The organism is Xanthomonas sp. NCPPB 1128 (assembly GCF_001043115.1).
Classification (GTDB): Bacteria; Pseudomonadota; Gammaproteobacteria; order Xanthomonadales; family Xanthomonadaceae; genus Xanthomonas_A.
The window spans coordinates 1-57,227 of the sequence record NZ_LFME01000017.1 but is presented as its reverse complement, the minus strand read 5'-3'; the positions used below and the strand labels follow the sequence as shown (position 1 = coordinate 57,227).

The 57,227-nt window shown below is 70.2% G+C and carries 46 protein-coding genes and 1 pseudogene (1 of these 47 running past the window's edge); 24 read left to right on the top strand and 23 right to left on the bottom strand.

The genetic code is table 11. The annotated features are described in order from the left end of the window. The 4 genes in view from ACP93_RS11970 to ACP93_RS21170 are tightly spaced (at most 43 nt apart) and all read left to right on the top strand, a layout consistent with a single transcriptional unit that may run on beyond the window. Positions 1-144: the 3' end of an ArsR/SmtB family transcription factor gene (locus tag ACP93_RS11970; protein ID WP_228136021.1), read on the top strand. It extends 168 nt beyond the left edge of the window; the window shows 144 of its 312 coding nt (coding positions 169-312); the start codon falls outside the window, past its left edge; its stop codon occupies positions 142-144. Between the two features lie 9 nt (positions 145-153). Further along, positions 154-369, top strand: coding sequence for a hypothetical protein (locus ACP93_RS11965; protein ID WP_048490910.1), 216 nt, complete (start codon positions 154-156; stop codon positions 367-369). Next, a complete protein-coding gene (locus tag ACP93_RS11960) occupies positions 369-827 on the top strand; it encodes a hypothetical protein (protein WP_048490909.1) in 459 nt (152 codons plus the stop codon). Before ACP93_RS11965 ends, ACP93_RS11960 begins: the two co-directional genes overlap by 1 nt. 43 nt (positions 828-870) lie before the next feature. After that, positions 871-1,587, top strand: a complete 717-nt coding sequence (locus ACP93_RS21170; protein WP_204243678.1) for a DUF4386 domain-containing protein — start codon at positions 871-873, stop codon at positions 1,585-1,587. A gap of 146 nt (positions 1,588-1,733) precedes the next feature. Here the strand turns inward: ACP93_RS21170 and ACP93_RS11950 are convergent, their stop codons facing one another. Next, positions 1,734-3,146 (bottom strand): aminotransferase-like domain-containing protein, encoded by a 1,413-nt coding sequence (locus ACP93_RS11950; RefSeq protein WP_048490908.1) that lies wholly within the window; start codon positions 3,144-3,146, stop codon positions 1,734-1,736. A gap of 107 nt (positions 3,147-3,253) precedes the next feature. Between ACP93_RS11950 and ACP93_RS11945 the strand changes: the two genes are divergently transcribed. Both ACP93_RS11945 and ACP93_RS11940 read left to right on the top strand, forming a co-directional pair. Beyond that, complete coding sequence (locus ACP93_RS11945; RefSeq protein ID WP_048490907.1) at positions 3,254-4,045, top strand: PhzF family phenazine biosynthesis protein; 792 nt, start codon at positions 3,254-3,256, stop codon at positions 4,043-4,045. Further along, positions 4,042-4,953, top strand: coding sequence for a DMT family transporter (locus ACP93_RS11940; protein ID WP_048490906.1), 912 nt, complete (start codon positions 4,042-4,044; stop codon positions 4,951-4,953). Before ACP93_RS11945 ends, ACP93_RS11940 begins: the two co-directional genes overlap by 4 nt. 61 nt (positions 4,954-5,014) lie before the next feature. Here the strand turns inward: ACP93_RS11940 and ACP93_RS11935 are convergent, their stop codons facing one another. From ACP93_RS11935 to ACP93_RS11925, 3 genes are all read right to left on the bottom strand, one after another. Next, complete coding sequence (locus ACP93_RS11935) at positions 5,015-5,353, bottom strand: hypothetical protein (protein ID WP_048490905.1); 339 nt, start codon at positions 5,351-5,353, stop codon at positions 5,015-5,017. Positions 5,354-5,434: 81 nt separating this feature from the next. Further along, entirely contained in the window at positions 5,435-6,376 is a 942-nt protein-coding gene (locus tag ACP93_RS11930; protein ID WP_048490904.1) for a DegV family protein, read from the bottom strand. Positions 6,377-6,423: 47 nt separating this feature from the next. Further along, entirely contained in the window at positions 6,424-7,053 is a 630-nt protein-coding gene (locus tag ACP93_RS11925) for a 2-hydroxychromene-2-carboxylate isomerase (RefSeq protein ID WP_048490903.1), read from the bottom strand. 419 nt (positions 7,054-7,472) lie between these two features. Between ACP93_RS11925 and ACP93_RS11920 the strand changes: the two genes are divergently transcribed. Next, a complete protein-coding gene (locus ACP93_RS11920; protein ID WP_228136020.1) occupies positions 7,473-8,201 on the top strand; it encodes a GH12 family glycosyl hydrolase domain-containing protein in 729 nt (242 codons plus the stop codon). 207 nt (positions 8,202-8,408) lie between these two features. On the opposite strand, the gene ACP93_RS11915 is transcribed toward ACP93_RS11920, so the two are convergent. The 3 genes from ACP93_RS11915 to ACP93_RS11905 all read right to left on the bottom strand — a co-directional run bounded on the left by ACP93_RS11915 (position 8,409) and on the right by ACP93_RS11905 (position 12,872). After that, positions 8,409-10,013, bottom strand: coding sequence for a rhamnogalacturonan lyase B N-terminal domain-containing protein (locus ACP93_RS11915; RefSeq protein WP_048490901.1), 1,605 nt, complete (start codon positions 10,011-10,013; stop codon positions 8,409-8,411). 172 nt (positions 10,014-10,185) lie between these two features. After that, a complete protein-coding gene (locus tag ACP93_RS11910; protein WP_228136024.1) occupies positions 10,186-11,463 on the bottom strand; it encodes an amidohydrolase family protein in 1,278 nt (425 codons plus the stop codon). Positions 11,464-11,471: 8 nt separating this feature from the next. Next, entirely contained in the window at positions 11,472-12,872 is a 1,401-nt protein-coding gene (locus ACP93_RS11905; protein ID WP_048490899.1) for an amidohydrolase, read from the bottom strand. 163 nt (positions 12,873-13,035) lie between these two features. On the opposite strand from ACP93_RS11905, the gene ACP93_RS11900 reads away from it, so the two are divergent. Continuing rightward, entirely contained in the window at positions 13,036-13,581 is a 546-nt protein-coding gene (locus ACP93_RS11900; protein ID WP_048490944.1) for a DUF924 family protein, read from the top strand. Positions 13,582-14,049: 468 nt separating this feature from the next. Here the strand turns inward: ACP93_RS11900 and grxD are convergent, their stop codons facing one another. Then, positions 14,050-14,976, bottom strand: a complete 927-nt coding sequence (gene grxD / locus ACP93_RS11895; protein ID WP_048490898.1) for a Grx4 family monothiol glutaredoxin — start codon at positions 14,974-14,976, stop codon at positions 14,050-14,052. A gap of 42 nt (positions 14,977-15,018) precedes the next feature. On the opposite strand from grxD, the gene ACP93_RS11890 reads away from it, so the two are divergent. Further along, positions 15,019-15,810: a polysaccharide deacetylase family protein gene (locus ACP93_RS11890; RefSeq protein WP_204243677.1), complete on the top strand. Its 792-nt coding sequence runs from the start codon at positions 15,019-15,021 to the stop codon at positions 15,808-15,810. A gap of 76 nt (positions 15,811-15,886) precedes the next feature. Here the strand turns inward: ACP93_RS11890 and ACP93_RS11885 are convergent, their stop codons facing one another. The 4 genes from ACP93_RS11885 to ACP93_RS11870 form a co-directional block, all read right to left on the bottom strand. Next, positions 15,887-16,225 (bottom strand): hypothetical protein, encoded by a 339-nt coding sequence (locus ACP93_RS11885; protein WP_048490896.1) that lies wholly within the window; start codon positions 16,223-16,225, stop codon positions 15,887-15,889. Between the two features lie 67 nt (positions 16,226-16,292). Further along, positions 16,293-16,964: a methyltransferase domain-containing protein gene (locus ACP93_RS11880; RefSeq protein WP_017910897.1), complete on the bottom strand. Its 672-nt coding sequence runs from the start codon at positions 16,962-16,964 to the stop codon at positions 16,293-16,295. A gap of 60 nt (positions 16,965-17,024) precedes the next feature. Beyond that, positions 17,025-17,666, bottom strand: a complete 642-nt coding sequence (locus ACP93_RS11875) for an SGNH/GDSL hydrolase family protein (RefSeq protein WP_048490895.1) — start codon at positions 17,664-17,666, stop codon at positions 17,025-17,027. Positions 17,667-17,740: 74 nt separating this feature from the next. After that, the gene (locus ACP93_RS11870; protein WP_048490894.1) at positions 17,741-19,018 is read right to left on the bottom strand and encodes a pyridoxal phosphate-dependent aminotransferase; all 1,278 of its coding nucleotides are present in this window, start codon (positions 19,016-19,018) and stop codon (positions 17,741-17,743) included. A 299-nt stretch (positions 19,019-19,317) separates the two neighbouring features. Here ACP93_RS11870 and rsgA point away from each other — a divergent pair, with 299 nt between their 5' ends. From rsgA to ACP93_RS11850, 4 genes and pseudogenes are all read left to right on the top strand, one after another. Then, entirely contained in the window at positions 19,318-20,445 is a 1,128-nt protein-coding gene (gene rsgA, locus ACP93_RS11865; protein ID WP_048490893.1) for a ribosome small subunit-dependent GTPase A, read from the top strand. An 8-nt stretch (positions 20,446-20,453) separates the two neighbouring features. After that, positions 20,454-21,695, top strand: a pseudogene (locus tag ACP93_RS11860) (flavohemoglobin expression-modulating QEGLA motif protein); the annotation flags it as partial. A gap of 191 nt (positions 21,696-21,886) precedes the next feature. Beyond that, the gene (locus tag ACP93_RS11855) at positions 21,887-23,458 is read left to right on the top strand and encodes a hypothetical protein (protein WP_048490891.1); all 1,572 of its coding nucleotides are present in this window, start codon (positions 21,887-21,889) and stop codon (positions 23,456-23,458) included. A gap of 174 nt (positions 23,459-23,632) precedes the next feature. Next, positions 23,633-24,316, top strand: coding sequence for a type 1 glutamine amidotransferase domain-containing protein (locus tag ACP93_RS11850; protein WP_048490890.1), 684 nt, complete (start codon positions 23,633-23,635; stop codon positions 24,314-24,316). A gap of 392 nt (positions 24,317-24,708) precedes the next feature. Here ACP93_RS11850 and ACP93_RS11845 read toward each other — a convergent pair whose 3' ends face one another. Next, positions 24,709-26,628, bottom strand: a complete 1,920-nt coding sequence (locus ACP93_RS11845; RefSeq protein WP_048490889.1) for an alpha-amylase family glycosyl hydrolase — start codon at positions 26,626-26,628, stop codon at positions 24,709-24,711. Positions 26,629-26,676: 48 nt separating this feature from the next. Next, a complete protein-coding gene (locus ACP93_RS11840; RefSeq protein ID WP_048490888.1) occupies positions 26,677-29,136 on the bottom strand; it encodes a TonB-dependent receptor domain-containing protein in 2,460 nt (819 codons plus the stop codon). 299 nt (positions 29,137-29,435) lie between these two features. Here ACP93_RS11840 and ACP93_RS11835 point away from each other — a divergent pair, with 299 nt between their 5' ends. After that, positions 29,436-30,761: an MFS transporter gene (locus tag ACP93_RS11835; protein ID WP_048490943.1), complete on the top strand. Its 1,326-nt coding sequence runs from the start codon at positions 29,436-29,438 to the stop codon at positions 30,759-30,761. Between the two features lie 117 nt (positions 30,762-30,878). Here ACP93_RS11835 and ACP93_RS11830 read toward each other — a convergent pair whose 3' ends face one another. From ACP93_RS11830 to ACP93_RS11815, 4 genes are all read right to left on the bottom strand, one after another. After that, entirely contained in the window at positions 30,879-31,910 is a 1,032-nt protein-coding gene (locus ACP93_RS11830; protein ID WP_048490887.1) for a LacI family DNA-binding transcriptional regulator, read from the bottom strand. 274 nt (positions 31,911-32,184) lie between these two features. Next, on the bottom strand, positions 32,185-32,925 hold the full coding sequence (gene phbB, locus ACP93_RS11825; protein ID WP_010344527.1) for an acetoacetyl-CoA reductase: 741 nt from the start codon (positions 32,923-32,925) through the stop codon (positions 32,185-32,187). Between the two features lie 111 nt (positions 32,926-33,036). Then, positions 33,037-34,362 carry a CitMHS family transporter gene (locus ACP93_RS11820; RefSeq protein ID WP_048490886.1) on the bottom strand — a complete coding sequence of 442 codons (1,326 nt, stop codon included), beginning with the start codon at positions 34,360-34,362 and terminating at the stop codon, positions 33,037-33,039. A gap of 159 nt (positions 34,363-34,521) precedes the next feature. Further along, the gene (locus ACP93_RS11815) at positions 34,522-35,712 is read right to left on the bottom strand and encodes an OprO/OprP family phosphate-selective porin (RefSeq protein WP_048490885.1); all 1,191 of its coding nucleotides are present in this window, start codon (positions 35,710-35,712) and stop codon (positions 34,522-34,524) included. A gap of 247 nt (positions 35,713-35,959) precedes the next feature. Here ACP93_RS11815 and ACP93_RS11810 point away from each other — a divergent pair, with 247 nt between their 5' ends. From ACP93_RS11810 to ACP93_RS11800, 3 genes are read left to right on the top strand one after another with little or no spacing between them, the layout of a single operon-like run. Beyond that, positions 35,960-36,664, top strand: coding sequence for a response regulator transcription factor (locus ACP93_RS11810; RefSeq protein ID WP_048490884.1), 705 nt, complete (start codon positions 35,960-35,962; stop codon positions 36,662-36,664). Next, entirely contained in the window at positions 36,657-38,045 is a 1,389-nt protein-coding gene (locus ACP93_RS11805; protein WP_048490883.1) for a sensor histidine kinase, read from the top strand. Before ACP93_RS11810 ends, ACP93_RS11805 begins: the two co-directional genes overlap by 8 nt. A gap of 8 nt (positions 38,046-38,053) precedes the next feature. Beyond that, entirely contained in the window at positions 38,054-39,124 is a 1,071-nt protein-coding gene (locus tag ACP93_RS11800; RefSeq protein WP_106407096.1) for an ABC transporter substrate-binding protein, read from the top strand. 282 nt (positions 39,125-39,406) lie between these two features. Here ACP93_RS11800 and ACP93_RS11795 read toward each other — a convergent pair whose 3' ends face one another. Further along, the gene (locus ACP93_RS11795) at positions 39,407-42,547 is read right to left on the bottom strand and encodes a ligand-binding sensor domain-containing diguanylate cyclase (RefSeq protein ID WP_048490881.1); all 3,141 of its coding nucleotides are present in this window, start codon (positions 42,545-42,547) and stop codon (positions 39,407-39,409) included. Between the two features lie 291 nt (positions 42,548-42,838). On the opposite strand from ACP93_RS11795, the gene ACP93_RS11790 reads away from it, so the two are divergent. Continuing rightward, entirely contained in the window at positions 42,839-43,477 is a 639-nt protein-coding gene (locus ACP93_RS11790) for a LuxR C-terminal-related transcriptional regulator (RefSeq protein WP_048490880.1), read from the top strand. 93 nt (positions 43,478-43,570) lie between these two features. Then, positions 43,571-43,921, top strand: coding sequence for a DUF5713 family protein (locus ACP93_RS11785; RefSeq protein WP_048490879.1), 351 nt, complete (start codon positions 43,571-43,573; stop codon positions 43,919-43,921). Positions 43,922-44,409: 488 nt separating this feature from the next. On the opposite strand, the gene ACP93_RS11780 is transcribed toward ACP93_RS11785, so the two are convergent. Further along, positions 44,410-47,055, bottom strand: coding sequence for a hybrid sensor histidine kinase/response regulator (locus ACP93_RS11780; RefSeq protein ID WP_048490878.1), 2,646 nt, complete (start codon positions 47,053-47,055; stop codon positions 44,410-44,412). 320 nt (positions 47,056-47,375) lie between these two features. Next, complete coding sequence (locus ACP93_RS11775; RefSeq protein ID WP_048490877.1) at positions 47,376-48,548, bottom strand: OprO/OprP family phosphate-selective porin; 1,173 nt, start codon at positions 48,546-48,548, stop codon at positions 47,376-47,378. Positions 48,549-48,989: 441 nt separating this feature from the next. Here ACP93_RS11775 and ACP93_RS11770 point away from each other — a divergent pair, with 441 nt between their 5' ends. Then, a complete protein-coding gene (locus ACP93_RS11770; protein ID WP_048490876.1) occupies positions 48,990-50,330 on the top strand; it encodes a dicarboxylate/amino acid:cation symporter in 1,341 nt (446 codons plus the stop codon). 149 nt (positions 50,331-50,479) lie between these two features. After that, positions 50,480-52,765 (top strand): NADP-dependent malic enzyme, encoded by a 2,286-nt coding sequence (locus ACP93_RS11765; RefSeq protein WP_048490875.1) that lies wholly within the window; start codon positions 50,480-50,482, stop codon positions 52,763-52,765. Between the two features lie 464 nt (positions 52,766-53,229). Here the strand turns inward: ACP93_RS11765 and ACP93_RS11760 are convergent, their stop codons facing one another. Then, the gene (locus ACP93_RS11760) at positions 53,230-53,478 is read right to left on the bottom strand and encodes a helix-turn-helix domain-containing protein (RefSeq protein ID WP_255325562.1); all 249 of its coding nucleotides are present in this window, start codon (positions 53,476-53,478) and stop codon (positions 53,230-53,232) included. Positions 53,479-53,670: 192 nt separating this feature from the next. On the opposite strand from ACP93_RS11760, the gene ACP93_RS11755 reads away from it, so the two are divergent. The 3 genes from ACP93_RS11755 to ACP93_RS11745 are packed head-to-tail and all read left to right on the top strand — an operon-like array spanning position 53,671 to position 56,327. Beyond that, positions 53,671-53,868 (top strand): zinc-finger domain-containing protein, encoded by a 198-nt coding sequence (locus ACP93_RS11755; protein ID WP_010344507.1) that lies wholly within the window; start codon positions 53,671-53,673, stop codon positions 53,866-53,868. A 10-nt stretch (positions 53,869-53,878) separates the two neighbouring features. Continuing rightward, complete coding sequence (locus tag ACP93_RS11750; RefSeq protein ID WP_048490874.1) at positions 53,879-54,991, top strand: glycosyltransferase; 1,113 nt, start codon at positions 53,879-53,881, stop codon at positions 54,989-54,991. Further along, a complete protein-coding gene (locus tag ACP93_RS11745) occupies positions 54,972-56,327 on the top strand; it encodes an O-antigen ligase family protein (protein ID WP_048490873.1) in 1,356 nt (451 codons plus the stop codon). The genes ACP93_RS11750 and ACP93_RS11745 overlap by 20 nt, the downstream gene beginning before the upstream one ends. A gap of 4 nt (positions 56,328-56,331) precedes the next feature. Here the strand turns inward: ACP93_RS11745 and ACP93_RS11740 are convergent. Next, the coding region (locus ACP93_RS11740; RefSeq protein WP_048490872.1) for an LpxL/LpxP family Kdo(2)-lipid IV(A) lauroyl/palmitoleoyl acyltransferase at positions 56,332-57,227 on the bottom strand (896 nt) is incomplete at its 5' end.

Genomic DNA, 57,227 nt, shown 5'->3' with positions numbered 1-57,227 from the left:
GCGGGTCTGGTGACCAGCCAGCTCGAGCTGTCGCACGACGGAAAGGCGCTCAACTACTTCGAGCTCAGCGCCTTTCGACTCGAACTTTCACCCTCGGTCATTGCCGATGCCGCGACATCGCTGACCGACAAAGTAGAGAAATAGGAGACGGCCTTGTCGGAGCATCTGTACCTTTTGACGATCTGCCTGCCGCTGGGCACTGTGCTGCTGATCTTCGGCATGCGTTATCTCGCCGCGGTCCGGCAGGCCAAGGCGCAGCTCGATCACAACCAGGCCTGCCGCGAGCTGGCCGAGAAGACCCAGGCGGCGCTGAGCGACATCCATCTCCGTCTCGACGGCATCGAAAAGATTCTCAAGGACGTCGGATGATGGCGATCCAGACGACGCCCGCCGTCGCCGGCGCCAGTGCCGCGTCCGCGCGTGATCGCGACGTGGTGCCGCTGTGGCGGTTGTATGCCCTGCGCGCCGGCTATCTGCTGCTCGTGATCGGTCTGGGCGTGCAGGTCTGGCCGGGTATCGTGCTGCGGCACGACGGCTGGGAGCTGATGGAGGGTGTGGTGCAGTGCATGCTGGGCGCGATGGGGCTGCTGGCTGTGCTCGGACTTCGCCACCCGCTCAAGATGCTGCCGCTGCTGCTGTTCGAGATCGTGTGGAAGCTCGTGTGGCTCGGTGTCGTTGCAGCGCCGCGATTGCTGCACCAGCAGATGGACGCCGGCACCTGGTCCACGCTCTCGGCCTGCTTGCTGGTCGTGGTCTTCCCGATCGTGATCCCATGGCGCTACGCCATCTCGACGTTCATGCGTGCGCCCGCCGACCGCTGGCGGTGACCGAGCGATCTCTCTCTCGCATTCCTGCAACACTGGACACGTCATGGCGTACGACATGCAAGGTCGCCCGCAGTTCTATGCACGTGTCGCTGGCGCGCTCTATCTCGCCGTCATCGTCCTGGGCGGCTTGGCAGAAGGTTATGTGGCGAACGTTCTGGTCGTGCCTGGCGACGATCTGGCCACCCTCCACGCCATCGTGCAGCACGCGCAATTGTGGAAACTTGGGCTGGCCGCGAACCTGATCGTACCGTTGATCGCGGTGGTGCAGCTGTGGATCGAATACATGCTGCTGCGGCCGGCCGGTAAGGGGTTGGCGCTGTTGTTCGTGTTGTTGAACATGGCGTCGCTTGCGGTGGAAGCGGTCAGTAAGCTGTTCCAACTACTGGTTCTGCCCCTGGCTAGCGCTAGCGCATCGGCCGAGGAGCCGCGCCAGGCGGCCGCGTTGGCCTCGCTGGCTTTGCTGGGCCATGAGGTCGGCTTCAACATCGCCCTGCTCTTTTTCGGCGCTGCCTGCCTGGTCAGCGGCACGTTGACCTGGCGCTCGCGCTACCTGCCCCGGTTCGTCGGCGCATTGATGGTGTTGGCCGGCCTCAGCTATCTGGTGGCCTCGTTTGCAGCGCTGCTGGCGCCCGCGGTTGCTCGCATGCTCAGCCCCGGCATTCTGTTGCCGGTGCTGGTGGGCGAGACGACGTTCTGCCTGTGGCTGCTGATTCGCGGCGTCGACCTGCGGCAATGGGAGGCCAGGGCCGTCGCGGTGTAGACGTTCCGTCCAGCGCCTTGCGCAGGTCCGCCGCGGCCTGTCCTAGGGCGGCGGACCTGCCGCGGTGCAGGCGGTGCGGCGTGCGCAAGCTCCGGCACTGCGTCGACACGGGTGCAGGAAACGCCTGGCTGCGTGGACGACGGCGCTCAGCGCGGCAGCCGCGCGGCCAGGTGGCCCAGCCGTCGCATCGCCTGTTCCAGCGGCTCGCTCCATGGCTGGCCGCAGCTCAGCCGCAGGTGGTCGGCGTAGTCGCCGCGGCTGGAGAACAGATGCCCGGGCGAGGTGCCGATGCCCTCGGCGAGGGCGGCCTCGAACAAGGCCTGGCCGCTGCCGGCGTCGGCCAGTTGCAGCCACAGCGACAGGCCGCCGGCCGGGTCGCCGATGCGGGTGCCGGCCGGCCAGTGCCGCAACACCGCCTCGCGCAGGCGCTGGCCGTTGTCGGCCAGGGTGCGGCGCAGCTTGCGCAGGTGGCGTTCCAGGTCGTGCCGCTGCAGGTAGTCGGCCAGGGCCAGTTGCGGCAGGCTGGCGCCGCCGATGGTGGAGAAGTACTTGGCGCGCACCAGCGCGTCGGTCCAGGCGCCGCCGAGCAGCCAGCCCACGCGCAGGCCGGGCGCCAGCACTTTGGAGAAGGCGCCGCAGGTGATCACGTTGCCGTGCGTGTCGAAATGGCGCAGCGGCCTGGGCCGTTGCCCCGACCAGTCGAGTTCGCCGTAGATGTCGTCCTCGATCACCACCGTGCCGTGGCGCGCGCAGCTGTCGAGCAGGCTGCGCTTGGCCGTGTCGGGGGTAAGGCTGCCGAGCGGATTGTTGAAGTTCGGCACCAGCACCGCGGCGCGTGCCGGCCTGCGCTGCAGCAGCGCGTCCAGGCGCGCGGCGTCGATGCCCAGGCCCGGCCGGTTGGGGACTTCCAGCACCTTCAGGCGCAGCGCCGCCACCGCCTGCAGGATGCCGTGGTAGGTCGGGGTTTCGACCAACACCACGTCGCCGGGCGCGGTGAGGGTGCGCAGCGCCAGGCTGATCGCCTCCATCGCGCCGGCGGTCACCACCACTTCGTCGGCGGCCACGGCGGTGGCGCAGTGCGCGTAGCGCTGCGCGATCTGCCGGCGCAGTGCGGCGTGGCCCTGCGGCGGTGCGTAGTCGAGCGCGGCGCTGCGCTGGCGGCGCAGTTGCCGCGCCAGTGCGCTGGCCAGGTGCGCGCCGGGCAGCAGCGCCGCCGCCGGCGTGGCGGTGTGCAGCGGCACCAGGTCCGAGCGCGCGAGCATGTCCAGCACGCCTTGCAGCGCGGGATTGGCGACCGCGCCAGCGGCGCGCCGCCGGGTCGTGGCGCTCGTGCCGGTCGGTTGCGGCGTGGTCGCGGCGCGCACGAAGTAGCCGGAGCGCGGCCGTGCCTGCACCCGGCCTTCGCGTTCCAACTGCAGGCAGGCCTGCACCGCGGTGGCGGCGCTGATGCCGTGGCCGGCGGCCAGTTGCCTGATCGACGGCAGGCGCTCGCCGGCGCGCAACGTGCCCTGCGCGATCTGCTCGCGCAACTGGCTGGCGAGGGCTTCGTACAGGCGCATGCGCAGGCCTCATCTGTATCGGTCGATTTGCAGCGTATCTGACTCTGTGCTGGTCGCCCACCCCGGCGCACACTGGCCGCGTCCCTCCCCGATTCCCGAGGCCGCGCGTGCAACTGCCGCTGTTCATCGTCGATGCGTTCACCACGGTGCGGTTCCGCGGCAACCCGGCCGCGGTGGTGCCCCTGCAGGCGTGGTTGCCGGACGCGCTGATGCAGGCCATCGCCAGCGAGAACAATCTGTCGGAAACCGCGTTCTTCGTGCGCGAAGCCGATGGCGCGTTCGCGATCCGCTGGTTCTCGCCGCTGCGCGAAGTGGGGTTCTGCGGCCATGCCACCCTCGCCAGCGCCTTCGTCGTCGCCACCCAGGGCCTGGCGCCGCTGCCGTTGCGGTTCCGCGCCGCGGCTGTCGGCGAACTGGCGGTGGATCGCGAGGCCGACGGGCGCTTCGTCCTGCACTTTCCGAACCAGGCGCCGACGGTGTTGGCGACGGTGCCGCAGGCGCTTGCGCAGACGCTGTCGATCGCGCCGCAGGCGGCATACCGCAACGACCAGGCCTACATCGCCGTGTACGCGGACGAAGCCCAGGTGCGCGCGGTGGTGCCGGACCTGGCGCGGATGCTGGCGCTGGCGCCGCGTGATGTCGTGGTCACCGCCCCCGGCCGCGACCACGATTTCGTGTCGCGCTATTTCTGGCCGGCCAACGGCGGCGCCGAGGATCCGGTGACCGGCTCGATCCATGCGGCGCTGGCGCCGTTGTGGGCGCAGCGCCTGGGCAAGCAGGACCTGCGCGCGTTGCAAGCCTCGGCGCGCGGCGGTGAACTGGAGTGCCGGGTGCTGCCGGACCACGTGCAGGTGCGCGGCGCGGCCGTGCAGTACCTGCACGGGACCATCGCGCTATGAGCGCGGTGCAGGCCGCGCCTGCGGGTGCGTCACGGCGCGCGCTGTGGCAGCTGCTGCTGGCCGAGGTGTTGATCGGCTCGGTCGGCGTGTTCGTGCACGAGAGCGGCCAGGATCCGGTGACCGCGGTGTTCTACCGCTGCCTGTTCGGCGCGCTGTTCCTGACCGTCTGTGGCCTGCTCGGCGGGCAGTTGCGCGGCCTGTGGCGCGAGCGCGCGTTGTTGCGCGATGCCGCGCTCAGCGGCGTGCTCCTGGTACTCAATTGGGTGGCGCTGTTCGCCGGCATGGCACGCTCGTCGATCGGCGTGGCGACCATGGTCTACCACGTGTTCCCGTTCGTCATGCTGATCCTGGCGGCGTTGCTGCAGGGCGAGCGCAGCCGCCGTTCCGACCTGGGCTGGACGCTGCTGGCCTTCGTCGGCGTGGCCTGTTCGGCCGATCCGCTGCGGCTGTGGTCCAGCGCCGACCGCGGCTATCTGGGCGGGATCGCATTGACGCTGCTTGGCGCGTTGCTGTGCGGCGCGTCGTTGCTGATGTCGCGGCGGATCAGCCGCGAGCGGCCGCTGGCGGTGGTGACGGTGCAGTGCTGGGTCGGTGCGGCGATGCTGGCCGGCTTCTCCAGCATCGCCGCGCTGCATCCCGGCCGCCACTGGTTCTGGCTGGTCGGCCTGGGGGTGATCCACAGCGGCGTGGTGTACGTGCTGTTCTACAGCGCCTACCGGCATCTGCACGTGGCGGCGATCGCGGTGGTCGCCTTCGTCTACCCGCTGGTGACGCTGCTGCTGGACTACCTGTTGTACGGCCACCGGCTGGTGCCGGTGCAGTGGCTGGGCCTGGCGTTGATCGTGCTGGGCACGCTGGCGGTCAATCTGCGATGGTCCTGGCCGCGCCGGGCGGTTGCCGCGTCGTAGCGTGGCACGGCTCCGCTTGGGCGCGTGGGCCACCGCAGTGCAGTGGCCTGGGGCGCTCGGCTCAGCGCACGTCGCGCAGTTCCCAGCCGCTGCCGGCGAGCAGGCGCAGGCGCTGCTTGAGGATGTCGCCGGGGATGCTGGTGGTGGCGGACAGGTCGATGCGCAGATCGTCCTGGCGGCCGGTCACCCGTGCCGCCGGATCGGTCACGCCCAGGGCCGGATCCACCTCGTCCGGCTCCGGCTGCATCGCGCGCCAGCGCTCGAACCAGGCAGGGTCGCTCAGGGCGGCCTGCAGCTGTTCGGCGAAGGCGTCGGCGCCGTGCGCGGTGAAGCTCAGCGACGGCTGGCTGCCGCGGGCACGGGCGGGATCGGGCAGGCTGATCGAGTAGGTGACGGCCATGGGCATCTCTTGTGGGCGGTACGAAGCGGCGCAGCCTAGCAGAGCCGGCGGTGACCGGCCGTCGACGCGACCAGCGGGCGATCAGCCGAAGCGCAGCGCCTCGCCAGCGAAGCCCAGCACCAGCGCGCCCTTGCCGACGTTGACCATGCCGGTCAGGCTCATCACGCTTTCCAGCACCTCCACGCCGTGGCTGTCACAGGCCTGGCGCAGCGCCGCGTAGCCGGGCAGGGCGCGCAGCTCTGCCAACTCGCCGCCATAGCTCAGGCACAGCGTGGGCGTCATCAGCCCGGCGGCTACGCGTTTGGCAGCCAGACCGAACAGCGTCTGCACGGCGTGGTCGAAGCCCTTGAGCTTGGCCACCGGTGCGGTCTCGCCGCGGTGGCAGTGCAGCACCGGCTTGATGTCCAGGGCCGAGCCGAGCGCGGCGCTGAGCAGGCCGACGCTGCGGTCGCCCTTGCTGCGCGCGCGGCTGCGCAGGTAGTACAGGTCGCGCGCGATCATGTAGCCATGGGTGTGCTCGGCCAGCGTCTCCAGCCGTTCGCGGATGGCCTGCACACCGGCATCGCTGGCGCGCAAGCGCACCGCCTCGGCCGCCACCACCGCCTGTGCGGCGAACAGGTTCTGGGTGTCGATCACCCGCAGCGCGAACGGCGAGGCGTGGCCGGCGGCCTGACGGATCGGCTTGTAGTCGTTGAGGATGGCGAAGCCGGCCTGCTGCGCATGCGCGTGGATCGGACTGCGGGTCTTGGTGATGGTCAGGCAGAACACGTGGTCGTAGTCGATGACCAGCCGGCCCAGGAACAGCTCGCGGATCTGCGCCACGCTGTAGGGAATGGTCTCGGCCTCGGCACCGTGCGCGCTGATCTGCGTCTGCAGGAACTCCAGGGTCGCCTCCTGGTCGCGGCGATCGGCCAGCACGGTGTCGCCCAGGCGCACACTGATCGGCAGGACCACCAGGTCGTGTTGGGCGATGTAGTCCTGCGGCAGATCGCAGGCGGAATCTATGACGATGCCGATGCGCATCCGCTGAAGCTCCAGTACGGGGAAATGTCGATGAACATGGCGGCCGCTCAGGCGTTGCGCTGTACCGCGGCCGGCAGGGTGCCCAGGCGCGCCATCTCGCCGCGCTGCAGCAGCTGCGGGTCGGCCAGCACCGCGCGCATCAGCGGGTGCGCGTCGTTGCCCCACAGCAGGGTGTCGTCGATCTGCAGGGTCGGCACGCCGAACACGCCGGCGGCCAGCGCCTGCTCGGTGTTGGTGCGCAGTTGCGCCTTGACCTGGGCCTCGGCGGTGGCCGTGGACACGTCGGCGATGCCCAGCGCCTGGCCGACCGGCGTCAGCGCCGCGGCGTCGTCGCCAGCGTGGCCATCGCGCCACAGCCAGTCGAAGATCGCGTCGATGGCCTGTGGCGTGGTGCCGGCGGCGATGCACAGGCGCAGCGCGGTCAGCGGGTTGAACGGGTGCGCTGGCGGGAAGCGCAGCGGCACGCCCTGCTGCTGCGCCTGCCACTGCACGAAGCGATAGGTGAATTCGCGCTTGTGCGGCACCTCGGCCGGCCCGCGCGCCTGCAGCTGCGCCAGCACCGCGCCGAACACGATCGGCACCGGCTGGATCCGGGCGAACTCCGGAAGCGTTTTCACCTGCTGCCAGTGCAGATAGGAAAACGGCGAGATGAAATCGAAGTACCAGCGCAACGTCATCGTGCTTCTCCGCAATGACCCATCAGCTTATCGCGACGTCGTGCCCACTGCGACTCGCTGCGCATGGTGCAGTGCGGGATGTGGGTGCGGCTTGGGCGTGGCGCCGACCGCGCTGCGTAGACGATGCCGTGGCGAAAATCTCGCCGGCTCTCGATATCTGTGAAGCACCGCGCGGCCGCGGCCTGGATCGCGGTAGCGCTATTGCGCTGACGCATGGCGGGCGCGCGTCTTGTCATAGCTCGCGGCACGCACGCCTTGCTAGCGTCCGCCGCGGCAGCAGCTTCGCTGTCCCTGCACGCTCAGGAGAGACCGACATGCACGCTTCCGCTCCCGTTTCCGCCGCCGCTTCGCCGCGCCTTCCCGCCACCGTCGTCAGGTCGCCGCGCGGATGGGCGCGGTCCCTGCGTGCGCTGTTCGCCATGGCCCTGTTCGCCGTGGCGCCGCTGGCGCTGGCCGGTCCCTACCAGGTGTACGGCAACCAGTACGCCTGGGTGAACAACTTCAACGACCCCAACAACGTCATCCAGGGCACCTTCCACAGCGGCAGCACGCCGAGCATGACCGTGACCTTTAATTTCCCCAACGCCAGCCTGTACGGCTATCCGGCGATCCTGCGCGGCTCGCACTACGGCTTCAATCCGACCTCCGACCGCACCTTCCCGCGACAGGTCTCGGCCCTGCGGTCATTGCCGGCGACCTTCGCCTACTCGTCCGGCGGCAGCAACCTGGCCGGCGACTTCGCCTACGACCTGTTCTTCCGCTGGGACAACACGGTGTCGTCCAGCGCGATCCCGCAGGCCGAAGTGATGATCTGGGGCGGCCACAATTCGTATCCGATCGGCACGCTCACCGCCAGCAACGTCATCAGCGCCGGCGGCTACACCTTCGATCTGTGGGAAGGCATGAACAGCGCCGCCGGCTACTACGTCTACACCTTCATCCCGCACAACACCGCCGGCCAGCCGACCCTGCCGAGCAACGGCACTCTCAACATCGACATCAAGCCGTTCCTGAGCTGGCTGCACACCCACCGCGCACAGGACGGACGCTTCAGCAACGCGATGTACCTGCACGTGGTCGAGGCCGGCTTCGAGGTGGTGCGCGGCAACGGCTGGGCCTGGATCCAGGCCAACATCGGCGCCAACTGAAGCCGCCGCGGGCACCGCCGGGCTCAGGGCGGCGGCGCCGTGCACCGTGCCGCATTTTTCCAGGCGGCACGGGCGCTCGGCAGGAATGCATCGGAATCGCCAGGCTGCACGCTGTGGCGCACGTCCTCGGCATCGTTGCCGGCGCGTCCAGCCTGGTGCCAGCGTGCGCAGGCAAGCGGCACCTCTCCAGCACCCCACGGTGCCGCCTCACGGCGCGAGCAGTTGCACGCTGTCGAAGACGATGGCCGGGCCGAGGAAACCGTTGTCCGGCGAACCCGAGGCCACGTCGATGTCCAGCGTGTTGAGGCCGGCCTGCAGCGCACTGGCGGGAATGTCGACCAGATATGCCGTGTTGTTGCCGCGATAGGTGCCGCGGGTGATGCCGCGGCTGTCCGGCTGCTCCGGGCGCGGCGGCACCGGCCCGCTCCAGCGCTCGTTCACCCGCAGCTGCGGGCGGCCACCGGCCTGGGTCAGGGTGACGAACAGCCGCAGGCGGTAGGCGTGGACCTGCTCCGGCGCGAGCACGAAGGCGATGCGCGTGGGCGTGTTGACGCCGCGCCATTGCGCCGCCGGGAATGCGTCGAGGTAGTCGTGGCCCACGCGATAGGTCAGCGGCCCCCATGGCGCCATGCGCCGGTCGGAGGGATGCGCGCTCGCCAGCCGCGCGGCGTTGCGGAAGCCGGAAGGCGTGCCATCGGGATCGCCGATCTGCCAGATCACCTGGCCAGGCAGCGGGACCGCGTGCAGGTCGGCCTCGGCGGTGGCCGCGGCTGCGATCTGCACGGTGTCGTGGGCCACCTCCAGCTCGTTCTGGTACAGCGCGATGCGGTACGCGCCGGGGCGGATGCCGGCGATGCGGAAGTGACCGTCTGCGTCGGCCCGGGCCCAGTACTGCGCCTGCGCGTTGCGCAGGGCAACCACCGCCGGCTGCCCCGTCGTGATGCCGAAGACCTGGCCGGCCACCGCGCCGCGCTCCGCTGCGCCCAGGAAGCCCTGCAGTCCCAGCGAGGCGTCGACGAAGCGCAGGTCCGGCGGCACCTGCGCTTCCGTACCGCCGCGGCTGAACTGCAGCACGTACACGCCGTGCAGGCCGCCGCGGTAGGGTTCGGTCTGGGTGTGGTTGGAAAACATGTAGTCGTACAGCTCGTGGGTGCGCGCGGTCGTCTGCGTGGCGATGTCCTTGAAGAACGGCCCGCCCGCGCTGTGTTCGCGATCGCCCATCCACATCCGCACGGCGATGCCGGGTCCGCGCACGCCATGCACGGTGTCGTCGATCGCGCGCCGCGCCGAGTAGAACTTGGAGCTGGTGCGACCGTCCGGCAGCAGGAACACGTCCTTGCCCTCGATCGCGGTGCCGACGTTGGAGTCCGGCTCGCGTTCGGCATCGGGCAGCTTCGCTGCGTCGAGCCGGGCGATGAAGCGCAGTTCGCCGACCGGCAGCAGGGTCGGCGCATAGGTGGCCAGGTAGAGCGCGTCGCGGCCCTTGCGCGCCATGTAGTACTGCACCAGGTCGCCGGCGCTGGCCGAGACCACGATGGTGTCGCCGACGGTGCGCGCGTCGACGTGGGCGCTGCCCAGGCCCGAGGCGATCTGCGTGTGCTTGGGCTCCGGGCTCTGCAGTTCGATGCCGTGGTAGCGCATGGAGACCACGTCGCCCGTGCGCGTGTCCACGCTGAACTGCAGATCGGCGCCGCTGTCGACGACGAAGCGCTCGCCGATCCTGGCGACGCCGAAACGGCCGGCGTCGGCGCATGCGGGCGCTGTGCTGGTCAGCGCGAACAGGCACAACAGCAGGCAGGGCAGGCGGGACATAGCGGCGCGCGCAAGGGCAAGAAGGCGCACAGCCTACTGCGCGTCGGCGCGGTGCCGGATGTCGCCGGCGCGCGTCGGTCGGGCGGCGCTCAGCCGCGGGTGGCTGAGCGCGGCGAAGGCGCCAGCGGGACGGCGGCGTCTGCACGCCGCCGCCGCCGCGTTCTCGGCGAGGCTAGTGGGTGTAGGCCTTCGGCAGCACGCCGTTCTGCTGCATGTAGCGGTCGCGCAGTTCGGTCTGCCGCGAGCGCATCGGGATGGCGCGGCCGCCCAGCCAGACCTGCTCGGCGTAATGCGCCACGTCCAGCGGATCGCCTTCCCACAACACCAGGTCGGCGAGCTTGCCCGGGGCGATGCTGCCCAGGCGGTCGCCCACGCCGAAGGCCTCGGCCGGGATCCGGGTCAGGCCGGCCAGGGCGGCGTCCCACGGCAGCCCGTGGGCCACCGCGTTGCCGGCCAGCTGGCGCTGCTTGCGCGCATTGTGCGCACCGTCGCCGCCCTGGGTGAAGCTCACCGCCACGCCGGCCGCGTCGAGGCGCGCGGCGTTCTCCAGGGTGGCGCCGATCTGGTCGAAGCTGGCCGGCAGGTCGTCCAGCGCATTGACGAACACCGGCACCTGCGCCTTTGCCAGTTCCGGTGCCAGCTTCCAGGCCTCGTCGCCGCCGGCGATGGCGATGCGCACCTTCTCGCGTTGCGCCCAGCGCAACAGCTGGCGGATGTCGGCCGCACGGTTCACCGTCACCACGATGCGGCCCTGGCCGGCGAGGTAGCGCGCCAGCACCGCGCGGCCGGCCGGAGTCAGCAGTGCATGCGGCGAATCGGCGGGCATGCGCCCGCGCGCTTCGGCCACCAACTGGTCGAGCAGCATCCACTGCGCCGCGCGCGACTTGCCGCTCAGCTCCAGCGCATCACTGCCCAGGTGCAGGTACAGCGCGCGCGGACCGATCGGGTCGGCGCCGCCGTCCAGGCGCATCACCGCGCCCTGGCCGGCGACGAAGGCGCCGCCGGTGTTGGCGCCCAGTGCGGTGAAGCCGATACCTTCCACCCGCGCGACCGGAATCAGCACCGATTCGGGGTTGTAGGCCAGGGTCACGTCGAACTCCGGACGCATCGGCTGGTCGTGCGGCAGGGTCAGGGTGCTGTCGACGGTGGAGGCCTCACCGGACACCTCCTCGATGCCGATCTCGGTGATGCCGCCGAACAGCGCCGGGGTCAGCGGACGGCCCTTGGCCTCGACCACGGCCACGCCCGCCGGCGCGCTCAGGCCGGGGCCGACTGCGCGGATCACCCCGCCCTGGACCAGCACGTCGGCATTGGCGAGGGTGCCGCGGGCGCTGGCGGTGTGCACGGTGGCGCCGCGGATCAGCACGTCCTGGGCGAAGCCGGGCGCACTGCCGAGCAGCAGGCAGGCGGTCAGCGCCAGGCGCTGCGCCAGGCGATGGGGAGAGGGCATGGCGCGGCTCATCGGGCAGCCTCCTGGCCGAGCATGAAATCGGAGGTGGGTTGCAGGCGGCGGTCGGCGCGATCGTAGACCTGCGCGCCGTCGATGTAGACCTTGTCGGCCAGGGCGTAGGAGCTGAAGGGGTTGCCGTTCCACAGCACCACGTCGGCCATCTTGCCCGCCTCCAGCGAGCCGGTCTGCTTGTCGATGCCCAGCGCCTTGGCCGGATTGCTGGTCAGCCAGCGGATCGCGCGTTCGGGCGGGATGTCCATGCCGGCGCGGCGGCCAGCGGCCATCGCCTTGGCCGCTTCCTGGTTGAGCCGCTGGATGCCTTCCTCCGAGTCCGAGTGCACGATCGCGCAGCCGTTGGCGGGACGATCGACCAGGGCGATGTTCTCCTGGATGCCATCGAAGGCTTCCATCTTGAAGCCCCACCAGTCGGCCCACAACGCGCCGCAGACGTTCTCCTGGGCCAGACGGTCGGCGATCTTGTAGGCCTCCACGCCATGGTGGAAGGCGGCGATCTTGAAGCCGAACTCCTTGGCCAGGTCGAGCATGGTGGTCATTTCGTCGGCGCGGTAGCAGTGGATGTGCACGCGGATGTCGCCGTTGATCGCGCCGGCCAGCGTGTCCAGCTTCAGGTCGCGCTTGCCGCCGCTGTCGCCGCTGCTGTCGTTGTCGCCGGCACCGCGGCTCCACCAGTGGCGCTTGGGCGGGTTCTTCTGCTTCGGCGCGTTCTTGCGCAGGTATTCGCTGGCGTCGATGAAGGCGGCACGGTAGCCGGCGACGTTGCCCATGCGCGTGGATGGGCCGCCCTTCTCGCCATACACCCGCTTGGGATTCTCGCCGCAGGCCATCTTCAGGCCCCACGGCGCGCCGGGGAACTTCATCGCCTGGTAGGTGGTGGCCGGCACGTTCTTCAGGGTGACGCCGCGGCCGCCGACCAGGTTGGCCGAGCCGGGCAGCACCTGCAGCGCGGTAACGCCGCCGGCCAGCGCGGTGCCGAAGCCCGGATCCTGCGGCCAGATCGAATGCTCGGCCCACACGTTCGGGGTCACCGGCGCGGTCGCCTCGTTGCCGTCGCTGTGCGCACTGACGCCCGGGCTGGGATACACGCCCAGGTGCGAGTGCACGTCGATGATGCCGGGCGTGACCCATTTGCCGTGGCCGTCGATGCGGGTGGCGTTGGCCGGCGCGGTCAGTGCGCGGCCGACCGCCTGCACGCGGCCGTCCTGCAGCAGCACGTCGGCGTCGTCCAGGCGCTCGCCGGTGCCGGTGAGCACGGTGGCGTGTTCGATCAGCACCGGCACCGACGCCAGCGCGCGGTAGGTGCTGGGATAGGGATCGTCGACGAAACGCGAGGCAGCGGCGGCAGGGCCGCACAAGGCCACGCCCAGGCAGGCGAGCAACAGATGACGCATCGGATTTTCCCCGGAAGATGGACGCGGCCCTTGCGGCCGTGCCCGCACGCTAGCCCGAGCCGGCGCGCTTGCCAAGTGCGGGTGCGGCACGGGCGCCGCCGGCTGCACCGGATCGCGACGCCGGACCTGCTATGCAGGCCGATTGCCGCCCATGGAAACTGCGATGACCGACACCCCTGCGCGCACCGTCGTGGACTTCTGGCGCAGCGCCGGCCGCGAGCGCTGGTTCGCCGCCAACGACTCCTTCGACGCCAATGTGCGCCAGCACCTGCTGGAGGCGCACCATGCCGCCGCGCGCGGCGAACGCGGCGACTGGCTGGCCGACGCCGAGGGTGCGCTGGCGCTGCTGCTGTTGCTCGACCAGGTGCCGCGCAACGTGTTCCGCGGCAGTGCGCATGCCTTCGCCACCGACGGCCTGGCCTGCCGCTACGCCGACCAGGCGCTGACGGCCGGCTTCGACCAGGAGACCGATGCGGAGCTGCGGATGTTCTTCTACCTGCCGTACGTGCACGCCGAGGACGCCGCGCGGCAGCGCCAGGCGGTGGAACGGTTCAGCGCGCTCGGCGACGCCGAGTCGCTGCAGTGGGCAGTGGTGCACGAAGACGTGATCCAGCGCTTCAGCCGCTTTCCGCACCGCAATGCGGCGCTGGGGCGCACGACCACGCAGGAGGAGCAGGCCTTCCTGGATGCGGGTGGGTTTGCTGGTTGAGGGAAGCAGGACCTGCGCGTTCGCCACTGCATGCGGACGAAGCCACTGGCGCATCGGGTGTCACTGCAGTCGGGACTGAAGTCCCTCCCACAGGGGGCACCAGGCTGCTGGCGCGATCCTAGTCTTCTCACAGGAGGCAAGGCGTGCGCTTCTTGTGGGAGCGGCTTCAGCCGCGACGAGCGAAGCCAGCGGGCGCATCAGATCTCGTTGCAGTCGGGACTGAAGTCCCTCCCACAAGGAGGGCCGGACTTCGGTGCTGCCGTCAGCACTTGCGCAGAGTGTGCCCAGGGTAGGAGCGGCTTCAGCCGCGACCGGGCCTTACCGGTAAAGCACGGTCGCGGCTGAAGCCGCTCCTACGCGTTCGCGCGTTTGCACGTTGTGGCGAACGCGACACGCGGACACAAAAAAGGGCGATCTTTCGATCGCCCTTTCGATGCGTCCGCGCTGGACGCAAACAAGGTGCTTAACTCAGTACTTCGGCACGCTGCCGTCGACCTGGTCGGTCCAGGCGTCGATGCCGCCGACCACGTTGTGCACGTTGCTGAAGCCGAGCGAACGGAAGTGCTCGGCCGCCTGCGCGCTGCGGCCGCCGTGGTGGCACAGGAAGGCCAGGGCGGTGTCCTTCGGCAGCGCTTCCAGCTGCGCGCGCTGCTCGCCGTCGAGGGTGCGGAACGGCACGTTGACCGCCGCCACCGCGCGCTCTTCCGGCGGGCGCACGTCCACCAGGATCAGGCCGCCGGCGCGCACGCGGTCGTCGGCGTCGCGCGGGCTGAGGTCCTGCACCGGCTTGGGTGCGTTGGGATTGTCGATGGCCAGGCCGCGGCCGCGGATGTCGTCCACCCAGTCGATGGTGATGCCGTCGGCGCGGCGCGCGCTGCCCAGGTCGAACTGCACGCGCAGGCCGTTGGACTCGGCGGCGATGGCGTTGGGATCGGTCGGCGCCAACTGGAAGTTCGGCTGGAACTGCGCGTCGATCGCCAGCGCCAGGCTCGCGCCCGGGGCGTCGGCCAGCGCGCCGCGCAGCATCTCGGCGGCGGCGTCGGTGATGGTGATCGACGGCGGGGTGCGGTCCGGCGCGGCCACGCCGAGCAGTTCGCTCAGTTCGCCGCTGCCGGCCATCTGCAGGATGATGTCGCTGCCGCCGATCAGCTCGCCGTCCACGTACAGCTGCGGGATGGTCGGCCAGTCGCCGTAGACCTTGATGCCCTCGCGGATGTCCTGGTCGGCAAGCACGTTGACGTGGGCGAAGTCGACGCCGAGTTCGTTCAGCGCGCCCACCGCCTTGGCGGAGAACCCGCACTGCGGCATGCTCGGCTGGCCTTTCATGAACAGCACGACGCGGTTGGAGCTGAGCAGCGTTTCGATACGGGAGCGCAGGGCGGGGTCGAGGGACATGGCAGCAGTCGTCGCAGAGTCGGACCGATCATTCTACGCCGCATGGCATCATGGGACATGACAGTTCCGGAAACGCTGCATCGCATCCCGCGCCACCCGTACCGCTGGCTGCCCTGGGCGCTGGCCTCGCAGGCGCTGGTGGCGGCGCTGTGGTGGGCCTACGGTTGGCGATTCGGCCTGCCGGCGCTGCTGCTGTCGCACGCGGCGCTGGTGCTGCCGGTGTTCCTGCCGCGGGCGCGGCTGTACGCACCGGTGCTGGATCGCCTGCCCGGCAGCGCGCCGCGGGTGTGGCTGACCATCGACGACGGCCCCTCCGACGACACCGCGGCGATCCTGGACCTACTCGACCGCCACCAGGCCAAGGCCACGTTCTTCCTGGTCGGCGCCCGCGCCGCCGCGCGCCCGCAGCTGGTACGCGAGATCCTGCGCCGCGGCCACGGCATCGGCAACCACAGCCAGCACCATCCGCAGGCGTGGTTCTGGGCGCTGGGACCGCGGCGCATGGCGCAGGAAATCGGCCAGGCGCAGCAGACGCTGGCCGCGATCGCCGGTACCGCACCGCGCTGGTACCGCTCGGTGGTGGGCATGACCAATCCCTTCGTCGCCGCACCGCTGCGCCGGCATGGCCTGACCCGGGTGGCCTGGAGCGCGCGCGGCTTCGACGGCGTGCGTTGCGCCCCCGCCGTCACCGTTGCGCGCATTGCCCGCGATCTGCGCCCCGGCGCCATCGTGCTGCTGCACGAGGGCGCGGCGCACGGGCACAATCCGGCGATCGTGGAGGGAGTGTTGCAGGCGGTGCAGGCGCGCGGGCTGCAGGCGGTGCTGCCGGACTGAGTCGGGTGCGTCGTGCTGTTGCGGCAGGGCGCGGCGCGCGGCAGGCGGCGTGCAGATCGATGCGCCGGTGCCGGAATCAGCGCGGCTGTGCCATGCCGTAGGCGATCAGCGCCGCCATCGCGCCGAGGGTGAGCAGGGCGCACAACAGGCCGAGGATGCCGTAATGCTTGCTGCGGCCAGGCTGCAGGCAATTGCCGATGCCAAGCGCGATGGCGCAGACCTGGGCGATGGCGGTGAACAGCGCCAGCAGTCCGAGCAGCAGCGACATCGGCGCGTGCGGGCCAGCGGCGAATGTCGGGATCACGAAGAAGGTGCTGAGCAATAGCGCCGCCAGCAGCACGAAGGCACTGATCAGGCTGGTCGCCAGGGCGGCGATGCCAAGGCCGGAGCGTGACCGTGGCGCGGGTGCCGTCATGCGTGGCAATCCGCGTGTGGGTGTGCGAAGCCGAAGCGGCCGCTGCGTGTGCGGTATCGCGCCAGGCTCAACGCGGCTCCGCCACGATCAGCCAGTTGTTGAACGGCGTGTTGCCGTACAGCGGCGCGAAGCTGGCGCGCAGGCCGGCGGCATCGAGCTGGGCCTGCAGGCTGTCGCGGGTGGGATAGGCCTTGGGCAGTTCCTGCATCCAGCCGGCCAGGTGCGCGAGCACGTCGGTGATGCGGCTGGTGCGGCCGCGGCCGCTGGCATCGCCCAGGCCGCTGCGGATCACCAGCTTGGCGCCGGGGGTGAGCATGCGCGCGACGCTGCGGATCAGGTTGGACTGCATGTCGCGGTCCAGGTACTGCAGCACGTCCAGGATCGCGACGCTGCCGTGGTGCTCGGGCCAGGACTGGCCCAGGTCGACCACCGCGAAATGCGTGTCCTGCAGCCCGTTGCGTGCGGCGATGGCACCGGCGCGGCGGATCTTGGCCGCGTCGATGTCCACGCCGTGGTAGCGCTGGCGCTGGCCGTCGGCGCGCAGCGCGTGCGCGAGCAGTCCGAGCCCGCAGCCCAGGTCCAGCACCGGCGCGTCGGTGCCGCGCAGCGCGGCCAGCACGCCGGGGTAGAGCGGATCGGTGCGCAGCTTGGTGCGTGTGTAGTAGTAGTCGTAGCGATTGCCCAGCGGATGCGTGGGCAGGAAGGCGCGGGCGATGGCCAGGGCCTGCGGGCGGGTCATGGGCTGGGTGGTGCTGGCGTCGCGCAATGTCGGTCCTTGGCAGCGGGCGTCGTGTGCCAGCTAGGCTAACGCATCGCGGGCCGCCGGCAACAGCAGCGCGGTCCAGCGCGCATACATCGCCGCCGACGGATGCAGGCCATCGGCGGCCAGCATCGCCGGAGTGCCTCCGCCCTCGCGGCTGCAGCCGGTGATATCGACGAAGCGCACCGCGCGCGCGGCGCAGCAGGCCTGCGCGGCGGCGTTGAAGGCGTCGATCTGCACGGCGATGTGCGCCGGATCGTGCGCGGGTGGCTGCGCGAAGGCGGTCACGCCCCAGTCCGGGATCGACACCGCCAGCACCCGCTGCGGCCGCGCGTCGGCAAAGCCGATCGCGCGCTGCAGCAGCGCGTCGAACTGCGCGCGGTAGTCGTCGAGCGGGTAGCCGCGGTACTGGTTGTTGACGCCGATCAGCAGCGTCACCAGGTCGAACGGCCCCTGCAGAGTTGCCGCGTCGATGCCGGCATCCAGTTCGTCGGTGGTCCAGCCGGTGGTGGCGACGATCTGCGGATCGGCCAGGGCGATGCCGTCGCGGCGCAGCGCCGCGGCCAGTTGCATCGGCCAGCGTCCGTCGGCGTCAACGCCTTCGCCGATCGTGTAGGAATCGCCCAGTGCGAGATAGCGCAGTTGCGGGTGGTGCAGGGGCGCTGAAATGGATGCGCTCATCGCACCGCTACCGCTGGACCGTGGTGGCTCATGCGCTCAGCCGCGCCGACCGGCACGCTTTGCCCATTCCCCACTCACCGCCCCACAGCCGCCCGCGGCTTCAGCGGCACCACCTTGGTGGCATCCTCGGCGCGGCGCGCCAGCACCCGGTCGATGCGCGCGAACACCTCGCGCATCGTCGCCGCCTCCGGCAGCAGGGTGACGCGGAAATGGTGCCGGTAGGGCACGTTGAAGCTGGAGCCGGGCACCACCAGCACGCCTTCCTGTTCCATCAGTTCCAGGGCGAACGCGTGATCGTCGAAGCCGCGTGCGGCAGCGCCGACCACCGCCGGGAACGCATACAGCGCGCCGGCCGGCTGCACCAGTGACAGGTGTTCGCTGGCCGCGCAGGCCTCGAGCACCGCGCGGCGGGTCTCGTACAGGCGTCCACCCGGGGCGCACAGCGGCGAGATGGTGTCCGGGCCGTTGACCGCGGCGTCGATCGCGAACTGGCCGGGGACGTTGGCGCACAGGCGCAGTGCGCCGAGCAGGTCCATGGCGTTGCGGAAATCGCCGACGCGCTCGGCATCGCCGGACAGCAGTGCCCAGCCCACGCGCCAGCCGCAGGCGCGGTGCACCTTGCTCAGGCCGCCGAAGCTGATGCACGGATGCGCGCCGGCCAACGGGGCCACCGACACGAATTCCGCGCCGTCGTACAACACCTGGTCGTAGATCTCGTCGACCATCAGCAGCAGGTTGTGCTTGACCGCGATGGCGACGATCTTCTCCAGTAGCGCGCGTGAGTAGCTGGCGCCGCTGGGGTTGTTCGGGTTGATCAGCACGATGGCGCGGGTGCGCGAGGACACCAGCGTCTCGATCTCCACCGGGTCCGGCTGGAAGCCGTTCTCCGGCGCGCAGCGGTAGTACACCGGGCGGCCGTCGTTGAGGATGGTGGCAGCCGACCACAGCGGGTAGTCCGGCGAGGGCACCAGCACCTCGTCGCCCGGGTTGAGCAGCGCGCGCAGCGACAGGTCGATCAGCTCGCTGACCCCGTTGCCGACGAAGATGCGGTCCGGGTGCGCGTCCGGGTGCTGGCGCCGTGCGTAGGCCGCGGCGATCGCTTCGCGCGCCTCCGGCAGGCCCTGCTGGTGGGTGTAGGGATCGGTGCGACCCATGTCGTCGGCGATCGCGCGCTGCAGATGTTCCGGGGCACGGAAGCCGAACGCGCCGGGATTGCCGATGTTGAGCTTGATCAGCTTGCGCCCCTGGGCCTCCAGCTCGCGGGCTCGCCGTGCCAGTTCGCCGCGGATCTCGTAGCGGACTTCGGACAGGCGTTCGCGGATTGCGAGCGGCTTGATCGGCAGGGTGGGCATCGCATTGGCCGGTGGGGCGTGGGACCTGCATGGTAGCGGAAATGTGACACCGCGGCGGGGCGGTGCGGCGCCGTGGTGGCGGGCCGTCTACGGCGGTGGCACGGTGGCTGGCCCGTGTGGCGGCCACACACGCGTCGCGCGGGTCATGCGCCGCTGCTGGCGACTCCCGGGACGCCGCCTGCGGCGCGCCGCTCGCGTCGCGGCGGGGCGGGGTAGCCGCGCAAGGTGCCGCCCTGCGCGTGTCCCAGTGACCGCCCTGCGCTCACCTTTGGCCCCGGCACACCCTCTAGAATTCGCCCATGACCTCCTCCCCGATCGACTTCAACGCGTTGCGCCCCATCGGCTGGCCCTGGCCCGGAATGCCCGAGGAGCCGGCCTGGCGCGCGCTGTTCGACGCGCATCCGCAGGCGCGGCCAGCGCGGGTGGTGGAGCAGCACCGCACCGGCTATGTGGTCGCCGACGCGGTGGACACCGGCTTCAAGGTCGAATCGCTGCCGGACTGGCAGCGGCCGCGGTTTCCCAGCCACGAACGCGCCGCGGTCGGTGATTGGGTATTGCTGGAGGAGACGCGCATCGTCGCGCTGCTGCCGCGGCGCACCGCGATCAAGCGCGGGGCCGCTGGCGAGCACTACCACCAGCAGGTGATTGCGGCCAACATCGACACGGTGTTCATCGTCTGCGGCCTGGATGCGGACTTCAATCCGCGCCGGATCGAGCGCTATCTGCTGCTGGTGGGCGGCGGTGGTGCGGCGCCGGTGGTGGTGCTGACCAAGGCCGACCTCACCGAGTACGCCGACGACGCGCTGGCGGTGCTGGAGGAATTGGCGGCGCAGTCGATCCCGCTGCTCACGGTCAACGCCCGCCAGGCCGACAGTGTCGACGCGCTGCGACCGTGGCTGGGGCCGGGGCAGACCGCGGTGCTGGTCGGCTCGTCCGGTGCCGGCAAGTCGACCCTCACCAACACCTTGCTCGGTGTACAGAAGATGCGCACCGCGGCGGTGCGCGCCACCGATTCGCGCGGCCGCCACACCACCACCCACCGCGCCCTGCTGCCGCTGCCGTCCGGCGCCTGCCTGATCGACACGCCGGGCATGCGCGAGCTCAAGCCCACCGGCGAGGAGGACCTGGCCGAGGGCGGCTTTGCCGACATCGAGGCGCTGGCCGCGCAATGCCGCTTCAACGACTGCGCGCACCAGGCCGAACCGGGCTGCGCGGTGCAGGCGGCGATCGAGCGCGGCGAGATCGAGGAGGCGCGGTTGGCCAATTACCTGAAGCTGCGCGACGAGGTCGCCGGCGCCGCCGGCAAGCTCGCGCAGCGCCAGGCGCAGAACGCGGCCGCCGGCCGCAGCGGCAAGCCCGGCGGTAGCAAGCCCAGCGGCGGCAAGCCGGGCGGCAAACGTCCACCACCGCGCACCCTGCGTCGCTGACGCCGGCCGTGGCCAAACGCGCGCTGCCGGCCGAGATCCGCCACCACGCCGCGCTCGACGCACGGCTGGTCAAGGCGGTGCGCGGCATCCGCCTGCTGGCCCTGGCCAGTTGGCCGGTAGCGTTGCAGGCGCCGTTCCTGGAGAGCGTGGCGCGCGGGCAGCCGCAGCTGCCGCAGGTGCACTACCCCACGCTGGATTTCGCCGACACCCGCCGCGAGCTGGCGGCGATCGCCCAGGCCGCCGATCCTGCGCATCCGCTCGGCGCCTACCTGCAGGCTTCGGTGCACAGCTGGGATCTGGCCGCGGCCCTGCTGGAAGCGCTCGGCACGCCGGCAGTGGGCACGTACTCGGCGCAGCTGTTCGGGGTGCCGGACGACCCGATGCCCGGCCACGGTCCCACCACCCGCGAGGCCGCCGGCCATTTCATCCGCATCGCCCAGGAGCTGGACCGCGAGCTGTTCTCGGCCGAGGAACAGGTGCCGGTCTCGGCCACCGCCCTGCGCCTGCTGCTGCAGCGCGACCTGGACGAATTCTTCGGCGCGCGGGTGATCACGGTGGAACTGGATCCGGACCTGCTGGCCAAGGCCGCCGCCGGCGCGCAGCGCATCCGCCTGCGCTCCGGTGCGCACTTCAGCGACTACGACCGGGCGCAACTGTTCCACCATGAGGCGCTGGTGCATTCGCTGACCGCGCTCAACGGCCGGCAACAGGCGCAGTTGCCGAGCCTGGCGCTGTCCTCGCCGCGCACCACCGCCACCCAGGAAGGCCTGGCGACGTTCGCCGAGCAGATCACCGGCAGCATCGACATCGAGCGGATGAAGCGGATCAGCCTGCGCATCGAAGCGATCGCGCTGGCCCGCGACGGTGCCGACTTCATCGAGGTGTACCGCTACTTCGACGCGGCCGGACAGTCTCCCGCAGAGAGCTTCTCCTCGGCGCAGCGCGTGTTCCGCGGCGTCCCCACCACCGGCGGTGCCGCGTTCACCAAGGACACCGTGTACCTGCGCGGGCTGGTGTCGGTGCACACCTTCTTCCGCCAGGCGCTGCAGCGCGACCGCCTGCCGCTGTGCCGCTGGCTGTTCGCCGGCAAGATGGCGCTGGAGGACGTGGCCGCGTTCGCACCGCTGTTCGAGTCCGGCGTGCTGGCGCCGCCGCGCTGGTTGCCGACGTGGGTGGCGCGCGCCAGCGGCCTGGCCGGGATGCTGGCGTTCTCGCTGTTCGCCAACCGCATTCGCATGGACCAGGTGGAGCGCGTGGATGCCGACGGCCCGGGTGCAGGCGGGTCGGTCGGAGCGCCGCCCGCAGACCCGGGGCGGCGGCGCGAGGGCGGGTAACGGCCCGCTCGTTCGTCTGGATAGGTGCGCCGTCACGCCGGCCTCGAAGGCCGCGTGACATCCGCGATGCGCGACGGCGCGGCATCTTCACCGGACACCAGGACCCCATGGACATCGAACGCCTGCTCGACCTGCTCGGTCACACCTCCGCCAGCGCGGAGCTGATGGATTTTCTCGCCGCCAGCGGGATCACGCAGACGCCGAAGGGCGATTGCACGACACGTGTCAAGAACCGGGACAAGACGCTCTCAATGGAGTTCGGCCTTACCGAGAGCTTCAACGAGATCGCACTGGAGCCGGCAGTAGGCGCCGGGTGGTTCGTGTTCGAGTCGGTGGACGTGCATCGCCGCTTTGGCGCGACCTTGCCGTTTGGTTTGTCCTTCGCGGCCACGCCTGCCACGTTGGAGGCGGCGCTGGGGGCGCCGTTGGAGCCGTGCCGCGGCGGGGTGCAGACGCATTACCGGGCGCCCTATCTGGTGCGGGTGTTCCTCGGCGGCCGCAAGACGCCGCAGATAGAGACGTTCCGGTTCTCGCTGCCGAACCGGTACTGCCTCGAAAACCTGTCGATCCAGTGGCAGGGGCGGCGCCCTGCCGCGGCGATCGCACCTGCGCCGCCGGCGATACCGGCAATGCAGGCCATGGACCTGCTCGGATGGTTGGGTACCTCGCCGGACCATGCCGGGTGCGATGCCTGGTTGCGCACGCACGGGGTGACCGCGCGTCCGCATCGCGCCGCGCGCGCCGACGACGCGGAAGCGATGCGTGCCGCACGGCTGAGCGAGATCGACGAGATCGAGCGTCAGAGCCTGGCGTTGATCTACGAGGATGGCGCCACCTATCGACGGCTGTTCAGGGCACCAGAGCCGGCACCGGCGTGCGATGGCGACTTCGTGCTGAAGCAGGTCGCGTTCTACGCGCCGGGCGTTTCCGGTTATGCCGGTTATGCGCCCGCGCTCCCGTTCGCATTGACGTTTGCGGATACGCCTGCGACGGTGCGCTCCAAGTTGGGGACGCCGCGCGCCGCGCGCATGCTGCACGGGTTGCCGGCCGATCTGTGGGTCACGCGCGAGTGGCACGTCACCGTCAGCTACAACACCACGCGCACCGGCATCGCCATCGTGCACGTGCGCCGGCCGAACCTCTACGACCTGCGCATGATCGGTGCACAGGCGTGTCCGGCGCCGGAGCCGACGGCCCCCGATCTGCAGATGCTCGGCGCCTTGCTGGGGAAGGAGATATGGGACCCGGCGGTACGTGCTGCTTTGCGGCCATTGGGATGGAGCGATGCTGCCGACGCCGCGGCCGCCGAGTGCGGGCGTGTGCATGAGTTGCTGCCGCGGCATGGCTTGACCCTGTATCTCGGCGATGGCCGCGGCACGCACACGACGGCGTCGTCCGGATCGCAGACGCACGCGAACTGCCTTGTCGGCATCACTGCCCATCGCGCAGGCGACCTGGATAGCGACGGCTTCCATGGCACGCTGCCCTTCGGCCTGCAGTTCCATTTCACGCCCGACCAGATCGTGCAGTGTATGCAGCGCGACCCTGACGAGCATGGACATACCCACGACACCGGCGATTTCGTCTGGTACATGGATGGCGGTCGACTGCATGCACTCTGCAGCCTGGTCGATTGGCAGTTGTACCGCCTCTCGTATACCTTGCGCGAGGTGAGCTAACGGGGCGCTGTGCTGGTCACCGCCGTAGCGGGACGCACCAGTCGCCCGGATCGGCATGGACCAGGTGTGCGGCACGCGGCCACACGGCGCTCACCCGCCGCGAATGTGCGGCTGCCGATACTGCGGCGCCCGGCCTGCCCCCGCATGGCCGCTTCCCCTCACGAGGAGACCCGCATGAAGATCCTGATGGTACTGACGTCGCACGACCGGCTGGGCGATACCGGCAAAAAGACCGGCTTCTGGCTGGAAGAATTCGCCGCGCCGTACTACACGTTCCAGGATGCCGGCGCCGAGATCACGCTCGCTTCGCCCAAGGGCGGGCAGCCGCCGCTGGACCCGAAGAGCGATGCAGCGGATGCGCAGACCGAGGCCACCCGCCGCTTCAAGGGCGACCCGGCGGCGCAGCAGCACTTGGCGAACACGCAGCCGCTGGCGTCGGTGCGCATGGACGACTACGACGCACTGTTCTACCCGGGCGGCCACGGCCCGCTATGGGATCTGGCCGAGGACCGCGACTCCATCGCGCTGATCGAAGCGTTCGCGCGCGCCGGCAAGCCGATCGGCTTCGTCTGCCATGCGCCTGGCGTGCTGCGCCGGGTGACCGCGGCCGGTGGCACGCCCCTGGTGCAGGGCCGCCGCGTCACCGGGTTCACCAATGGCGAGGAAGCCGCGGTCGGCCTGACCGACGTGGTGCCGTTCCTGGTCGAGGACGAACTGCAGCGGCTGGGCGGTCAGTACAGCAAGGTCGCAGACTGGGGCGTGCACGTGGTCGAGGACGCCCGTTTGGTGACCGGGCAGAATCCGGCCTCGTCCGAGGCGGCGGCAGAGGCCTTGTTGGGAATGCTGCGCGGGAAGTGAGTGCGTCCAATGGCAAGGCGACCGCCATCTCGATAAGAGAGGGCGTCGTTGTCTGGTGGGTGCTGGCGCGGCGGTCGACGCGTACTTTTAGTAGTCGCTTTTGTGGCGCCTCGCCGGACTCACCTTTTGTAAGTTGACCGGGCAGGACGGCTGCAAGTGGATCGTGCCGCTGGCATCGGCGTGCTCTGTCATCCGTAGGAGCGGCTTCAGCCGCGACGGGCGTTCCCATTGACGCTGGTCGCGGCTGACGCCGCTGCTACGAGGCATAGATGTGCCGCTGCGTGCCAGCAAGGGGGAGCGCGCCTGTGGGAGGGACTTCAGTCCCGACTGCACGCACTCACAAGCGCAGCTGTACAGCACCGACGCTTATAGGCGCCGCTGCTGTTTCCGACTCAGCCGCGCCGCCACCAGCGCAGGCCGTAGGCGGGCAGGATGCCGTCCCAATGCACCAGCACTGCTGGATCCTTGCCGCCATCGGCAATGGCCTGCCAGTCGCCTGCTCCAAGCGCATCGGCGACATCCACCGCAATAGGCTGCGCACTGAAGTTGTACACCGCCACGAATGCATCGCCGCGCGCCAGGCCGAGCAGGGCGGGATCGCCCAGCGGCACCGCGCGCAGCGGCTGATCGGCGGCCAGCGCGGCGGTGGCCGCGCGCGCGGCGATCAACCTGCGCAGGCGGGTGTAGACCTGGCCGGGCAGGCTGTCGGTGTGGTGGCGCTGCGCCGCGCGCGCCCAGTCCATGACCGGGCGGTGCAGCCAGCGGCCTTCGTGGCGGCGCAGCGGGTCTTGGCGGTAGTCCTCGTCATTGCCCAGGGCCAGTTCGTCGCCCATGTACAGCAGTGGGATGCCCGGCATCGCCAGTGCCACCGCATACAACAACAGCAGGCGGCGCACGCCCAACTCCAGTGCGTCGGTGTCGTCGGCGTCCAGTGCCGCGGCGATGCCGACCAGCGCCGCGCTCATGCCGTTGCTGCCGTGCACGCCGTCGCCGCTGCTCTGGAACGCTTCGCCGCGGGCATAGCTGTCCGGTGTGCGGCCGGCGTAGAACTGGGCGGTGCGCGCCAGCGCGAACGGGGCGACGCCATCGCCGCCGGCGGCTTCGCGCTGCAGCACGTTCCAGCCGATGTCGTCGTGGCAGCGCACGTAGCTGAGCCAGCCGCAGGCCGGCGGCAGCGCCGGCGTGTGCGCGATCGCCGCCTGCACGATGTCGCCGCGCTGCTCGGCCAGCGCCACCCAGCCGGCCGCCATCAGCGTGCTGTGGTAGGCGAGGTGGCATTCGTGCCCGCGCGCGGCGCCTTCGCCGAAGTAGGGCGGCAACTGCGCCATCGGTACGATCGCCTCGGCCTTGAGCAGCACCGCCGGGGCCAGGATGTCGGTGAGCGCGCGCAGCGCCTGCAGGATCGTGTGCGCCTCCGGCTGGTTCATGCAGTCGGTGCCGGGGCGCTTCCACAGGTAGGCGGTGGAATCCAGGCGGAACACCTCCACGCCCAGGTTGGCCAGGTGCAGCAGCGCCAGCGCCATCTCGCCGAACACTGCCGGATTGCTCCAGTCCAGGTCCCACTGGTAGGGATAGAACGTGGTCCACAGCCAGGCGTCGGCTTCCTCCACCCAGGTGAAGTTGCCGGGCGCGGTGTGCGGGAACACCTGGCCCAGGGTGCGCTCGTAGGCATCCGGCGTGCTGCGGTCGCGGAAGTGGTGGTAGTAGTCCGGATACCCCGCATCGCCGCGCTTGGCCGCCAGCGCCCAGGGGTGGTCGTCGGCGGTGTGGTTGAGCACGAAGTCGGCGCACAGGCTGATCCCGGCCGCGCGCAGGCGAGCGGTCAGCGCCGCCAGGTCGGCGGTGTCGCCGAGCCGTGGTTCGACCTGGCCGTAGTCGCTGACCGCGAAGCCGCCGTCGTTGTCGCCGTCGCGCGCACGCAGGAACGGCAGCAGGTGCAGGTAGCGTACGCCCAGTTCCTGCAGATAGCGCACGCGTTCGCCGACGCCATGCAACGTGCCGGCGAAGCGGTCGACGTAGGCGCTGTAGCCGAGCATTGCCGGCGTCGCGAACCAGTCGGGCGCGCGCTCGGCATCGAGCTGGCGCAGCGCCGGTGGCCGCGCATTGGCCGCGGCGGCCAGTTGCGTCAGCCACTGCGGCAGCCACTGCGCGAACGCAGGATGCGCGCCGTACAGCGTGTGCAATGGGGCCAGCAGGCGTTCGCCGTGGCGCTGCAGGCGCGGCAGCAGCGCGGCGGCGGTGTCCGGTTGCAGATGCGCCTGCCACAGGGTGTGAGCGAGCGCGGACAGTGCGGAAGGAGCGGGTGCGGTCATGGGGGGCTTGGCCGCGCCCCGGGGCGGGGCGCGGATGTGCGGTCCTCGTCAGAAGTCGTAGCGCAGGCTGATGCTGGAGGTGCGGCCCGGAATCGAGCGCGCGCGGATCACGCCGGAGGACGCATCGGCGATCGAGGCCTCCTCGGCTTCGGTCAGGCCGAAGGTGTTGAACAGGTTGTTGACGTTGAGCGAGACGGTCAGCGCATCGGTGATGCGGTAATCGCCGAACAGGTTGACCTGGGTGTAGCCGGGCATCTTCAGCTGGTTGCTGTCCTGCGTGTAGGCCGAGGTGGTGCCGATCGCATTGACGCCCACGGTGTAGCGTTCGCCACGGTAGCTGGGGGTCAGCTGCCACACGAAGCGCGCCTGCCGACGCGGGGTGTTGCCGGCATTGGCCGGGGTGATCTGGTCCTTGTCGATGGTGGCGTCGGTCCAGGTCAGCCCGCCGTTGAGGTTGAAGCCGCCGGTGCGGTATGCGGCTTCCAGCTCCAGGCCGTGCGCCTTGTAGGTGCGGTCGAAGAAGCGCTGGGTGGTGGCTTCGTAGTTCTGCTCCTGGGTACGCGCGGCGAAGGCGGTGGCGAACACGCTCAGCCCGCCGCTGCGCCACTTCAGGCCGCCTTCGAGCTGCTTGACGAAGTTCACCGCCTCGTTGGAAGACACCGAACCATCGGCGCGGACCACGCCGAACAGCAGGCGGTCGGCGTTGGCGCGGGCGCCGCGGCTGTAGCGCGCGAACGCGGCCAGGTCGTCGCTGAGCATGTAGTTGCCGCCGAACGAGTACGACAGGTAGTTCCAGTCGTAGCGCACGGGCTTGGGGTTGGCGTAGTCGATGGTCGCCACGCTGCGCTCGGGCGCCTCGATCGCGCCGTCGCCGTCGACATCGACGTTGCTGGCCAACAGGCCGCCGGCGGTGGTGCCGCGGGCGCGGCCCATGTCGTAGCGCAGGCTGCCGTCCACGCTCAGCGGGCCCTGCTCCCAGCTCAGCGCCAGGTACGGCGCGTTGATGTCGTAACGCACGTCGTAGTGGCGGGTGACGTCCAGGCCCCAGTACGGCACGCCGTAGGCGTACAGGCCGTCCTGCGACAGCAGGCCGCCGCCGGCGTCGACCACGTTCAGCAGCCGCGGGCGGTGCGCCAGCGACTGCACGTAGGAGTTCCAGGTCCAGTCCACGTCGATGGTCTGCCGCGAGGTGTACCAGCCGGCCTTGAGGTTGAGCGTGCCGCCGCTGGTGGCCGCGAAGTCGCGCGCCAGGCTGAAGTCGTTGACGGCGTTGCCCAAATCGTTGAGGTGCACGTTGAACAGATGCGTGCGCAGCGCCAGGCCGCTGTAGGTCTGGCCGGCGTTCGGGCCGTCGACGTAGCGCAGGCCGGCACCGGCGCCGCCGATGCTCGCCGCCAGCGCGCCTGCATCGGCCACCTGCGCCGGGAACGGCGAGACGAAGCGGCCGGAGGTGTCGGCGATGCGGAACTTGTCGGTCAGGGTCCAGCCGCCGCCGATATCGAACTGCGCTTCGGCGCCGAAGGCGCGCGACAGCGGATGCATGCCGTCGCCCAGTTCCACCCGCGAAGGCTTGTTGCCGCCGTCGAGGGTGGCGCTGCTGCGGAAGTACGGGCTGTACAGCGTGTCGGTGCCGGGATCGAAGCCGTCGATGCTGCCGAAGTGCGGCGACCCGTCGCTGCCGCTGACCCGGGTCGGCACCGGCAGGTAGCCGGCGGCGCGGTCGTTGAGGTACTTGGCGTAGACGCGCACGTAGCCGTTGTCGAACAGCCGGGTCAGGTTGGCCTTGAGCTGGCCGCCCTTGTCGGTGGTGTAGCCGGCATCGCGCACGCCGTCGCCGCGGCGGTAGAAGCCGCCGACGTTGAACTGCCAGTGCTCGGCGAACGGTGCGCCGTAGTCGAAGTCCAGGCGGGTGTTGTCGTAGCCGCCCAGGCCGCGGGTGAGGCCGACGCTGCCGCCGGCGGTCTCGCCGGTCTTGCTGATGAAGTTGATGATGCCGCCGGGCGAGTTGCTGGCGAAGGTGGAGGCCGAGCCGCCGCGGATCGCTTCGATGCGCTCCAGGCTGTAGTCGGCGCGCAGGAAGATGTCGGCGTTGCCGAAGGCGATGTCGCCGAACTCCAGCACCGGCAGGCCGTCTTCCTGCAATTGCAGGAACTTGGCGCCGCCGGAGGCGACCGGCAGGCCGCGCACGGCGATGTTGGCGTTGCCTTCGCCGCCGGTGGATTCGGAACGGATGCCGGGAATGTTGCGGAAGATCTCGGCGGTGCTGCGCGGCGCCGACTGCTCGATCGCCTCGGCGCCGACGGTGCTCACCGACACGCTGGACTTGAGCTTGCTCTTGGGCGTGGCGGTACCGGTGACGAACACCGAGTCCAGGCTGACCACGTCGCCCTGCGCCGCCGGGGCGTCGGTAGTGGCGGGCGTGGTCTGCTGCGCGAGCGCAGCCGGTGCGGCCAGCGCCGCGGCGACGGCCAGGGCCAGGGTCTGCAGGCGGATCGAAGGGTGGTGCATCGCTGTCTCTCCCGAAGCGAGTGGTGCAGTGGGCGGCGGCGCGCCGCCGCCGGAGTGGGCAGGGCGCGGCGCGGACGGTGGGTGCGGCGGGCTACAGATACGGCTGTCCGCAATCGATTGCAATTTGCAGTGCAGCAAATCAGCCCGTGGCGCTCGCGCTCACCTTTACTTTGAGAAAGCGAGGCATTCTGCATGGTGCAACGCAGCGTTACAAACGATTGCAGGCGCGGCCACACTCCGCTCCGCCGCTACGGCACGCCTCCCGTGTGCCCGCTCCGTCCAGGCCGATGCCGATGCTCATGCGTTCCGATCGTCCCCTGCTTCCGCTCTCGCGCGTGCTGGCGCTCAACGCCGGTTTCTTCGGCGTGCAGTACAGCTTCGGGCTGCAGCAGAGCAACATGAGCCCGATCTACAACTACCTGGGCGCCGACCACGCAGATCTGCCTTATTTGTGGCTCGCCGGCCCGATCACCGGGCTGGTGCTGCAACCGGTGGTGGGCGTGCTCAGCGACCGCACCGTGACCCGCTGGGGCCGGCGCATGCCGTACATGGTGGTGGGCGCGCTGGTCTGCAGCCTGTGCCTGCTGACCATGCCCTTCAGCGTGGCGCTGTGGATGGCGGTGGCGCTGCTGTGGATGCTGGATGCGGCCAATAACGTGGCGATGGAGCCGTACCGCGCGTTGGTCAGCGACGTGCTGGCGCCGCCGCAGCGGCCCCTGGGTTACCTGACCCAGAGCGCGTTCACCGGCCTCGGCCAGACCCTGGCCTATGTCACCCCGCCGCTATTGGTATGGCTGGGCATGAATCAGGACGCGGCCAACGCCCACCACATTCCCTACGTCACCATCGCCGCGTTCGCGATCGGCGCGGGGTTCTCCGCCGCTTCGATCCTGCTCACCGCGCGCAGCGTGCGCGAGCCGGTGCTGCCGCCGGCGCAGCTGCAACGCTTGCGCAGCGCCGCGGTCGGGCCGCTTGCGACGCTGCGCGAGATCGTCGACGCCGTGCGGCAGATGCCGCCGACGATGCGGCAGATGGCGCCGGTGATGCTGTTCCAGTGGTATGCGATGTTCTGCTACTGGCAGTACATCGTGCTGTCGCTGTCCACGACCCTGTTCGGCACCACCGTAGCCGATTCGCACGGCTTCCGCGAGGCCGGCCTGGTCAACGGGCAGATCGGCGGCTTCTACAACTTCGTCGCCTTCCTGGCCGCGTTCGCGATGGTGCCGGTGGCGCGTAAGTTCGGCCCCAAGGCGACGCACGCCGCCTGCCTGGTCGCCGCCGGCGTCGGCATGTGCGTGTTGCCGTCGATCCACGACCGCTGGCTGTTGTTGCTGCCGATGATCGGTATCGGCCTGGCCTGGGCCAGCATGATGGGCAATCCCTACCTGATGCTGGCCAACAGCATCCCGCCCGAACGCACCGGCGTGTACATGGGCCTGTTCAACCTGTTCATCGTGCTGCCGATGCTGATCCAGATCGTGACTTTGCCGCTGTACTACGACCGCCTGCTGCAGGGCGACCCGCGCAATGTGGTGCGGTTGGCTGGGGTGTTGATGCTGGCGGCGGCGGTGGCGATGCTGTTGGTCAGGGGGCGGGATTCGGGAGTGGGGAGTGGGGATTCGTAAAGCGGTGGAGCCGGGATTCGGGAGTCGGGATTGGAAAAGCCGGCCCCACCAGTGCACGCTCAGTGCGCAAGCCCCGCTTTTACGAATCCCCAATCCCGAATGCCCAATCCCGGCCCTTCAGGCCGACTCCCGCACCACCAGACTCACCGGCAGCTCCACCGATTCCACCGGCACGCCGGCGATCAGGTTCAGCACGCCGTCCACCAGCAGGGTGGCGGCATGGGCAAGGTCCTGGCGCACGGTGGTCAGTGGTGGCTGGCTGTAGGCGGCCAGGGGGATGTCGTCGAAGCCGACCAGGGCGATGTCCTGCGGCACGCGGTGGCCGGCTTCGATCAGGGCGCGGATCGCGCCCAGTGCGATCACGTCGGAGGCGGCGAACACCGCATCCGGCGGGTCGGTCTTCTTCAGCATCGCCCGAGTCAGGCGGTAGGCGTCCTCGCTGAGGAAATGGCTGCGCGCGTGCAGCCGCGGGTCGAACGCCAGGCCGTGCGTCTCGAGCATGCGCCGGTAGCCGGCGAAGCGCGGCGCCACTTCCGGTAGCTGTTCGTCGCCGAGGAAGGCGATGCGCCGGCGGCCGTGCTCGATCAGGTGCGCGGTGGCCAGTTCGCCGCCGCGCAGGTTGTCGCTGCCGACGCTGGCATAGGCCTGGCCGTCGATGCGGCTGCCCCACACCAGCATCGGCAGGCCGCCGCGTGCGGCGGCGTCGAGCGAGGCGTGCTCGTGGCTCTGGCCGAGCATGATGACGCCGTCGGCGCGGCTGTTGTGCGCCAGGTCCTCGACCCAGTGGTCCTGGTGCTGGTCCAGCTTGGACAGCAGCATGCTGTAGCCGCGCGCGGTCAGCGCGTCGGCGAGCAGCGCCAGCATGGTCATCATGAACGGGTCCGACAGCGGCTGTTCGTGCGCGTGCATCAGCGGCACGGCCACGCAGACGATGTTGGAGCGGCGCGAACGCAGGCTGCGCGCCACCGGATCGACCCGGTAGCCGGCATCGCGGGCGAGCTGCTTGATGTAGGCGCGGGTGCGTTCGGCAACCACCGGATTGTCGGCCAGCGCGCGCGACACCGTGGATTCGGAGACGCCGGCCATGCGCGCGATGTCGGCCATCTGCAGGCGCGCGGCGGGCGCGCCGGGTTCGGGTTTTTCGGGCATGCGGAGCGGGCGCGACGGACGAAGCGGAACCGGCAGTGTATGCCAGGCGGATGTCGCGGCGCTTTGCGTGCCGCGGCCGCATCGCTGCCACGGTACGCCATACCTCCCCGCGTACGCCGCGGCGTGCCTGCCAGATCCAATCGAAGGAGCGCACACGTGCGGACGCGTCGGCGTGTCGCTGCGCGGGCCTGGACGCACGTCCAGGCCTTCGTGCTTCCCCGCTGTGTGCACGCGCAACCGAGGCGCGTCATCTGTGGAAAGGCGAGGGCGCGCCCTAGGCCATGTGCAGGCCACCGTTGACCGCGTAGTCCGCGCCGGTGACGTAGGCGGCCTCGTCCGAGGCCAGCCAGGCGCACAGCGCGGCCACCTCCTCGGGCTTGCCGAGCCGGCGCAGCGGCACCGAACTGGCCAGGCGGTCGAGCACGTCCGGCGGGAAGCCGCTGATCGCCGCGCTGGCGATGTAGCCGGGCGAGACGGTGTTGACGGTGACCCCGCGCGAGGCCACTTCCTGCGCCAGCGCGCGGCTGAAGCCCTGCATCGCCGCCTTGGCGGTCGCGTAGTTGATCTGCCCGATCTGGCCCTTCTGCGCGCTGACCGCGCCGATGTTGACGATGCGGCCCCAGCCGCGCGCGGTCATGCCGTCCACCACCTGCTTGGTGATGTTGAACAGCGCATGCAGATTGCTGGCGATCACCGCCTGCCAATCCTCGCGGCCCATCTGCCGGAACAGCATGTCGCGGCTGCCGCCGGCGTTGTTGACCAGCACGTCGATCTCGCCCACCTCGGCCTTGACTTTGGCGAACGCGGCCACGGTGGAATCCCAGTCGGTGGCGTTGCCTTCGGAAGCGATGAAGTCGAACCCGAGCTCGCGCTGCTCGCGCAGCCACGCCGACTTGCGCGGCGAGTCCGGCCCGCAACCGGCGACCACGGTATGGCCGTTGCGCGCCAACTTCTGGCAGATCGCGGTACCGATGCTGCCCATGCCGCTGGTGACGTAGGCGATTCTGAGGGTCACGGTGAACTCCTTCGGAGTTGGGATTCGGGAATGGGGAGTCGGGATTGGATGGGCGCGCGGGCGGTGGCTTCTACGAATCCCGAATGCCCAATCCCTAATCCCGGGCGGCGCTCACTTGGCCAGCGGAAACAAGCCGAACAACAACCCGCCGCCCATCAGCAGCAGCGAAATCAACACCGCCCACTTCAGGGTGAAGCGCTGGTGGTCGGCGAAGTCGACCTTGGCCAGGCCGACCAGCAGGTAGGTGGACGGCACCAGCGGGCTGAGCAGGTGCACCGGTTGCCCGGCCAGCGAGGCGCGGGCCATTTCCACCGGGGTGATGCCGTAGTGGCTGGCGGCCTCGGACAGGATCGGCAGCACGCCGAAGTAGAAGGCGTCGTTGGACATGAAGAAGGTGAAGGGCATGCTCGCCAGCGCAGTGATCACCGCCAGGTACGGGCCCCAGGCGTCGGGGATCACCGCCAGGAAGCTGCGCGACATCGCCTCGACCATGCCGGTGTTGGAGAGGATGCCGGTGAACACGCCGGCGGCGAAGATCAGCGACACCACCGACAGCACGTTGCCGGCATGGTTGACCAGGCGCCGGCGCTGCTCGGCCAGGTTCGGGTAGTTGATCAGCAGGGCCAGGGCGAAGCCGATCATGAACAGCACGGGCATCGGCAGCACGCCGATCACCAGCGCGGCCATCAGTGCCAGGGTCAGCGCCAGGTTCACCCACAGCAGCCGCGGCCGCTTGATGTCCTCGGCGTCTTCCACGGTAGGCAGCGCCTCGCCGTCGTCGGCGACGCTGCCGTCCATCCAGGCATCGCCGGGCAGCGTCACCACGCCGAGCCGGCGCCGCTCCTTCATGCCCAGGTACCAGGCCAGCACCAGAATGCCGGCGATCGCCAGCGCCATCGCCGGCACCAGCGGCACGAACACGTCGGCCGGGTCCACGTGCAGGGCGGTGGCCGCGCGCGCGGTCGGGCCGCCCCACGGCGTCAGGTTCATCACCCCGCCGGCGAGGATGGTCACGCAGGTCATGTTCAATGCGTTCATGCCCAGCCGCCGATACAGCGGCAGCATCGCCGAGACGGTGATCATGTACGTGGTGGAACCGTCGCCGTCGAGCGAGATCAGCAGCGCCAGCACCGCGGTGCCGACCACGATCTTCATCGGATCGCCCTTGACCAAGCGCAGGATGCGCCGCACCAGCGGATCGAACAGGCCGGCGTCGATCATCACCCCGAAGTACAGGATCGCGAACATCAGCATGACGCCGGTGGGCGCGATCTTCTTGATCCCCTCGAGCATCATCTCGTTGATGCCGGTGCCGAACCCACCGGCCAGCGCGAACACGATCGGCACGATGATCAGCGCAACCAGCGGCGACAGCCGCTTGCTCATGATCAGGTACATGAAGGTAATGACCATTCCGAAACCGAGCGCGGTCAGCATGGAAGTTCCTCAGGGTGGTGCATGAAAGAAAATGGACCCCACATCAGGGATCAGAAAAGAGGCCGACCAAACGTCACATCGCACGATCCCGCTGTTGCGAATCCCGAATCCCGAATCCCGAATCCCGAATCCCCACTCCCCACTCCCCAATCCCCGCTCTCAGAAGTCATATTGGAAGCGCCCGGTGATCGCCCGCGTGTGGTCCAGCGTCACGCCCGCAAGATGATCGCGGTTGCGGCTGTCGATCAGGTCGAGCATCAGCCGCAGGTTCGGCTTGAGGTACCAGTTGCCGGCCAGCGTCCACGAGGCGGTGGAGGCGTCGAGCAGATCCGGTTGTCCATCGCGGTGCTGCTCGCCCCACATGCGGTCGTAGCGCAGCGCCAGCTCGAACGCGCCGTATGTGTGGTTGACCTGCTTGATGCGGGTGAAGCGGCCGGTCTTGCGGTCGTAGCGGCGCGATTCGCCGGTGGCGAACCAACTGACGAAGCCGTAGGCCGCCATCACGTCGGCGCGCTGCGCGCCGTCGTCGAACAGCCCGCCGCTGAATTCGCCCTGCCACGACAGCGGTCCACGCACCTGCGCGTATTCCAGCGACCACTTGTTCACGTCGGTGTCGCGGCCGTCGGCGAAGCGCGCCAGGGTGACGCGGCTGTCGTCGGACAGATGCCCGGCCGGACGCGGGCGGATGCTCAGCGCCGGCGCGCCGCCGGCACCGGGATGGTCGTAGTGCTCGTGCGCCAGCGACAGGCCCAGGTGCAGCACGTCGCCGTCGCGCGCCCCCGGCGCCCAGGTGCCGCGGCCGCCGAACGCGTGGCCGCGGACGTTGGAGACATCGATGCTCTGCAGGCTGTAGACACTGGCGGCCCAGGTGGTATCGGTGCCCGCGGCCTGCCACGACACCGCCTTGCGGTACAACGGCGCCAGCGTGCTGGCCGCGCCGCTGCGCTCCAGGAACTGGCCGAAGTTGGAGCCGGTGCGGTCGTCGAGCGAAAAATACTGTTTGAACTGGCCCACGGTGAGGGTGCCGGCGCCGAACGTGCGGGTGATGTAGACGTCCTTGGCCTCGATGCCCTTGCCGTTGAAGTCGTCCTGCAGCCCGGCGAAATCGCCTTCGACCTTGTAGCCGAACCCGAAGGCCTTGCCGGACACGTCCAGCCACAGGCGGCGGATCTCGGTGTCGTCGGGATTGGGCGTGCCGCGATGGTCGTTGTCGAAGTGGGCGAAATCCCAGTGCAGGCGACCGCCGAGTTCGGCGGTCACCGGACCATCGTCGTCGGTGGCGGCGCGCGCCGATCCGGCCAGGCACAGCAGCGCGCAGGCGCTGCCCCATGTCAGAGTCTTCAGTTCCACGTCCCCTCCCAGGTGCGTGTCGCAGCGATTGGATCGGTCCGCCCGCAACGGCCGCGGACCGGCATGGACGCAGCCTAGTCGGACGTAGCTGTCATCGACCTGTCGGTGGGGCCGGGATTGGGGATTCGGGATTCGGGATTGGTAAAAGCGCCGTGCGCGCTGTCTGCCCGGACGCAGGCGCGTTAGCATCCGCGTACGGACCCGCTCTTGCGAATCCCCAATCCCGAATCCCCAATCCCTGCCCCCAATGCGCCTGCTCTTAGTAGAAGACAACGCCGATCTCGCCGATGCGATCGTGCGGCGCATGCGCCGCAGCGGGCATGCGGTGGATTGGCAGCGCGATGGCTTGAGTGCGGCTGGGGTGTTGCGCTATCAGCGTTTCGATCTGGTGGTGCTGGACATCGGCCTGCCGGGGCTGGATGGGTTGCGCGTGCTGGCTGGCCTGCGCGAGCGTGGCGATACTACGCCGGTGCTGATGCTGACCGCGCGCGACGGGATCGAGGATCGGGTGCAGGCGCTGGATGTGGGCGCAGACGATTACCTGGGCAAGCCGTTCGATTTCCGCGAGTTCGAGGCGCGCTGCCGTGTGTTGCTGCGGCGCAATCGTGGCCAGGCCAGCGAGGTGGTACAGCTCGGCGGCTTCGCCTTCGACAACGCCGCGCACAGCGTCAGCCTGGACGGCACGCCGATCGAGTTGCCCAATCGCGAGTACCGCCTGCTGGAGATCCTGATCGGCCGGCTCGGCCAGGTGGTGGGCAAGGACGAGATCGGCAACGGCCTGTTCGGCTTCGACGCCGAGGCCGGGCCGAACGCGATCGAGCTGTACGTCGGGCGCTTGCGCAAGAAGCTGGCCGACGCGCCGCTGCGCATCGTCACCGTGCGCGGCGTCGGCTACAAGCTGGAGGCGGCGGCGACGCCGCCGGATCCGGCGGCAGCGGACACCGATGGCTGAGGCCGCGCCGCCGGCGCCGTCGATCCGGCGCACGCTGCTGCGCTACCTGGGCGCGCTGTCGCTGCTCGGCGCGGTGGCGCTGTTCTTCGTCGCGCGCGACTACGGCCAGCGCGCCGCCAATCGCTCCTACGACCACCTGCTGGTGTCCTCGGCGCTGTCCATCGTCGATTCGGTGGCGCTGGCCGGCGGCCAATGGCAGGTGGACCTGCCATATGCGGCACTGGACCTGCTGGCGATGGCGCCGGAGGACCGGGTGTTCTACCGCGTGTTCGACGCGCGCGGGCGCACCATCACTGGCTACGACGACCTGCCGGCGGCGCCGTCGCTGCCGCGCGCCAGCGCGCCGCCGCGCCTGTTCGATGCGGTCTACAGCGGCGAGCCGGTGCGCTTTGCGGTGGTGTCGCGGCGGGTGTCTTCGGCGGCGGCGCAGGATCAGGTGTGGGTGCAGGTGGGGCAGACCCGGCGCGCGCGTGAGGCGCTGGCGCAGGACGTGGTGCTGCACGCACTGGTCGCCATCGCGCTGTTGTCGCTGCTGGCCCTGGCGCTGGTGTGGCTGGGCGTGTCGCGCGCGCTGCGGCCGCTGCGCACGCTGGAGCGCGAACTGTCGCGGCGCGAACCGTCCGAGCTCAAGCCGGTAGCCGCGACCGCGCCGCAGGAGATGCAGCAGATGGTGGCGGCGCTGAACCGCTTCATGGCGCGCCTGGCCGGCAGCAACGAAACCTTGCGCGCCTTCATGGCCGAGGCCGCGCACCAGATGCGCACGCCGCTGGCGGCACTGCGCGCGCAGGCGCAACTGGCGCTGGACGAGGACGATCCGCACGAGATGCGCCGCAGCCTGGAGGCGATCGAGCGCAACGCCACGCACATGAGCCGCCTGCTCAACCAGTTGCTCAGCGACGCCAGCGTGATCCATCGTTCGAACCTGCAGCGCTACGCCAGCGTCGACCTGGCCGACGTGCTGCACCAGGCGCTGCACGAGGCCGTGCCGCAAGCTTCGCCGCGGCCGCGCGTGCAACTGGCCATCGCCAGCGAACCGGCGCTGGTGCGCGGCGATGCGCTGCTGTTGCGCGAGGCGATCAAGAACCTGATCGACAACGCCTGCAAGTACGGCGGCGACGGCGCGCTGCAGGTGGCGCTGACCTGCAGCGCGCACGATTGCGTGGTGACCGTGGCCGACCACGGCCCGGGCATCGCCGCGGCCGAGGCCGAGCGCGTGTTCGAGCGCTTCGTGCGCGGCGAGGGCGCGGCCGCCGGCGGCGCCGGGCTGGGCCTGGCGATCGTCAAGCGCGTGGTCGAGGCCCATGGCGGGCGCATCGATCTGTCCAACCGCGTGGGTGGTGGCCTGATCGCCAGCCTGCATCTGCCGAGGTTGCATCCATGAGCCTGTCCATGCTGCTGCACCGTCTGCCGCTGCTGCTGACCGTGCTGCTCGCCGGTAGCGCGCTGGCCGCGCCCGGCGACGTGCGTCGCTTCCCGGCACAAGGCGCCGCCACCGCGCAACTGTGCATCCAGGGCTCGACCGACATCGAGGTGTTCGCCGCGGTGATCGGCGATTATCAGCGCCTGCATCCGCAGACCGAGGTGGTGTACCAGGACGCGATCGCCTGGGACATCTACCAGCGCTATCTGCATCCCGGCCCCGGCCCGCGCTGCGCCGATCTGCTGATCAGCGCCAGCATGGACCTGCAGACCAAGCTGGTGAACGACGGCCACGCGCTGGCCCACCGCTCGCCGCAGACCGAGGCGCTGCCGGCCTGGGCGCAATGGCGGCACGAGCTGTTCGGCATCAGCTACGAGCCGGTGGCGATCGTCTACAACACCGCGCGGCTGCCGGCCGCGCAGGTGCCGCGGACCCGCCGCCGGCTGCTGGAGCTGCTGCGCGCGCCGGGCCTGCCGCTGCGCGGGCGCATCGGCACCTACGATGTGGAGCGCAGCGGCGTGGGCTACCTGTTCGCGACCCAGGACAGTCAGCTCGGCAGCATGGCCGGCGCGCTGCTGGCGGCGATGGGCGACAACCAGGTGGTGCTGGAAGAGCGCACCGGCGTGCTGCTGGACAAGGTCGCGCGTGGCGAGCTGCTGCTGGCCTACAACGTGCTGGGCTCGTACGCGCAGGCGCGCATCGATGCCGGCGCGCCGCTGGCGATCGTGCAGCCGGAGGACTACACCCTGGTCGCGCTGCGCACCGCGGTGATCCCGCGCGACAGCCCGCATGCGGCCGAGGCGCGCCGCTTCCTGGATTACCTGCTGTCGCCGCGCGGGCAGCAGGTGCTGTCGCGCGAGGCGCGGCTGCAGCCGATCCTGCCGCAGCCGGGCAGGGCGGTGCAGGGTGGGCCGGCCGCGGCCGCGGCGTTCCGCCCGATCGCGCTGGGTCCCGGCCTGCTGGTGTACCTGGATGCGCTGAAGCGGCGGCAGTTCCTGGACGCCTGGCGCAGCAGCATGCAGCAGGCGCCGCCGCGCTGAGCTAGGGCGTGTCACCCCTCCCCGAGCATGCCGCGCCGCGGTTGCGCGTGCCTGTGGCAAGGAAGAGCGAGGACGTGGACGTGCGTCCACGCCCGAGCGATGACGCGGCCACGGGCGCGCGCAACCGCGGCCCTTCGGGTTGGGTCTGGCAGGCGCGCTACCGGCGCCGCGCGGCTTGACCTGACGGCCAGTCAGGCACTGCGCCACGCAACGCCGGCAGCGCGCCTGCCAGACCCAACGCGGCATACTCGGGAATCGGTGACACGCCCTAGGGGCCTGCGTTCAGCGCGCGAAGCGCGGCTGGCGCCCGGGCGAACACAGCACGCGCACGCTGTCGCCCAGTTCCTCCGGCGCGCCGCCGGCCAGCAGCGCGTGCAGGCGCGGCCGATCCGGCGCCGCGCCCGGCGCCAGCCCGACCCAGGCGTCCTTGCCGGCGCCCTTGGCGGCGTAGAGGCAGCGGTCGGCCAGGCCCACGCTCTGCTCCCAGTCGCCCAGCGCCGGCCATGCGGCGACGAACGGCCAGGGCGCGAAGCCGATCGAGCAGGTCAACGTCAGTTCGCGCTCGGCCAGGGCGAAGCGCTGCGTGGCCACCGCCGCGCGCAGGCGTTCGGCTAGGGCACTGGCGGCATCCTCGCGCGGCAGGCGCGTGACCAGCAGGAACTCCTCGCCGCCCCAGCGCACCAGCAGGTCGTGCTCGCCGCACAGCCCGCGCAGGCGATCGGCGCAGTGCACCAGCGCGGCGTCGCCGGCCTGGTGGCCGTAGTCGTCGTTGATGCGCTTGAAGTTGTCCACGTCGATCATGAAGAAGTACAGCGCATCGGCGCTGCTGCCGTCGTCCAGCGCCGCCAGCAGGGCGGGGCATTCGCGCGCCAGCCAGTCCTGCAGCTCGCGACGGTTGGCGACCTGGGTCAGCGGATCCAGGCGCGTGGCCGCCTGCAGGCGCGCATTGCTCTGCAGCAACTGCTGGTTGGCCCGCTCAAGCTGGCGGGTGCGCTCGGCCACGGTCAGGTTCAGCAGTTCCACCATGTCGCGTTCGCGGTTGACGGTGCGTCGTACCCGATGCAATGCCAGACCGAGCAGCGCCAGCCCCAGCAACACGTAGGCGGCGTAGGCCAGCGGATGCCGCCAGGGCGGCGGCAGCACCTCGATCTGCAGCCGTCGCGCGGCGCCGAACTGGCCGTCGCGGCCGGCCGCTTCCACCACCAGCGTGTAGCGATCCGGCGGCAGGTGGCTGACCGAGAAGTCGCTGTGCGCGGTCTGCGGGTACACCCAGCCCTTCTGCAGCCCGTCGACGCGATAGCGCAGGCGTGCAGTCCCCGGCGCAGCGAAGTCGATCGCGGTCATGCCGATGGTGAACACGTTGTCGCGGTGGTCCAGGGCGATGCGCTGCGCGTAGACCACGTCGCTCTCGGCCTGGTTCTGGCCGCCGTTGCGGTCCTCGCCGGCATTGAGGATGCGCAGGTCGGTGAGCACCGCGCGCGCCTGCGGGCTGCGCAGCGGCAGGCGCGTGGGGTCGATCACGTCCACGCCCTGGGTGCCGCCGAAGTACAGCAGGCCGTGCGCGTCGCGGTAGCCGCGGCCGCTGTTGTATTCCTGGTTCTGCAGGCCGTCGCGGCGGCCCAGGCTCTGCACGATGCGGGTGCGCGGATCGAGCACGCTCAGGCCGTTGTTGGTGCTCAGCCACAGCCGCCCCTGCGGGTCCGGCAGGATGGTGTAGATGACGTTGCTGCTGAGCCCTTCGCGGTCGCTGTAGCGCAGTGCCACGTCGCGCTTGAGGTCGATGCGGTACAGCCCGCCGGAGAAGGTGCCCACCCACAGCACGCCGTCGCGTTCGTACAGCGACCAGACCGAGGCGTACAAGGTACTGCCACGCGGGCGGTACGGTTCGGCGGGACGGCCGCTGCGCATGCGCCACAGGCCGCAATCGTTGCAGCCGATCCACAACGTGTCGTCGCTGCCGCGGTAGATCCGGGTCAGGGTGTGCCCGTTCAGCGGTGCCCAGCGCGGATCGTTGTGCACGCGTCCGCCGACCACGCGGGTCAGGCCGCGGCGGGTGGCGACCCACAGCGTGTCGCCTTCCAGCAGCAGATCGTTGATGTGCTCGTCGGCCAGGCCGCCCAGGCGCCGCAGCGCGCCGCCCCGGTCCAGGCGCCACAGCCCCTGGCGCGTCCCCAGCCACCAGCCGTCGCGATCGGCGGCGATGCTGCGGATCGCCTGACTGGCCAGTCCCGGTATCAGGTGCCAGGCAGCGCGGCTGCCGTCGCGCAGCAGCAGGCCCTGGTCGGTCCCGATCAGCATGCGCTCGCCGTCGCGCCAGATGCTGCGCACGCTGCTGCTGGGCCAGTCGCGGATGTCGCTGATGCGCTCTTCGTCGTTGCGGATCACCGCCGACAATGGCCGTACCCGGTACAGCCCGGCGGTGTAGGTGCCGATCCACCAGGTGCCGTCGGGTGCCTGGTAGAAGCGGATGATCGCGCTGTTCGGCGGTATGTCGAAGCTCAGCCGCTGCGGCACATGCCGCGCGCTGTCCAGTTGCGTCACCGTGGCATTGGTGGTGCCGACCAGCACGCGGCCGTCGTGCAGCCGGATCAGCGCGCTGAGGTCGCTGCCGCCGGTGAGCAGTTGCGCCGGCGTCCAGTGCGCCCGCACCGTGCCCCGCGCATCGAGCTGGAACAGCCCGCCGCGCGCCGAGGCCAGCCACAGCCCCTCCGGCCCGGACTGCAGGCCCACGCATTCGTCGATGCCACGCGGTGCCGGCAACTCCTCGCGCGCCTCGCGGCCCAGCCGCCACAGGCGGCATTGCCGGTCCAGCGCTACCGGCTGTTTGCCGTCCGGCATCCAGGTCAGGCCCACCACCGGCGCATCGCCGCCCAGCGGCCGCGCCCGTTGCAGGTCGGCCTCGACCCGGTCCATGCCGCGTTCGGTGCCCAGCCACGCGCCGCCCTGCGGATCGATCAGGATCTGGGTGACGCGGTTGTGCGAGAGCCCCTGCTTGGCGTCGAGGCGGTGGTGTTGCCAGGTGGCCAGTTCGATCACTTCCAGGCCGGCATCGTTGGTGCCCAGCCACAGCCGGGTGCCGCGCGGCTCGAAGCCGATGCTGTCGATGCTGCTGCTGAGCAGGCTCTGCTGGCTATCGCTGCCGAGTTCGCGCCGGTAGGTGCGGAACAGATGTCCATCGAAGCGGTTCAGGCCTTCCTGCGTGCCCACCCACAGAAAGCCCTGGTCGTCGCTCTGCAGGGCGTTGATCGACAGTTGCGACAAACCGTCGTCCAGGCCGAAGTGTTCCAGGCTGCTGGGGAGGTCGTCGTCGTTGACGGTCACGGCCGCCGACGCGGACGCAACCGGGGCCAGCGCCAGGCACAGGGTGAGGCAGGACGCGGCCAGCGGCAGGCGGCCCAGCAGGTTGGAGAGCGAGACGGTCACGCCGTGTTATCGGCCATGGTGGGGCTGGCCTTGAATGCGCGGCAGCCAGTGCCTGCTGCTGGAGGCGGCGGGTGGGTGGGGGCTGGGCAATTGTCTGGTGCGGATGGGTCAGGGCTGTGTCGCGTGGCGCGCGCCGACGACAAGATCCGGCAGGCTTGTCCTGGCGCGCGACCCTCCGCCAGAGCGGGCGCACGCTCGGCATCCATCCGCGCCGCACGTACACTGCATGTCCTGCGCTGTCCGCGCCCACCCGATGCCGCGTTGCGGCGTCATGCCAGCCGCCTCACGCCCATGGATGCCCCGACGATCCTGGTCGCCGACGACCACCCGCTGTTCCGCGCCGCCGTGCTGCACGCGCTGCGCCAGGCCTTGCCGCGCGCCCTGGTGGTGGAGGCGGCCAGCGCTGCCACCCTGGACGCCGCGCTGGCCGCCCAGGCCGATGCCGACCTGATCCTGCTGGACCTGGCCATGCCCGGCGCCCGCGGTTTCTCGGCCCTGCTGCACGTACGCGGCGAGCGCCCGGACGTGCCGGTGGTGGTGATTTCCTCCAACGACCACCCGCGGGTGATCCGCCGCGCGCAGCAGTTCGGCGCGGCCGGCTTCATTCCCAAGTCCTCGCCCGCCGAGACCATCGGCATCGCGGTGGCGGCGGTGCTCGACGGCGGCACCTGGTTCCCGCCGCTGACCGCGGCGCGTTCGGAGGCCGACGCGCAGCTGGCCGCGCGCCTGGCGCAATTGACCCCGCAGCAGTTCCGGGTGCTGCTGTGCCTGGCCGACGGCTTGCTCAACAAGCAGATCGCCTACGAACTGGGCCTGGCCGAGAACACCGTCAAGGTTCACGTGACCGCGATCCTGAAGAAGCTCGAATGCCACAGCCGCACCCAGGCAGCGGTGCTGGTGAAGGCGCTGGAGCCGGAAGGCGAGGCCTGAACCGGGCCACCGGCGGGGCGTTTTCCGCGGCGCCCGGATACGCGATGCTATGCGCCGATGCCCGCGCCCCCCGCGGGCGGAGACCACCGGACCATGCCCACCACGACCATCCGCAACGAGCAGACCGCCCACTATCCGTTCCTGCAGGAGATGCTGGACGACGACTACTTCCCCCCGTCGCTGGTCGGCAAGGGGCAGAAGATCCTGCTGCGGTTGTGCGAGGCGATCGAGGCGCAGGAGCCGGCGGATCTGCCGGCGCTGTACCGGCTGACCCACGCCGCCACCGAGGAGTTCAACAAGCTGGCGCTGGAATTCGAGGCCCACGACAGCGAGATCGAGACCTCCGCGCGCGAGAACATCGGCGTGGACTTCCTGCACATCGCTAAGGCCTACGGTTTCGCCGACGCCGACGTCGAGGAGCTGATCGCCCCACGCGAGTGGTAGAGGCCCTGCAGCGCGCCGACCCTCACCCCAACCCCTCTCCCGGCGGGAGAGGGGCCACGCTCTTCCTTCTTCCGGTGGGAGAGGGTGCCCCGCAGGGGCGGATGAGGGTACGGCCGCCAGGGATTTCTGTCTCAAGCGCGATGGCGTGGATTGGCTAGCCAACTGCACACGAGGTCTTGCGTGGCGCTGCGCGCCCCGGACCCTCACCCCAACCCCTCTCCCGGCGGGAGAGGGGCCACGCTCTTCCTTCTCCCGGTGAGAGAGGGGCCAGCGCTCTTCCTTCTCCCGGTGGGAGAGGGGCCCACGCTCTTCCTTCTCCCCTCGGGAGAAGGTGCCCCGCAGGGGCGGATGAGGGTACGGCCGCCAGGATTCCTCTCTCAAGGGCGATGGCGGGGATTGGCTAGCCAACTGCGCATGAGGTCTTGCATGGCGCTGCGCGCCGCGGACCCTCACCCCAACCCATCTTCCGGTGGGAGAGGGGCTCAACCTCAGCCACGCCGCAGCAGCATCTGCGTCATCAGCGCGCGCAGGGCCGGAGCCCGGACCGGTTTGGCCAGGAAGCCCCAGCCGCGTTCCTGCGCCAGGGCGCGCAGCGCTGGATCGGCTTCGGCGGTGACCAGGATCACCCGCGGCTCGGCCTGCCAGCGTGCGCACAGTTGCGCGAACAGGGTCGGGCCGTCGCACTCGCCCATGCGCACGTCCAGCAGCACCAGTTCCGGCGCCTGCGCCGGCTGCGCCGCGGCCAGCGCCTGGTCCGGGCCGGCAGCCAGTTCCACCTGGCAGGCCCAGCGCGTCAGCAGGGTGCGGCTGGCCTCGCAGACCCGCGGGTCGTCGTCGATGCACCACACCCGGCAGCCGTGCAGGATCGGGTCGTCGCCATTGTCGCTGGCCATCGCCGCCGGCGCCTGGCGTTGCGCCGCCGCGGCATCGCCCAGTGGCACGGTCACCGAGAACACACTGCCGCGGCCCAGCTGCGAGCGCAGGCCGATGCGGTGGCCGAGCAGGCGGCCGATGCGCTCCACGATCGCCAGGCCGAGGCCGGCGCCGCGGTCGTTGGCGACGCCGTCGCCGAGCCGGCGGAACTCCTCGAAGATCTCCTGCTGCAGCGCGTCGGGAATGCCGGGCCCTTGGTCGTGGACTTCGATGCGCAACTGCGTACCGTCGCGGCGGCAGCCCAGCAGCACGCGCCCGCGCGGGGTGTAGCGCACCGCGTTGGACAGGAAGTTCTGCAGGATGCGCCGCAGCAGGGTCGCGTCGCTGCGCACGGTGGCGCGGGTCGGCACGTAGTCCAGGCGCAACCCGCGGCCTTCGGCGACGATGCCGAACTCGCGCGCCAGGGTCTGCAACAACGGGTCCAGCGCCAGGTCCTGCACCTGTGTCTTCAGCGTGCCGGCCTCCAGTCGCGAGATGTCCAGCAGGCTGTTGAGGATCGCGTCCTGCGCCGCCAGCGCATTGTCGACGTGGTCGGCGATCTGCCGCGCATCGGCTTCGTGCAGCTTGCCGCGCAGCGCCGAGACGAACATGCGCGCGGCGTTGAGTGGCTGCAGTAGGTCGTGCACCGCCGAGGCCACGAAGCGCGTCTTGTAGCGGTTGGCATTCTCGGCCTCGCGCTTGGCCTCGGCCAGGTCGCGGGTGCGTTCGGCGACGCGGTGCTCCAGCGCATCGGCCAGCGAGCGCAGTTCGCGCGCGGCGTTCTTGTAGCTGGTGATGTCGGCGTAGCTGGTGACGAAACCGCCGTCGGGCAGCGGATTGCCGCGAATCTCCAGCACCGTGCCGTCGTCCTTCTCGCTCTCGCGCATGTGCGGACGGCCGCTGCGCAGGTGATCCAGGCGGCGCTGGATCGCCGCTTCCACCGGGCCGGGGCCGAGCAGGCCGCGGCGTGCGTTGTAGCGGAACACGTCCTCGATCGGGCGGCCGACCCGGATCAGTTCCGGAGGGAAGCGGAAGATCTCCAGGTAGCGCGAATTCCAGGCGACAAGGCGCAGTTGCGCATCGATGATCACCACGCCTTGCGGCAGGTGCTCCAGGCTGCGGCTGAGGCCGGTGTCGGCCTGCTGCGCCGCCTGCACGATGCCGTCCTGGGCGGTGCGCAGTTCCTGCGCATGCTGCTGCAGCAGCGACTCCAGTTCGCGCCGGCTGCGCTGGCGCAGCCGCGCCAGGCGCTGGCGCTGCTGGAACAGCAGGCCCAGGAACGACAGCGCCAGCCAGATCCCGGCCGCGGCCAGCGCGGCGGCACGGCCGGCGGCGCGGCTGCCGCCGATGTCGTGCAGCAGGTGCAGGCGCCAGCCGCTCTCCGGCAGCGCCATGCTCTGCCACAGCAGCGGCGCCGACTGTGCCGGCATGTCGATGCGCATCACCTGGCCGCCGTCGTCCAGCGTCTCCAGCACCTGCCGTTGCGCCGGCAGCAGCGTTTGCTGCGCGTACTGGCGGGTGGCCAGCAGTTCGTCGCGCTCGTGTGCGCTGAGCGGCTGCAGTTGACGATAGCGCCAGACGTCGCGGCTGGACAGGAACACCACGTCGTGGCCGTCGCTGACCAGCACCACGTCGGGCACGCGCAGCCATTCGTGCTCCAGCGCAGCCAGCTCGATCTTGATCACGATCACCCCGAGCGGGCGCCCGCGTGCGTCGAGGATCGCCTGCGACAGGAAGTAGCCGGGCACGCCGGTGGTCATGCCGATGCCGTAGAAGCGGCCCTTGCCCTGCGCCAAGGCCTGCTTCACGTACGGGCGGAAGCTGTAGTCGGCACCGACGTTGCTGCTGGCCAGGCGCCAGTTGCTGGCGGCCAGGGCCACGCCATTGGCGTCGATCAGGGTCAGGGTCGAGGAGCGGGTGACGTCGTTGGCGCGTTCCAGCTTCAGGTTCAGCTGCCGCTGCGTGGCCGGGTCCAGCGGGTGGGTCAGGGCGTCGCGCAGTTCCGGATCCAGCGCCAGCACCTGCGGCAGGGTGCGGTAGCGGTCGATGCGCTGCTGCAGGGTCTGCGCATAGAGATCCAGTTGTTGGCGCAGCTGCACGCTTTCGGCGCGCAGCGCGCGTTGTTCGGCGACGTGTTGCGCCGACAGCATCGCCAGCACCATGCCGCCGACGATGACGATCAGCAGCAGGATCAGGCGGCGATGGCGCAGGAGCGAGGGCATGCGGAAGAACGCGGCGACCGGGGCCGCATCAGCTTAGAGGGTGCGATGCCGTGTGCGGCATGCGAGCGACAATGGTCGGTGTTGTGGATCGCCAGACGAGAGCGAACGACCGGGTCGGGCTCGGATAGCGACGTGCCAGACAGCGTCGCCGATGCCGTCCCACAGAGATGCCGCGAGCGGGCTGCAGGTGGCGAGGTCAGAACGTACAAGGGCCGACGGCGTCGCCGGCGGCCCTGCGGCGGTTCGTCGCACAGCCCCTGCGGTTGGCGCCGCAGGACGCACGCCGGCCGATCGCATCGGATCGGCCGGCGTGCACTGGCTCAGAACTGGACCTGGGCGCGCACGTCCAGCGAGTTCGGCTTGAGGCGCACGCCGGCGCGTTCGGCATCGGCACGCACGTAGTTGACCTGGAACTTGAAGTGGCTGGTCAGGTACCAGTTGGCGCCGAAGGTCCAGTCGTGCTGGCGGCCGCCGAGCACGGTGCCGTCGTCCAGGTCCAGGCGGCTGTAGCGCGCCAGCAGTTCGACCGCGCCGTAGGCGTTGGCCGGCTTGATGTTGCCGACATTGCCGGCGCTGTACGGCCGCGACTCGCCGGTCAGCACGTAGCTGGCGAACACGTACTGGCCATCGGCGGTGTAGTCGGGGCGGCCGTTGTCGCGGGTCACGTCGGCGCGCAGCGCCTCGCCCTGCATCGAGAACGGGCCCTTGATCCAGATCGCCTCCAGCCCGGTGCGGCGCACCTGGTCGACGTCGACCAGCGTGCCCGAATCGATCAGGCGCACGTCGGTCAGGCCGGCTTCCGGACGCGCACGGAAGCGCGCGCGCGGGCTGAAACTCACGTCCAGGCCGTTGTGGTAACCGCGCGGATTCTCCTGCGAATAGGCCAGGCCCAGGTGCAGCACGTCGCCGTCGGCCTTGAACGGGGTCCACACGCCGCGCACCGCCTGGGTGGTGCCGGGGTTGTCGCCCTGCAGGTCCTTGCCGCCGTACGCGCCGGCCTGCAGCAGGTACTGCGGACGCTCGAAGGTCCATTCCACGCCGGTGCGGCGGCCCTGGTAGATCGCCTGCACCGGCAGCGCGACTTCCATGAAGCTGTCCGCGCGCGAGCTGGTCACGCCTTCCAGGCCCACCGGCACCTTGATGTAGCCCAGGCGCACCTTGCCGTAGTCGGCGCCGAACAGGGCCTTGGTCTCGAAGCGGAAGAACACGTCCAGCCACAGCTTGGATTCGAAGTCGAAGTACACCATCGCGTCGTACACGCCCTTCTTCTTCAGCGTGGCGCCGAACTCCTTGCGCCGGAACGCGTTGTCGTCCTCCAGGCGGCCGTCGTCGTTGGAGAAGTTGTTCCAGTCGTAGGCGTAGTTGCCGGTCACGGCCAGTTCGGTGCCGTCGTTGAAGGCGACCTTGGTCGGCCAGTTGTCGAAGTTGTTGGCGGCGACGGCGGGAGCGGCGGCGGTCAGGCCCAGCGCAGCGAAGAGAAGAGTGTGGCGCATGATGGAGTCGTCTCGGTAAGGAATGAAGGCGCGGCAGTCCCCGGCCGGGCTGGTGGTGCGATGGCGCGGGCAGTGCGGCGGCGGGCCGCACGCGAACGGCGATGCCGCCGCGATGCGGACACGGTGCCGGACGTGATGCCCCCTGCATGCAATAGCGGACGCGCCCGGCCGTTCTTTACGGCGATGTTGCAGTCCTGCGGCGCCGCCTCCCCTGAGGACGTGCTGCGATGGCGGCGCCGCCGCGACGGCCGCAAGGGCGGCGTCTGTATGCGGCGTTGCGTTCGGCCCTTCCGTGAGCGTACCGCGGCACTGTAACCGCGTCGACATGGCCAGGCGCCGGGTCTAGTACCAATAGGTTATCTGCTTAGACGCCGGCGACGCGTACAAAGGCAGCATTCCGCGACCCGCGTCGGGTGGGCGGACCGTCCCGGAGCGCAAGCCATGCATATCCCAACCTCGCCGGCGGGCCACGCGCCCCGGCATCTGCCGTTCTACCGGCAGCTGTACTTCCAGGTGGTGGTCGCCATCGTCCTCGGCGCCATCCTCGGCCACTACGAGCCGGCGTTCGCCGAGAAGCTCAAGCCGCTGGGCGATGCCTTCATCAAGCTGGTGAAGATGATCATCGCGCCGGTGATCTTCCTGACCATCGTCACCGGCATTGCCGGCATGACCCACCTGAAGACGGTGGGCCGGGTGTTCGCCAAGGCGATGGTGTACTTTCTGTTCTTCTCCACCCTGGCGCTGGTCGTCGGCATGATCGTCGCGCACGTGGTGCAACCCGGCGCGGGCATGAACATCAATGCCGCCGACCTGGACCAGAGCGCGGTGCACAGCTACGTGGAGAAGTCGCACGAGCTGACCCTGGTCGGCTTCCTGATGGACATCATCCCGAAGACGCTGCTCAGCCCGTTCGTCGGCGACAACATCCTGCAGGTGCTGTTCGTGGCGGTGCTGTTCGGCCTGTCGCTGGCCCTGGTCGGCGAGCGCGGCAAGCCGGTGCTGAATCTGCTGGAGTCCCTGGTGGCGCCGGTGTTCAAGCTGGTGCACATCCTGATGAAGGCCGCGCCGATCGGCGCGTTCGGCGCGATCGCTTTCACCATCGGCAAGTACGGCGTCGAATCGCTGATCAATCTCGCCTGGCTGGTGGGTTCGTTTTACGTGACCTCGCTGCTGTTCGTGCTGGTGATCCTGGGCGCGGTGGCGCGCCTGTGCGGCTTTTCCGTCCTCAAGCTGATCCGTTACCTGAAGGCCGAGTTGCTGCTCGTGCTGGGGACTTCCTCGTCCGAATCGGCGCTGCCGTCGCTGATGGAGAAGATGGAGAAGGCTGGTTGCCAGAAGTCCGTGGTCGGCCTGGTGGTGCCCACCGGCTACTCGTTCAACCTTGACGGCACCAACATCTACATGACCCTGGCAGCGCTGTTCATCGCCCAGGCGACCAACACCGAGCTGACCCTCGGCCACCAGATCGCGCTGCTGCTGGTGGCGATGCTCAGCTCCAAGGGCGCGGCTGGCGTGACCGGCGCCGGCTTCATCACGCTGGCGGCGACGCTGGCGGTGGTGCCGGAAGTGCCGGTGGCCGGCATGGCGCTGATCCTGGGCGTGGACCGCTTCATGAGCGAATGCCGCTCGCTGACCAACTTCATCGGCAATGCGGTGGCCACCGTGGTGGTCTCGCGCTGGGAGAACGCGCTGGATCGCGACCGCCTGCGCATCGCCTTGAACGGCGGCGAAGAGACGCTGCCGGATGTGACGGTCGATCCCGTCACCACCCCGATCCGCTGAATCCTGTTGCAGCACAGACGCGCCGGCCTCGCCGGCGCGTTGCTTTTTTTCTGCCCCCAAGGCCCTGGCGACAGCCACCAGACAGGACCGCTCCTGTTGCTGGGGGTAGAATTCCGGGCCTCCGCGCCTTTCGACAAAAGAAGCCCTCGATGTCAAACGACGATTTCAAACAGGCCGCCCTCGACTATCACCGCCAGCAGCCGCCGGGCAAGATCAAGGTCTCCGCGACCAAGCCGATGCTGACCCAGCGCGACCTCTCCCTGGCCTATTCGCCGGGCGTGGCCTTCGCCTGCGAGGCCATCGTCGCCGACCCGAAACAGGCCAGCGAACTGACCGCGCGCGGCAACCTGGTGGCGGTGATCAGCAACGGCACCGCGGTGCTGGGCCTGGGCAACATCGGCCCGCTGGCATCCAAGCCGGTGATGGAAGGCAAGGGCGTGCTGTTCCAGAAGTTCGCCGGCATCGACGTGTTCGACATCGAGATCAACGAGAACGATCCGGACAAGCTGGTCGACATCATCGCCAGCCTCGAGCCGACCTTCGGCGGCATCAACCTGGAAGACATCAAGGCGCCGGAGTGCTTCATCGTCGAGCGCAAGCTGCGCGAGCGCATGAACATCCCGGTGTTCCACGACGACCAGCACGGCACCGCGATCATCGTCGGCGCGGCCGTGCTCAATGCGCTGGTGGTCACCGGCAAGAAGATCGAAGAGGTCAAGCTGGCCACCACCGGCATGGGCGCGGCCGGCATCTCCTGCGTCAACATGCTGGTCTCGCTGGGCCTGAAGCCGGAGAACATCCTGGCGCTGGACCGCGACGGCGTGATCCACACCGGCCGTACCGACCTGGATCCGGACAAGGCGCGCTATGCGCGCGATACCGACAAGCGCACCCTGGCCGAGATCGTCGAGGGCGCGGACATCTTCCTGGGCCTGTCGGCCGCCGGCATCCTCAAGCCGGAAATGGTGGCGACCATGGCGCCGCAGCCGGTGATCTTCGCCCTGGCCAATCCGAATCCGGAGATCACCCCGGAGGCGGCCAAGGCGGTGCGTCCGGACGCGATCATCGGCACCGGCCGTTCGGACTATCCGAACCAGATCAACAACGTGCTGTGCTTCCCTTACCTGTTCCGCGGCGCCATCGACGTCGGCGCCACCGGCATCAACGAGGAGATGAAGATCGCCTGCGTCAAGGCGATCGCGGCGATGGCGCGGCGCGAGGCCTCCGACCTGGGCGCGGCCTATGGCGGCGAGACGCCGAGCTTCGGCCCCGACTACCTGATCCCGCGGCCGCTGGATCCGCGCCTGCTGGTCGAGCTGTCCTCGGCGGTGGCGCAGGCGGCGATGGATTCGGGCGTGGCCACGCGGCCGATCGCCGACATGGCCGCCTACCGCGACAAGCTCAGCCAGTTCGTCTACCGCACCAGCCTGATGATGAAGCCGGTGTACGACCGTGCGCGCGCCGACAAGCAGCGCGTGGTCTATGCCGAGGGCGAGGAAGAGGTGGTGCTGCGCGCGGTGCAGAGCGTGATCGACGAGGGCCTGGCGTTCCCGATCCTGATCGGCCGCCCCGACGTGATCGAAGCGCGCATCCAGCGCCTGGGCCTGCGCATCACTGCCGGCGTGGATTTCGAGATCACCAACATCCACGACGATCCGCGTTTCAACGACTACTGGCAGTACTACCACGCGCTCACCGAACGCCGCGGCGTCACCGTCACCGCGGCCAAGGAACTGATGCGCTCGCGGCCGACGCTGATCGCAGCGGTGATGGTCGCGCGCGGCGAAGCCGATGCGCTGCTCACCGGCGTGGTCGGGCGCTTCCACAAGAAGCTCGGCTACGCGCGCAGCGTGATTCCGCTGGAGCCGAAGGTCAGCTCGACCTCGGCGATGACCGGCGTGATCAACCAGCAGGGCGCGTTCTTCTTCGTCGACACCCACGTGCAGGAAGATCCGAGCGTGGAGCAGATCGTCGAAGCCACGCTGCAGGCCGCCTATCGCCTGAAGCTGTTCGGCATCGAGCCGAACATCGCGCTGCTGTCGCACTCCAACTTCGGCAGCCACGATTCGCGCGACGCGCTGAAGATGCGCCAGGTGCGCGAGGCGCTGCTCAAGCGCAAGCCCGAACTCAACATCGACGGCGAGATGCAGGGCGACACCGCCTGGGACGAGGCGCTGCGCAAGCAGATCATGCCCAACAGCACACTGAAGGGCCGCGCCAACCTGTTCGTGCTGCCGAACCTGGAAGCGGCCAACATCGCCTACAACCTGGTGCGCGTGTTCACCGACGGCGTGGCGATCGGCCCGATCCTGATGGGCATTTCCAAGGCGGTGCACATCCTCACCACCAGCGCCACCTCGCGCCGGGTGATGAACATGACCGCGATCGCCGCGGTCGACGCGCAGATCCGCAAGCAGCTCGAAGCGGAGAAGTAAGCCGCCGCGCGGCTTCTGCAGCGCACCGGCCCGCGCGACCGCGGCGCCGGTGTTGCAGCACGTGCTCCGGCGGCACTGCCGGGGCACGCAAACGGCACAGTCGGCAGCATGGCTGCCACCCGGATGTCTCAACGAGGGCGGCCGCGCGCTGTGCGCGAGTCCCGGCGCGAGATCGTGTTCGGTGCTGTGCGTGAAAGGCCGGAGCCGCAGCAGGCTGGATCGCCGACGGCGAAGAGCGGCGATTGCGCGCAGTCACTGCGGTAGTGGCGCCAAAGCGGCGTGGGCGTCGCGACGAGCGGCACCGCCTTGCGGCGGAGTCAGCAAAAAGATGGGACTGGAAGCGGTTTCATATGCGGGCGACAGCAAGTGTCGCAGTGCCATTTGCGTCATCACGCGCCGCCGGCATGCAGGCTGCGCGGGGTCAAGCCGGGCACGGGGACGGCGCCAGCGGCGCCGCGCCGCGCTCAGGCCATGCGCTTGCCCACCGGCAACGGCAGGCTGTCGCTGTCGGTCTGGTTCAGCTTGGAAGGCTTGCCGGTCAGCAGCACATACGCGTCGACGCCGGTAAGTTCGGCGATCTTCAGCAAATGCCGGGCATTGGGGACCGAACGGTTGTTCTCCCAATGACCCAGGGTGCTATGCGCCACGCCCAACAAGGCGGCAAGCTCGCGCAGTGTGAAACCGGCATTTCGCCGCGCCTGCATCAAACGCACACCTATATCCACGAGACACCTCAAAGCGGCATGTCGGCGCCGCGTGATGCCAGCATAGTGGTGCGTTGGTTCCGTATCAAGCGGGCCGGAAAGGCGCGTGAAAGGACGGTCCGCAGGCGCAGCCGCCAGTCGCGCCCGCTTCGGGACGGGCTGCTAGAATCGCCTGTCCCTTTTCGCCGTGTCCCCACCGCCATGAGCCATACCGCCACCGCGCCCGCCAATGCCCAGACGCGCTACGAGGTGCGCCGCGCCGATCTGCCGCTGAGCTGCCCGACGCCGGAGATGGCGCTGTGGAACTCGCACCCGCGCGTCTACCTGCCGATCGAGGACGAGCCCGGCCTGGAAGCCAAGTGCCCGTACTGCGGCGCGGTCTTCGTGCTGGTCGACTGATCCGGATTCGATGCACCGCCTGACCGTGGTGCAGCTGCTGCCGGCGCTGGAGTCCGGCGGCGTCGAGCGGTCCACGCTGGAAATCGCCCAGGCCCTGGTCGACGCCGGGCATCGTGCCGTGGTCGTCTCGGCCGGCGGGCGGCTGCTGCCGGCGCTGGCCGCCACCGGCGCCGAGCACATCGCCCTGGACATCGGCCGCAAATCCTTGCTGACCCTGCGCCACGTGCCGGCACTGCGGCGCTTGTTCGCGCGCGAGCACGCCGACATCGTGCACGCGCGCTCGCGGCTGCCGGCTTGGCTGGGCTGGCGCGCGCTGCAGGGCATGCCGGCAGCGCAGCGCCCGCGTTGGGTCACCACCATGCACGGGCTCAACTCGCCCAGCCGCTACAGCGCGGTGATGACCCGCGGCGAGCGGGTCATCTGCGTGTCCGAGACCGTGCGCGATTACGTGCTGCAACACTATCCGCAGACCGATCCGGCGCGCCTGCGGGTGGTGCCGCGCGGTATCGATCCGGCGCAGTTCCCGCGCCGCCCCTGGCCGGATGCGCAGGCGCGAGCCTGGGCCGCCAGCCAGGCGCCGGCGCTGGCCGGGAGCGGGCCGCTGCTGTTGCTGCCGGGGCGCGGCACCCGATTGAAGGGCCACGCCGACGCGCTGCGCCTGCTGGCCGCGCTGCGCGGCGAGGGCAGCGACGCACGGCTGTGGCTGCCGGGCGCGCGCGAGGCCGGCCGCGAGGCCTACGTGCGCGAACTGGAAGCCGAGGCCGCCGCGCTCGGCGTGGCGGACGCGGTGGCGTTCACGCCGCCGACCACGCGCATCGCCGAGGCCTACGCCGCCAGCGACCTGGTGCTGCAGCTCTCGCGCAAGCCCGAGGCGTTCGGCCGCACCGTGGTCGAGGCGCTGGCGGTGGGGCGGCCGGTCCTGGGCTGGGCGCATGGCGGGGTCGGCGAATTGCTGGCGCAGCTGCAGCCCGCCGGCGCGGTGGCGACCTTCAATGCCACGGCCCTGCTGGCGGCCGCGCGTGCGCTGCTGGCGCAACCGCCGGCGCCGCCGGCGACGCTTCCCTATACGCTGCAGGCGATGCAGCGCAGCACTCTGGCGATCTATGACGAACTCCGGCCCTGACGCTTCCCTGCCCGCTCCCGCCTTGCCCGAGGTCCGCGAACGCTGGGCGCCGGTCTGGGTGCTGCTGTTCGTGGCGCTGTGGCCGGCGCCGGGCCTGGCTGCCGGGGTGCTGGCGCTGGGCGCCCTGGTCACCCTGGCGCGCCTGCTGCACAGCCGCTTCCGCGGCGGCGCGCGCCTGCTCAGCGGGCCGGCGTGGGCGCTGACCACGCTGCTGTTCTTCGCCTACTGGCTGCCGCAGCCGCTGTCGGCGCTGGGCGCGGTGGACGTGCCGCTGGCCCTGCGCGAATCGGCGGTGGACCTGCGCTTCCTGCCGTTCCTGTGGCTGGTGGCGATGGCGGTGGCGACGCCGCGCGGACGCCGCATCACCTTCAATGGCCTGGCGGTGATCGCCGCGATCTGGACCGTGGATGCGCTGGCACAGGCGCTGTGCGGCACCAGCCCGCTGTTCTGGTCGATGGACCAGTTGAAGTGGGCGATCAGTCACCACGGCCTGTGTACGCCGCAGGAGATCGCCCTGGCCGATCGGCTCAGCGGTGTGTTCGGTCCGTGCAATCTGAAGTTCGGCCAGGTGCTGGCCAGCGTGTCGCCGTTCCTTTTGTGGCTGGCCGCGCGCCGCGGCGGCGCGTGGGGCTGGCTGCTCGCGGCGGGCGCGGTGGGCGTGGTGCTGGTGCTGGCCGGTTCGCGCGCGTCATGGGTCACCTACGCGGTGCTGCTGTTGCTGTCGGGCTGGAGCCTGCTCGGCGCGCGCAAGCTGCTGGCCCTCGGCGTGGCAGCGCTGCTGGGGGCCGGAGTGCTGGGCGTGGTGTCGCCGCAGGTGCATGACCGCTTCGAACGCACCGCGCGTGCGCTCAGCGGGCATCCGGCCGACCTCAACGCGGCGCTGACCGGGCGTGCGCAGATCTGGACCGCGGCCTGGTGCATGATCCGCCAGCATCCGGTCAACGGCGTCGGCGTGCGCGGCTTTCGCGAGGCCTACGCCAGTTGCGACCCGGATCCGACCCATGCCGGGGAATGGGGCCGCGAGCCGGCCTTCCATGCCCACCAGATCGTGCTCGAGGTGCTCGCCGAGACCGGCGTGATCGGGCTGCTGCTGTGGCTGGCCGGGGCCGCGCAGGCGTGGCGCGCGTGGCGCTACGCGTCGGCGCAGGCGCGCGAGCGGGCGCGTCCGGCGATGCAGGCGCTGCTGATCACGGTGTTCCCGCTCAACACCCACCTGGCGTTCTACTCGTCGTTCTGGGGCGGGCTGACCATGCTGCTGATCGGCCTGTACGCCGGCGCCTTGCTGGCGAACGAACCCGAGCAGGGCGAACGCACGGGCGCCGCGATGCCGGGGTGAGCGCTCAGCCGCGCTTGCGCTCGTAGAAATCGCTGCGGCCGCCGGGCTGGCGCTTGAAGCGGCGGTGGATCCACAGATACTGCGCCGGCGCCTCGCGCACCATCGCCTCGATGGCGGCGTTGACCCGCGCGGTGTCGGCGACCATGTCTTCCGACGGAAAGTCCTCCAGCGGCGGCGCGATGCGCAGCACGTAGTTGGCGCCTTCGCGGCGATGGAAGTACGGCACCACCGCGCAGCCGGTCAGCCGCGCCAACTGGTGGGTGGCGGTGATGGTGGCGGCGGGCATGCCGAAGAACGGCACGAACACCGTGTCCTTGCCGCGCATGTCCTGGTCCGGCGCGTACCACAGGAAGCCGCCACGCTTGAGATGGCGCACGCTGCCGCGCAGGTCCTCGTTGGCGAACATGGCGGTGGCGTAGCGCAGGCGGCCACGCTTGACCGCCCATTCGAACACCGGATTGCGGTGGCGCCGGTACATCCCGGCCAGCGGCACGTACTGGCACAGCAGCCGGCCGCAGATCTCCAGGGTCATGAAATGGCCCGACACCAGCAGCACGCCACGGCCCTGCGCCTGCAGCGCCTGCAGGTGTTCCAGGCCCTCGATGCGGGTGCGCCGGCGAATCGCGCCGATCCCGCCCCACCAGGCGCGGGCGAATTCGAACACGCCCACGCCCAGCGCATCGAAGCTGTCGCGCAGCAGGCGCTCGCGCCAGGCAGCGCTCTGCTCCGGGAAGCACAGCGTCAGGTTCACTTCGGCGGCGTGGCGGCGGGTGCCGGCCAGGCGCAGCGCCAGCCAGCCGATGCCGCGGCCCAGGGCGCGCTGCAACAGCCACGGCAGGCGTGCGGCGATCACCGCCAGGCCGAGCAGCAGCCAGGTGAGCCAGTGGCGCGGCGAGCGCG

What these genes read in the sequence shown, in the direction of transcription:
- ACP93_RS11960 (WP_048490909.1), top strand. Translation starts at nt 369, where the DNA reads ATGGCGATCCAGACGACGCCCGCCGTCGCCGGCGCCAGTGCCGCGTCC.
- ACP93_RS21170 (WP_204243678.1), top strand. Translation starts at nt 871, where the DNA reads ATGGCGTACGACATGCAAGGTCGCCCGCAGTTCTATGCACGTGTCGCT.
- ACP93_RS11950 (WP_048490908.1), bottom strand. Translation starts at nt 3,146, where the DNA reads ATGCGCCTGTACGAAGCCCTCGCCAGCCAGTTGCGCGAGCAGATCGCG.
- ACP93_RS11940 (WP_048490906.1), top strand. Translation starts at nt 4,042, where the DNA reads ATGAGCGCGGTGCAGGCCGCGCCTGCGGGTGCGTCACGGCGCGCGCTG.
- ACP93_RS11935 (WP_048490905.1), bottom strand. Translation starts at nt 5,353, where the DNA reads ATGGCCGTCACCTACTCGATCAGCCTGCCCGATCCCGCCCGTGCCCGC.
- ACP93_RS11930 (WP_048490904.1), bottom strand. Translation starts at nt 6,376, where the DNA reads ATGCGCATCGGCATCGTCATAGATTCCGCCTGCGATCTGCCGCAGGAC.
- ACP93_RS11925 (WP_048490903.1), bottom strand. Translation starts at nt 7,053, where the DNA reads ATGACGTTGCGCTGGTACTTCGATTTCATCTCGCCGTTTTCCTATCTG.
- ACP93_RS11920 (WP_228136020.1), top strand. Translation starts at nt 7,473, where the DNA reads ATGGCCCTGTTCGCCGTGGCGCCGCTGGCGCTGGCCGGTCCCTACCAG.
- ACP93_RS11915 (WP_048490901.1), bottom strand. Translation starts at nt 10,013, where the DNA reads ATGTCCCGCCTGCCCTGCCTGCTGTTGTGCCTGTTCGCGCTGACCAGC.
- ACP93_RS11910 (WP_228136024.1), bottom strand. Translation starts at nt 11,463, where the DNA reads ATGCCCTCTCCCCATCGCCTGGCGCAGCGCCTGGCGCTGACCGCCTGC.
- ACP93_RS11905 (WP_048490899.1), bottom strand. Translation starts at nt 12,872, where the DNA reads ATGCGTCATCTGTTGCTCGCCTGCCTGGGCGTGGCCTTGTGCGGCCCT.
- ACP93_RS11900 (WP_048490944.1), top strand. Translation starts at nt 13,036, where the DNA reads ATGACCGACACCCCTGCGCGCACCGTCGTGGACTTCTGGCGCAGCGCC.
- grxD (WP_048490898.1), bottom strand. Translation starts at nt 14,976, where the DNA reads ATGTCCCTCGACCCCGCCCTGCGCTCCCGTATCGAAACGCTGCTCAGC.
- ACP93_RS11890 (WP_204243677.1), top strand. Translation starts at nt 15,019, where the DNA reads ATGGCATCATGGGACATGACAGTTCCGGAAACGCTGCATCGCATCCCG.
- ACP93_RS11885 (WP_048490896.1), bottom strand. Translation starts at nt 16,225, where the DNA reads ATGACGGCACCCGCGCCACGGTCACGCTCCGGCCTTGGCATCGCCGCC.
- ACP93_RS11880 (WP_017910897.1), bottom strand. Translation starts at nt 16,964, where the DNA reads ATGACCCGCCCGCAGGCCCTGGCCATCGCCCGCGCCTTCCTGCCCACG.
- ACP93_RS11875 (WP_048490895.1), bottom strand. Translation starts at nt 17,666, where the DNA reads ATGAGCGCATCCATTTCAGCGCCCCTGCACCACCCGCAACTGCGCTAT.
- ACP93_RS11870 (WP_048490894.1), bottom strand. Translation starts at nt 19,018, where the DNA reads ATGCCCACCCTGCCGATCAAGCCGCTCGCAATCCGCGAACGCCTGTCC.
- rsgA (WP_048490893.1), top strand. Translation starts at nt 19,318, where the DNA reads ATGACCTCCTCCCCGATCGACTTCAACGCGTTGCGCCCCATCGGCTGG.
- ACP93_RS11855 (WP_048490891.1), top strand. Translation starts at nt 21,887, where the DNA reads ATGGACATCGAACGCCTGCTCGACCTGCTCGGTCACACCTCCGCCAGC.
- ACP93_RS11850 (WP_048490890.1), top strand. Translation starts at nt 23,633, where the DNA reads ATGAAGATCCTGATGGTACTGACGTCGCACGACCGGCTGGGCGATACC.
- ACP93_RS11845 (WP_048490889.1), bottom strand. Translation starts at nt 26,628, where the DNA reads ATGACCGCACCCGCTCCTTCCGCACTGTCCGCGCTCGCTCACACCCTG.
- ACP93_RS11840 (WP_048490888.1), bottom strand. Translation starts at nt 29,136, where the DNA reads ATGCACCACCCTTCGATCCGCCTGCAGACCCTGGCCCTGGCCGTCGCC.
- ACP93_RS11835 (WP_048490943.1), top strand. Translation starts at nt 29,436, where the DNA reads ATGCGTTCCGATCGTCCCCTGCTTCCGCTCTCGCGCGTGCTGGCGCTC.
- ACP93_RS11830 (WP_048490887.1), bottom strand. Translation starts at nt 31,910, where the DNA reads ATGCCCGAAAAACCCGAACCCGGCGCGCCCGCCGCGCGCCTGCAGATG.
- ACP93_RS11820 (WP_048490886.1), bottom strand. Translation starts at nt 34,362, where the DNA reads ATGCTGACCGCGCTCGGTTTCGGAATGGTCATTACCTTCATGTACCTG.
- ACP93_RS11810 (WP_048490884.1), top strand. Translation starts at nt 35,960, where the DNA reads ATGCGCCTGCTCTTAGTAGAAGACAACGCCGATCTCGCCGATGCGATC.
- ACP93_RS11805 (WP_048490883.1), top strand. Translation starts at nt 36,657, where the DNA reads ATGGCTGAGGCCGCGCCGCCGGCGCCGTCGATCCGGCGCACGCTGCTG.
- ACP93_RS11800 (WP_106407096.1), top strand. Translation starts at nt 38,054, where the DNA reads ATGCTGCTGCACCGTCTGCCGCTGCTGCTGACCGTGCTGCTCGCCGGT.
- ACP93_RS11790 (WP_048490880.1), top strand. Translation starts at nt 42,839, where the DNA reads ATGGATGCCCCGACGATCCTGGTCGCCGACGACCACCCGCTGTTCCGC.
- ACP93_RS11785 (WP_048490879.1), top strand. Translation starts at nt 43,571, where the DNA reads ATGCCCACCACGACCATCCGCAACGAGCAGACCGCCCACTATCCGTTC.
- ACP93_RS11780 (WP_048490878.1), bottom strand. Translation starts at nt 47,055, where the DNA reads ATGCCCTCGCTCCTGCGCCATCGCCGCCTGATCCTGCTGCTGATCGTC.
- ACP93_RS11775 (WP_048490877.1), bottom strand. Translation starts at nt 48,548, where the DNA reads ATGCGCCACACTCTTCTCTTCGCTGCGCTGGGCCTGACCGCCGCCGCT.
- ACP93_RS11770 (WP_048490876.1), top strand. Translation starts at nt 48,990, where the DNA reads ATGCATATCCCAACCTCGCCGGCGGGCCACGCGCCCCGGCATCTGCCG.
- ACP93_RS11765 (WP_048490875.1), top strand. Translation starts at nt 50,480, where the DNA reads ATGTCAAACGACGATTTCAAACAGGCCGCCCTCGACTATCACCGCCAG.
- ACP93_RS11755 (WP_010344507.1), top strand. Translation starts at nt 53,671, where the DNA reads ATGAGCCATACCGCCACCGCGCCCGCCAATGCCCAGACGCGCTACGAG.
- ACP93_RS11750 (WP_048490874.1), top strand. Translation starts at nt 53,879, where the DNA reads ATGCACCGCCTGACCGTGGTGCAGCTGCTGCCGGCGCTGGAGTCCGGC.
- ACP93_RS11745 (WP_048490873.1), top strand. Translation starts at nt 54,972, where the DNA reads ATGACGAACTCCGGCCCTGACGCTTCCCTGCCCGCTCCCGCCTTGCCC.